This window comes from Sphingomonas populi (genome assembly GCF_004208535.1).
Lineage (GTDB): Bacteria > Pseudomonadota > Alphaproteobacteria > Sphingomonadales > Sphingomonadaceae > Sphingomonas > Sphingomonas populi.
On record NZ_SGIS01000006.1, the window covers coordinates 18342 to 76012 of the forward strand.

Genomic DNA, 57671 nt, shown 5'->3' on the forward strand with positions numbered 1-57671 from the left:
CAGTCGGCAATAGCAGCCCGCGCGCTTCCTCGCGCACCGCCATCTCGCCGACCTCGACCGTGCCGCCGAGATCGCCGAGCGCCTGACGCACCACCTCGCCGATCGCCAGCGCCGACATCCGCACCGCATAGACGGTCAGCACCAGGAACTTGCTGTCGGCATCAAGCAGCCGGCGGCAATCCGCGATCAGGCCGGGCAGCCCTTCTTCGAGCCGCCACACTTCGCCATCGGGACCGCGCCCGAACTTGGGTGGATCGAGGAAAATTCCGTCATAGCGCTTGCCGCGCCGGACCTCGCGCGCGGCGAACTTGGTCGCGTCATCGACCATCCAGCGAATCGGACGGTCGGCGAGATCGGACAGGAAGGCATTGGCCTTGCCGGCCTCGACCGACTTCTTCGAGGCATCGACATGCGTGACGCCCGCGCCTTTGGCCGCCAGCGCCAGCGTGCCGACGCCGGTATAGCCGAACAGGTTGAGCACCTGGTCACCCTCGGCGATGGCTTCGCGCATCCACGCCCATTGCGGTGCCATGTCGGGGAAGAACGCGAGGTGACGGAACGGCGTGTTCTGCGCGGTGAACAGCAACTCCTCCCAGCGCACATGCCAGCCGCCGCGCGGCACGTCGCGCGACAGATGCCAGCGCCCGCCGCCCTCTTCGTCCGACGCGCCGATGAAATCGCCGTCGGCCTCCCAATGGTCCGACGCCGGCGCCCACATCGCCTGCGGCTCGGGGCGGATGAAGCGGAAGCGGCCGTAGCGTTCGAGCTTGCGGCCGTTGCCCGAGTCGATCAGCCCGTAATCAGGCCACGGTTCGGCGATGAGGGTTTGAAGCTGCATCCTATTCCCCTCCCTGGAAGGGAGGGGTTAGGGATGGGTTGGTCTCGGGGGAACGCCGCGCCGGCCTCGAGCCGACCCACCCCCGACCCAGCAACGGGTCGGTCATGCCCCCGGCATGACCTGAACAGCGCGGGGCGCTGTTCACCCGTTGCTCTTTCAGGGAGGGGAGAAGCGCGGAATGCAACCTCACCGCGCCACCGCACGCTCGGCGATATACGCCGTCACCGCCTCGAACGTGCCGGGCAACGTCGCATAGCGTTCCTCGCGGTCGAACAGGTCGCCGACGCGCGCGGGCAGGCTCGGGCGCATACCCGTGGCGCGCTCGACCGCATCGCCGAACTTGGCCGGGTGCGCCGTCGCGAGCGTCACCACCGGCACATCCGCCGGCAGCCCGGCGCGGCGCGCGGCGGCGAGGCCGATCGCGGTGTGCGGGTCGATCACTTGCCCCGCATCCTCGCTCGCCCAGCGCATCGCCAGCGCCATGTCGTCGAGATCGATCCGGTCGCTGGCGAACAGCGCCGACGCGCCACCGGCCTGCGCGTTGGTAAGCCGCATCGCCTTGCTCGCCTCGAACCCCTGCATCTGCGCGGCGAGCGCATGCCCGTCGCGCCCGCCAAGATCGAACAGCAGCCGCTCGAAATTGCTCGACACCTGAATGTCCATCGACGGGCTCGGTGTCGGCACGACGGTGCCTTGCGAATAGTCGCCCGCGCTGAGCGCGCGGTGGAGGATGTCGTTGACGTTGGTCGCGACGATCAGCTTGGCGACGGGCAGGCCCATCTTCGCGGCGACATAGCCGGCGAACACATCGCCGAAATTGCCGGTCGGCACCGCGAACGCGACCGGCCGCTCGGGCGCGCCGAGCCGGACGGCGGCGTAGAAATAATAGACCACCTGCGCCATCAGCCGCGCCCAGTTGATCGAATTGACCGCCGACAGCGCGAACGTGCCCGAGAAATCAGGATCGTTGAACATCGCCTTCACCAGCGCCTGACAATCGTCGAAGCTGGCATTCTCCAGCGCGAGATTGTGGACGTTGGGGGCGAGCACGGTGGTCATCTGGCGGCGCTGCACCTCGGACACTCGGCCCTTGGGGTGCAGCATGAAGATATCGACGCCGGCACGGCCCGCGAGCGCGTCGATCGCCGCCGAGCCAGTATCGCCCGAGGTCGCGCCGATCACGGTGACGTGATGCTGCGAGCCGGCGAGGAACCGCTCGAACATCAGCCCGAGCAATTGCAGCGCGACATCCTTGAACGCGAGCGTCGGGCCGTGGAACAGTTCGAGCAGCCAATGCTGGTGATCGAGCTGGACAAGCGGGGTGACGGCGGCGTGGGCGAAGCGGCCATAGGCTTGCTCGCACAAGCTCCGCAGATCCTCGCGCGAGAGCGTGCCTTCGACGAACGGCGCCATCACCGCGACGGCGGTGTCGACATAGGACGCGCCGCGCAGTGCCGCGATCTCCTCGGTCGAGAGGCTCGGCCAGGCTTCGGGCAGGTACAGGCCGCCATCGCTGGCGAGGCCGGCGAGCGTGACCTGTTCGAAATCGAGGGCGGGCGCATCCCCGCGCGTGCTGATGTAGCGCATAGGCCGGTCGGGTTAGCGACGTGTGCGGTTCATCGCAACCTGCCGTTCGCGGCGTCCTGCCCTCCGTTCGTGCTGAGCCTTTGGAAGCAGGTGCCCCAGCCGCCCGTTAGACGTGACCCCAGCGCAAGCTGGGGTCTTTCGGAACAGCGCGTGACAAGAGCCGCGAAAGACCCCAGCTTGCGCTGGGGTGACGATGGCGGTGGTCAGCCCCGCTTCCGCAACGCCAGCGCATAAATGATCGCCGCGATCCCCGCGAACACGAACCACTGCACCGCATAGGCGAGATGGTTGTTGGGCACCGACGACAGATCGGCCGGCGGGTTCGCCGCCAGTCCGGCGAGCGGCGGATCGGCGACGATGATCAGCGTCCGGGGCACGCGGCCGAACAGCCCCGCGATCAGCGGCTGGTGATCGGGCGCATACGCGAGATAGCCCTCCACCCTGCCGCCGCGCCATGTCGGTTTGGTGTTGGGCGCACCGCTCACGCCGATCTGCACCGCGAAGCCCGGGCCTTCCGCGCCGGTGCGGCAATGCGCGATCTGGCGCCAGCCGGGCTTGCCACGCGCGTCATGCCCGCCTTCGCTGCTCCAGCCCGCCGGTTGCAGGCAGAGGGCGCCCGCGCGCCGGAACAGCAGGTCATCGCCGAGCGGCACGCGCGGGAAAGTGATCGCGGGCAGGTCTCGGTTCACCGCCAGTCGGGCGAGCAGCGCTTCCTTCTCGGCCCTGCGCTGGAGTTGCCACACGCCCAGCCCGATCATCGCCGCGACGGCGAGCGCGACGAGCAGCGTGGCGATGATCGGAACGCGTCGCTTCAAGGCGCGATTCGCCCCTCGCGCGCGGCGTTGCGATATTCGCTGACGAGCAGCGCCGCCTTGGTGATGCGCAGCGACCACATCGTGCCGCCGAGCGTGACCGGAATCCAGATCAACGCCTGCAGCCAGAACGGCGGCGCGAGCGTGAGTTGCAGCCAGATCGCCAGCCCGACGACGATCGCGCCGAGGATCAGGATCAGGAACGCCGCCGGCCCGTCACCGACATTGAAGCCCGCGATATCGAGCCCGCACACACGGCAGCGATCGGCGAAGGCAGTCCAGCCGTTGAACAAAGTCGGCGAACCACAGCGCGGGCACAGCCCCTTCAGCGAAGCCTCGACGAGACTCGGCGGTGTCGTGGGCGGCGTAGAACTGGGCGGTGTCGGCGCCACGGGATCGGGAGCCGTCACCAGCGCACGCTCAACCTGCGTGGACCGGCGCTCCCCAGCCGCCCCACACATAGATGGCCGCGAACAGGAACAGCCACACCACGTCGACGAAATGCCAATACCAGGCCGCTGCCTCGAAGCCGAAATGCTGGCGCGGAGTGAAATCGCCGCGATAGACGCGCACGAGATTCACGATCAGGAAGATCGTGCCGATGATGACGTGGAAGCCGTGGAACCCGGTCGCCATGAAGAACGCCGAGGTGTAATTGATCCCCTTGAACGGGAACGGTGCCTCCGAATATTCATAGGCCTGGATCGAGCTGAAGATCAGGCCGAGCACGATCGTCAGCCACAGCCCCTTTTTTACGCTGTCATGCTCGCCGACGCCGATCAGCCCCCACAGCCCCTTCAGCGCGCCGCCGCGCTGGTTGTGGATCAGCGCGTGGTGCGACCACGTCAGCGTCGTGCCAGACAGCAGCAGAATCAACGTGTTGAGCAGCGGGAAACGGAAGGCGTCGATCACCTCCAGCCCCTTGGGCGGCCACACCGCGTTCGCCGCCGCCGCATCGGTGGCGAGGCTGACGGTGCGGCTGACCGCATCGTAGATCAGCGGGCGCGGAAACAGCGAGAAATCGAAGAACGCCCAGAACCAGCCGACGAAGAACATCACTTCGGAGGCGATGAACAGCACCATGCCGTAGCGCAGGTGAAGCTGGACGACGGGGGTATGGTCGCCGGCATGCGCCTCGGTGAGAACCTTGCCCCACCACAGGAACATCGTCGCGATGACGAGTGCCACGCCGAGGAAGAACACCGCGCCGCCGTACGCCGCCGAGTGCATCCACATAATGCCGCCGACCGCCATCACGCCGCCGGCGAACGCGCCCATGATCGGCGCGATGTCCGGCGGCAGGATATGATATGCGTGGTTCTTAGCGCCGGCCATCTCTCTCGTCCCCGTTTATCGGTTTGGTGGCACCCTAGCCTTTGGTCTTCGTGGAATCCACCGGGTAAAATGTGTAACTGAGCGTGATCGTCTGCACGTCGTTCGCATCGGGATCGGCGAGGATCTTGGGATCGACGAAGAAGATCACCGGCATGCGTGCGGTCTCACCGGGTTTGAGCGTCTGCTGGGTGAAGCAGAAGCACTGGATCTTGGTGAAATATTTGCCGACCTGATACGGCGTGACGTTGAAGGTCGCGCTGCCGGTGATGGTGTGATCGGTCGTGTTGGTGGCGGTGAAGAACGCCATGTCGCGCGCGCCGACATCGACCGTGTCGCTCGGCGATTCGGGTACGAACTTCCAGCCCATGTGCGGCGCGACGTTGGTGTCGAAATCAATGCGAATCGTGTGATCGACCGCGCCGGGCGCGGCGTTGGCGCGCTGCGTGGTGCCGTTGAGGCCGGTCGCCTGGCAGAACATCCGGTATAGCGGCACGCTCGCGCTTGCCAGCCCGGTCATGAACACCAGCGGGATCATCGCCAGCAATGCGGTGCGCAGCTTCGGACTCAATGTGCCATCCCCGCCTTGATCTTGGCGATGGTGATCGCGAACACCAGCACCACGAACGCGCCGAGGATCAGCCCCAGCACCAGCGCGCGCGAGCGTTGCCGCGCGCGGATCTCGTCATCGCGCTTGGCCATCAGGCGAGCCACTTGTCGGCGACGACCGCGCCGAAGATGATGAACAGATACAGGATCGACCAGGCGAACAGCCGCTTCTCCGGCACCATCCGGTCGTCGGGGCCAGTGGTGCGCGTCGCGACATGCACGACAAGCCCGGCGAACACCCCGGTCGTGACCAGCGCCACCGCGCCATAAAGCATGCCGCTCAGCCCCAAGGCCCAGGGCGCGAGTGCGGTCAGCGCCATCGGGATCGTGTACAGGCCGATCTGCCGCCGGGTGACGCGCTCGCCCGCCACCACCGGCAGCATCGGGATGCCCGCCGCGCCGTAATCGCTGCGCATGAACAGCGCGAGTGCCCAGAAATGCGGCGGCGTCCACAGGAAGACGAGCGCGAACAGCAGCAGCGGCAGCGGCGCCACGCCGCCGGTCGCGGCAGCCCAGCCGATCAGCGGCGGGAACGCGCCGGCGGCGCCGCCGATGACGATGTTCTGCGGGGTGCGGCGCTTGAGCCAGACGGTATAGACCAGCACGTAGAACAGGATCGACACGGCCAGGATCGCGGCGGCGACGAGATTCACCGCCAGCCCCATCAGGATCACCGAGAACGCCGACAGGCCGACGCCGAACTGGAGCGCGGTCTCGCGGTCCATGCGTCCGGCGGGGAGCGGGCGGCGTTCGGTGCGGCGCATCTTGGCGTCGAGATCGGCCTCATACCATTGGTTGAGCGCGCCGGCCGCGCCCGCGCCGAGCGCGATGCACAGGATCGCGGTGAAGCCGATCACGGGATCGATCCGCACCGGCGCGGCGAGCATCCCGCACAGGCCGGTGAAGACGACGAGGCTCATCACGCGCGGCTTGGTGAGCGCGAGGAAATCGCGCGCGTGCGCCGGGACGATGGGGGAAGGTGCGGTGGTGACGGTCATGATGGAACCGCGCCATACAGGCGCGCGACCTTTGCGGAAAGGCCGCGACCCGAAACGATCGCGGCCGTACCCATGTCAGTGATGGCCATCGCCGCCGTCGATCACCGGCAGCGTCTCGAACTGGTGGTAGGGCGGCGGGCTCGACAGCGTCCATTCGAGCGTCGTCGCACCCTCGCCCCACGGGCTGTCACCCGCCGGCTTGCCCGCGAACAGCGACCAGATGATGTTGACGAAGAAGAAGATCATCGAGAACGCCATGACCATATAGCCGATCGTGGCGAAGTGGTTCCAATATTGGAGCGCATCGGTGTAATCCGGCACGCGGCGCTGCATGTTCTGCAGCCCCAGGAAGTGCATCGGGAAGAACAGCATGTTCACGCCGATGAAGAAAATGTAGAAATGCACCTGGCCGAGCGCTTCGTTGTACATCCGCCCCGACATCTTGGGGAACCAGTAATAGAAGCCCGCGAACAGCGAGAACACCGCGCCGAGCGACAGCACGTAGTGGAAGTGCGCGACGACGTAATAGCTGTCCTGCATGTAATCGTCGATGCCGCCGTTGGCGAGCACCACGCCGGTCACGCCGCCGACGGTGAACATGAAGATGAAGCCGATCGCCCACAGCATCGGCGTCTTGAAGGTGAGCGAACCGCCCCACATCGTCGCGATCCATGAGAAGATCTTGATGCCGGTCGGCACCGCGATCACCATCGTCGCGGCGGTGAAGTACATCTTGGTGTTCACGCTGAGGCCGGTGGTGAACATGTGGTGCGCCCACACCACGAAGCCGACCACGCCGATCGCCACCATCGCATAGGCCATGCCGAGATAGCCGAAGATCGGCTTCTTCGAGAAGGTCGAGATGACATGGCTGACGATGCCGAAGCCCGGCAGGATCATGATGTACACTTCGGGGTGGCCGAAGAACCAGAACAGATGCTGGTACAGGATCGGATCACCGCCGCCGGCGGGATCGAAGAAGGTCGTGCCGAAATTGCGGTCGGTCAGCAGCATCGTGATGGCGGCGGCGAGCACGGGCAGCGACAGCAGCAGCAGGAACGCCGTCACCAGCACCGACCAGACGAACAGCGGCATCTTGTGCAGCGTCATGCCCGGCGCGCGCATGTTGAAGATGGTGGTGATGAAGTTGATCGCGCCGAGGATCGACGACGCACCGGCGAGATGCAGCGACAGGATCGCCATGTCGACGCTCGGCCCCGGCTCGCCATAAGTGGAGAGCGGCGCATACACGGTCCAGCCGGTGCCGGCGCCGCCGAAGAACGGCGAGGCGAGCAGCAGCGTGAACGAGGGGATCAGCAGCCAGAAGCTGATGTTGTTCATGCGCGGGAACGCCATGTCGGGCGCGCCGATCATGATCGGCACGAACCAGTTGCCGAACCCGCCGATCATCGCGGGCATCACCATGAAGAACACCATGATGAGGCCGTGCGCGGTGATGAGCACGTTCCACAGGTGCAGCGAATGGTCGAGGCCCTGTTCGCCGCCGGGCAGCCACGCCGCCCAATAGTTGAGATACTGGATACCCGGCTGCGACAGTTCGGCGCGCATCAGCCCCGAAATCCCGCCACCGATGATCCCCGCGCAAATCGCGAAGAGCAGGTAGAGCGTGCCGATGTCCTTGTGGTTGGTCGACATGAACCAACGCGCGAAGAAGGCGGGCTTGTGGTCCGCGTCATGATGCGCGTGGCCGTGGCCGTGGTCGCCATGCGCCTCGAAGGCGGACGGATGGAGCGCGGTGTCGGTCATGCCTTATTGTCCCGCATTGCCGGCGCCGGCGGGATTGGCCGTCGCGCCTTGAGTGACTGTAGGAGCTTGCTCCGTCGCATTATCGACGGGTGCAGTCGAATTGCCCGCTTCGAACGCAGCGCCCGTTTCGGGCAACGGCTGCGCGGCGGCGATCGCGGCGGCGGGCTTGCCGGTCGGCATCGTGCCGCCCTTCGCCTTCACCCACTGCGCGAATACGGCTGGCGACACCGCCTCGACCGTGATCGGCATATAGCCGTGGCGCGCGCCGCACAGTTCGGAGCAGACGCCGAAATAGACGCCGGGCTTCTCGATCGTGAAGCTGGTCTCGTTGAGGCGCCCCGGCACCGCATCGAGCTTGATCCAGAACGCGGGGATCGCCCAGCTATGGATCACGTCGTTCGAGGTGGTGATGAGGCGGATCGGCACGCCGTACGGCAGCACAACGCGGTTGTCGGTGGCGAGCAGGCGCGGGCCGTCGGCATCGGTGCGGGCGCGCTCGCCCTTGCCGACTTCCTTCGGCTCTTTCAGCATGTTGGCCGTGATCTCGAACCCGCCATTGTCGGGATATTGATACGACCAATACCATTGGTTGCCGATCGCCTTGAGCGTCACGGCATTGTCTGGCGCGGGCTTGTACTGCGCGTTGAGCAGGCCGATCGACGGCAAAGCGATGCCGAGCAGGATCAGCACCGGCAACCCGGTCCACAACACTTCGAGGATGGTGTTGTGCGAGGTCTTGGTCGCCACCGGCTGCGCGGCGCGGCGATAGCGCACCACCACCCAGGCGAGCAGGAGCAGCACGAACACGCAGATGATCGTGATGAGCGGGAACAGGATGACGTCATGGAACCACAAGGCGCGACGGCCATTCGGCGTCACCTGCGGCTGGATCGTGACCTTGCCGTCGACCGGCATGCCGATTCCGGCGACCGGCAGCATCGCGGGCGCGCCGTCCATCGCGAGCATCGGATCGGCCTTGGCAGGAGCAGCCGCCACAGCGGGCGCTGCCGGCGGCGCGGCGGGGGCGGCCACAGCCTGCCCCAAGCCGGCAAGCGCGAGGCCCGCCGCAAGTACGATGCCCTTCAAGCCCATGATCCGCATCCCGTATCCTCGCCCCTGTAGAATACGCCGAGTCCTGCTACGACGCCGGGCGAGATTACGCCCAATTTTTCCGACCTATACGCAAGCGACCCGCCGCCCTCAAGCACGAAGCCGTGTTTATTTGGCGATGCCGCACGTCCCCGGCGTTGCGCCCGAGCGACACGCCTCCTAATCAGGCGCACCTTGTCCGCCCAACCTGCCGAGCCAGCGCCGATGACCGAAGACCAAGTCCTTGCCGAATTCCGCGCCGCCGACGCGTTGCTCGAAGGGCATTTCATCCTGTCCTCGGGGCTGCGCAGCCCGCGCTACCTGCAATGCGCGCGCGTGCTGATGGACCCGCGTCGCGGCGCGCGGCTGGCCGAGGCGCTCGCCGCCAGCTTGCCGGCGGAGATTCGCGACAGCATTCAGGCGGTCGTATCGCCGGCGATGGGCGGGGTGATCGCGGGGCACGAGATGGGCCGCGCGCTCGGCGTCGAGGCGATGTTCCTGGAACGGCCCGAGGGCGTGTTCGAACTGCGCCGGGGCTTCCGCCTCGCGCCCGGCACGCGCGTGCTGATGATGGAGGACGTGGTCACGACCGGCCTGTCCTCGCGCGAGGCGATCGCGGCGATCGGGCGCGCGGGCGGCGTGACCGTGGCGGCGGGATCGCTGGTCGATCGCTCGAACGGGACCGCTGATCTCGGCGTGCCGTTCTTCCCGCTGGTCCGCATCGACGTGCCAACCTATGCCGCCGATGCGCTGCCGCCAGAGCTTGCGGCGATCCGGGCGATCAAGCCCGGCAGCCGGGCGGCGGCGTGACGGTCGCCACCCCCGCCCCGTTCGTCCCGAGCGAAGTCGAGGGACAGGCCCGGAACGCAGGTGCCTCGACTTCGCTCGGCACGAACGGAAAGGGTGCGCCCGCGTGACCAACACACTCCGCCTCGGCGTCAACATCGATCATGTCGCGACGGTGCGCAATGCGCGTGGCGCGGGCTATCCCGATCCGGTGCGCGCGGCGCTGGTCGCCGCCGAGGCTGGCGCGGACGGCATCACCGCGCATCTGCGCGAGGACCGGCGCCACATCACCGACGACGATATCGCTCGGCTGTCGGCCGAGCTGACGATCCCGCTCAACTTCGAAATGGCAGCGACCGATGAGATGCGCGGCATCGCGCTGAAACATCGCCCGCACGCCGCCTGCATCGTCCCCGAAAAGCGCGAGGAGCGCACCACCGAGGGCGGGCTGGACGCGGCGGGGCAGTTCGCCCATCTCGCGCCGCTCGTCGCCGACCTGACGGGGGCGGGCATCCGCGTGTCGTTGTTCATCGAACCCTCGGCCGCGCAGATCGACGCGGCGGTGCGGCTCGGCGCGCCGGTCGTCGAACTGCATACCGGCCGCTATTGCGAGCTGTCGGGCGCGGATCAGGCGGAGGAGTTGCGGCGGATCGCCGACGCGGCGGCGCTGGCGGCGAAGAACGGCATCGAGGTCCACGCCGGCCACGGGCTGACCTATGACAATGTCGCACCGATCGCCGCGATCCCGCAGGTGCGCGAGCTCAACATCGGCCATTTCCTGATCGGCGAGGCGATTTTCCTCGGGCTGGCCGAGAGCGTGAAGCGGATGCGCGACGCGATGGACGCGGCGCGGTGATTGGCGATCACCGTCGCCCCGGCGCAGGCCGGGGCCGCTGGATGTGGGGCAACCGGTTCGCCAGATTGCGCAGCGGCCCCGGCCTGCGCCGGGGCGACGGGGCTTTATGATCATCGGCCTCGGCTCTGACCTGTGCAATATCGAGCGTATCCAGAACTCGCTCGACCGCTTCGGTGAGCGCTTCGAACAGCGCGTGTTCACCGATCTCGAACAGCGCAAGGCGGCGCGACGGCCACTCACCAAGGCGGGCACGCTCGCCAAGCGCTTCGCCGCGAAGGAAGCCTTTTCGAAGGCGGTGGGAACGGGCTTCCGCGCCGGCGTGTTCATGAAGGATATCGGCGTCGTCAACGCCCCCTCGGGCGCGCCGACGCTGGCGCTGACTGGCGGCGCGCGCGCGAGGCTTGACGCGATCACGCCCGAAGGCCACGTCGCATTGGTGCATCTGACGCTGACGGACGATCACCCCTGGGCACAGGCGTTCGTCATCATCGAAGCCGTACCGCGTACAGGAAGTTGACGGAATGAGTGAGGACGTAGCGTTGGACCCCGTACACGAACCGGTCGAGACCGCCCGCCCCGCGCCGGCGCGCCGGACCGACTGGTGGGCGGAGGTACGCGGCATCGTCTGGCTGGTCCTCGCCGTGCTCGGCTTCCACACCTTCATCGCCAAGCCGTTCTACATCCCCTCCGAATCGATGCTGCCGGGGCTGGAGATCGGCGATCAACTGGTGGTGAGCAAATTCCCTTATGGCTGGTCGTTCATCTCGCCGACCTTCCATTTGCTGCCGTTCATGCATGGCCGGCTGTTCGGCCGCCTGCCCGAGCGCGGCGACGTCGTGATCGTCACGCCGCCGGGCACCGAGACCGATTACATCAAGCGCGTGATCGGCCTGCCGGGCGAAACGTTGCAGGTGAAGGGCGGCGTGGTGTTCATCAACGGCGTCGCGCTGCAACGCGGCCCCATCCATGATGCGCTGATCCCGGTCGATACCAATACGAAGTGCAGCGATGACGTCTATCCGGGCGCGCTGGAGACGGGCGCGGACGGCAAGGCCTATTGCCGGCTGCCGCTCGTCACCGAGACGCTGCCCAACGGCCGCCATTACGACACGGTCGAGCTCGGCTACAGCCGTGGCGACGATTACGGCCCGGTCAAGATCCCGGCCAACCACGTCTTCCTGATGGGCGACAATCGCGACCGCAGTTCGGACAGCCGCTTCCCGCTCGCCGCGCCCGATCTCGGCCTCGGCGGGCCGGTGCCGTGGGAATATCTCGGCGGTCGCGCGGAGTTCATCACCTTCTCGAAGAGCGGTGGCGGGACGTGGAACCCGCTGACCTGGGGGCAGTCGTTCCGTGGCGGCCGCGCGGGCACCTCGCTCCATCCGGCGCGGAACCCGCAGTGAGCGAGACCGTACCGATCGAAATCTCGGCCGAGCCCGGCCCCAATGAGATGCGCGATCCCTTCGTCCGCAAGGAGATGAAGCGCGCAGCCGTGTGGTTCGGCATGGGCGGCGCGATCGCGCTGGTCGTGCTGCTGATCCAGCCGCTGCTCATCATCTTCGGCGGGCTGGTGTTCGCGGCGATGCTCGACGGCGGCGTGCGGCTGCTCGGCAAGGTGCTGCCGATCCCGCGAGTCTGGCGGCTGGTGATCGTCGTGGTGCTGACGGTGATCTTCATCATCGGCACCGGCTATCTGACCGGGATGCAGGTCGCCGCGCAGTTCGAACAGTTGCGCGCCACGCTGATGGCGCAGGCGATGCGGCTGATGGCGTGGCTCTCGAGCATCGGGCTGATGCCGGGCAAGGCCGATATCAACGGCATGATCCAGCAGGCGCTCGGCTCGTTCGGCAAGCTCACCTCCTGGGTCGGCACCGCGATCGGCGCGCTCACCAGCCTGGTGATGGTGATGGTGATCGGCCTGTTCATCGCGATGGAGCCGCGCCTCTACGAGGCCGGGCTGCAATGGATGCTGCCGACCGACACGCGCCGCGAGTTCGCCATCACGATCGAGCGGATGGCGAAGACGATGCGCAGCCTGCTCGCCGGGCGGTTGCTTGGCATGGCGCTGGAAGGCGTGATGACCGGCATTGCGCTCGCCTTCGCGGGCGTGCCGATGGCGTTGGTGCTCGGCATCATCACCGGCGTGCTGGCCTTCATCCCCAATATCGGCGCGATCGTGAGCGGGCTGATGATGGTCGCGGTCGGTTTTAGCGCGGGGCTCCATACCGGCGTGCTGGCGATCGTGATCTATTTCGTGATCCAGACCTTCGACGGTTATGTCGTCATCCCGATGGTCGCACGCAAAACGGTCGATCTGCCGCCGGCGCTGACGCTGTCGGCGCAGATCCTGACCGGCACGTTGTTCGGCGTGCTCGGCCTCGCGCTCGCCGATCCGATGACGGCGATGATCAAGGTCGCACTGGAGCGCAATTCGGAGCGTACCGCGCGTAAGGATGCCGATGCGGCGGTCGAGGCCGACGGCTAGACTCTGATCGATAGGGCCTGACGCGTTGCGAAAGCGCCGGGGTCAGACGCGTTCGCGAACCGGTGCGCGCAGGAACGACGCGCAGATCGGCAAGGCCAAAGCCGGAACGCTGGCCGGGGCGCGGATGCCGGCACGGCGCGCCAGCACAAGATCGTCGAACAGCGCGAGATAGGCGATTGCCGAATCGGCGCCCGGCTGCGGCACCGGCGCGGGGCGCAGGCGACCCGGCGCGAGCCAATGGTCGAGCGCCGCGACCAGCCCCGCCGAGTCGTTCGCATCGACCACCGTGCCGAGCGCCGGCGACGCGACGATCTCGCGCACCGCGACGCTCGATTCGGTCGCGACCACCGGGGTGCCCGCCGCCAGCGCCTCGCGCAGCACGCCGGGCACGCCTTCGAAATCGGAAACCAGCGCCAGCGCCGCCGCATGCTCGATCGCGAAGGTCGGATCGGCGACGTGGCCGGGCAGCATCACCCGCTCGCTCAGCCCCAAGGCGGCGACCTGCGCCTCCAGCGCGCCACGCGCCTCGCCTTCGCCGAGGATCATCAGGCTGATATCGCGATCGGCAAGCCGGGCGAACGATGCGATCAGCCGATCCCAGCGCTTCTGCGGTGCAAGCCGCCCGACGCCGAGCAGAAAGCGCCCGGCGGGCACCGGCGACCGCGCGGCACCGGCGACGCGCTGGACCGGCGGGTTGGCGATGACGCTGAGCTTCGCTGCGGGCAAGCCGATCGTGCGGATCGCCTCGGATTTCATCGCCGGCGTCATCGCGACGAGATGATCGACGAAATGGCGATGCCAGCCGAGCCACACGCGATAGGCCGGCGCGAGCGGCCAGCCCTGATCGCGGCGGTCGAGCGCGTTCGAGACCTTGGCGACGATCGGCGGACAGGCGCCGCCCAGCCGCAGCCGTATCCAGGCGGCGACGGCGGTGTAATGGTTGCCGGGGCAGAAAATCAGGTCCGGCCCGAGCCGCGCCGCGATCTCCGCCACGCCGACCATGCCGAGATAGGTGGCGTCGCCCAGTTCGATCACCTCGACGCCCAACGGCACTTTCGCGGCGAGCGGGCCGGCAGCCTCGCCGATCACCAGCGTCACCCGCCTGCCGTGCGCGACCCACCCCGCCGCCAGACGGAGCAAGGCGTCTTCGACACCGCCGCCCTTGAGCGTCTGCGCATATGTCAGGATATGGGCAGATGGGGCGCGCGGGCTGAGCATCAGGCCCTTCGTAACCCGTGATTGTCGCAAAAGTTTCGCAACCGACACGGAAAATGTTGCGGCGCGAAAATGCGGGAACTACGACAAACTTGGAGCATTGTTTGGTTCCGGGCGAGTCCGATCCGGTTTGCCGATCGGCCGATATCCGGCTAAGCGCCGCCTGTGCTCGACGCGATCGAGCGGTTACGGACTATCCAGGTGGACAATTTTCCCTTCGGGGCGGCGGCGCCGGCTCGTATCGTCGACGCTCCGGTTCCCCTTCCTCCCGATCTGGCGGGCCTTGAGCCGATGCAGACCCTCAAGCGCCGCTGGCCCTCCTATCTGGGCGCGGCGGTGACGGTGGTGATGGTGCTGCTGCTCGGGCGGCAATTGCTGGCGACTGGCCTCACCGGGCTGGTCAAAGCGCTTCCCGCCAGCCCGTGGTTCTATGTTTTCTTCCTGATGCTCTATTTCTCGTCGGTGACGGGCGACTATGTCATCTTTCGGAAATTGTGGCGGATTCCGCCGGAAGGCTTCGTCGCGCTGGCGAAGAAACGCATCGCCAACGACATGCTCAATTATTCGGGCGAGGCGTATTTCTACACCTGGGCGCGGCAGCGCACGTCGCTGGTGGCGGCGCCGTTCGGCGCGGTGAAGGATGTCAGCATCCTCTCCGCAATCGCCGGCAATGCCGTTACCCTGGGTATCACCGCGATCGCGCTGTCGCTCTACCTCGGCCTGCTCACGCCGCACCAACAGCACATCGCGATCGGATCGACCGTGATCGTGTTCTTCATGTCGCTGCCGTTCCTGATCTTCTCCAAACGCGTCTTCTCGCTGGCGCGGCGGACCTTGTGGTGGATTTTCGGCGTGCATGTGCTGCGGCTCATCGCCGGATCGGTGCTGGTCGCGCTGACCTGGCATTTCGGCATGCCGAGCGAATCGGTCGGCATGTGGCTGCTGCTCGCGGCGCTCAGGATGATCGTGTCCCGCCTGCCACTCGTGCCAAACAAAGACCTTTTTTTCGCCTTATCCACTCCCCTTATCGGTCAGAGTGACGAGGTCAGGAATCTTGTCGCCCTGACGGCGGGCCTCACGCTCGTCGTCCATGTGGTGCTGGTCGCGCTGTTCAGCCTGTCCGGGCTGTTGAGGAAGAGAAATGCAGGTTCGTAGTCTGGCGGCGCTCGCCGCCGCCCTCGTCGCCATCGGCGGCACCCCCGCTGCCGCGCAGGCCGGCGTGCTCGGCAGCGACAGCGCCGCCTGCACCAGCGGCGGCGGCCCGGCGATCCGAGTCAATGTCGATGGCCTCAAGGACCGGATCGGCGAGTTGAAGCTCGAACTCTATCCCGCCAACGACGCCGATTTCCTGAAAGACGATCGCGATCTCATCAAGGAAGGCAAGTTCTTCCGCCGCGTCCGCGTGCCGACGCCCGCGACCGGCGCGATCTCGCTGTGCATCAAGGCGCCGACGCCGGGCAAATACGCGCTGCTGTTCACGCACAACCGCGACGGCAAGAACAAGTTCAACTTCTGGTCGGACGGCGCCGGCTTCCCGAGCAACGTCCGGCTCGGGCGCGCGCGGCCCAGGCTCGACATGGCGACGATCACCGTACCCGAGGGCGTCGTCACCACCGACATCCACGCGCAATATCTGCGTGGCCTCGGCGGCTTCGGCCCGATGAACGCCGGGAGCTGAGCGCGATGCGGATCGTCGACGTCAACGAATTCTATTCCCCGACCGGCGGCGGGGTCCGCACCTATATCGATCGCAAGATGGGCATCATGTCCGATCTCGGCCACGAACTGATCGTGATCGCGCCGGGCGAGAGGAACGAGATCGAGGAGCGGCCCGGCGGCGGGCGCGTCGTCTACATCAAGGCCGGGCGGTTGCCGTTCGACCGCAATTACGGCCTGTTCTGGGACCCGGCGCCGATCACCCATGCGCTCGACCGGCTCCAGCCCGATCTGGTCGAGACGTCGTCGCCGTGGCGGCCACCGTGGATCGTCGGCGGGTGGCAGGGCGATGCGGTGAAGACGTTCTTCATGCACAACGACAATGTCGCCGCTTATGCGCTGCGCTGGTTCGAGCATCTCGCGCCGATCGACCGGATCGAGCGCGCGTTCCTCTGGTACAGCCGCTACATGACCGGCTTTCTCGACCATTTCGACGCGGTCGTCACCAACGGCCCGGCGCTGGAGAAACGGCTGAAGGCGCGCGGCGTGCGGATCGACGCGTCGATGCCGCTCGGCATCGAAATCGGCCATTTCTCGCCCGATCTGCGCGACGAACGGCTGCGCGCCGCGTTGCTCGCGCAGTGCGGCCTGCCGCCGCATGGGCAATTGCTGCTTGGCCTCGGGCGGCATCATCCCGAGAAGCGCTGGCGGCTGGTGATCGACGCGGTCGAGCGCGCCGGCGCCGATCTGCCCGTCGGGCTGATCCTGCTCGGCGCTGGCGTCGAGACGCAGAAGATCGAGAAGCGTGTCGCCGGCAGCCCGCATATCCGGCTGTTCCGCCCGGTCTATGATCGCGAGCGGCTGGCGCGGATCATGGCGAGCTGCGACGCGCTGATCCACGGATCGGAGGCCGAACCGTTTGGTCTGGTCGCGTCGGAGGCGATGGCGGCGGGATTGCCGCTGATCGTGCCCGACACCGGCGGCTGCGCCGAAGTCGCCGATCCGCGCTCGTCCGAGCTGTACACTGCGCGCGACGCCGGTTCGGCGGCGCTGGCGATCGCGCGGCTGTTCGCGCGCGACCAGCCGCTGCTGCGCCGGGCCGCGCGCGTCGCCGCCGGCAAGGTCCGCAGCGACCGCGAGCATACTGTCGAACTGATGGACTATTACGAGAGCCTGGTCCGCGCCAAGCGCGACGGCAAGCGACTCAACGTAGCCTGATCCGTCCGGTTTAGCGCTTGTAGATCACGATGCGCTCGTTCCCCATCGGCACGGTGGCGGCGCGGTGATAGCCGTGCGCCATCGCCGCGACCACGATCGCGCGAATCTCGGGGCGCTCGCCCCGGAACGGCGGCCGCATCACCACCACGGCGGGATGCGCGGCGAGAATACGGCGCACCTCGGTCGCCTGATCCACGCCGGTCGCGCCGCTTTCGCGCGCGCGGTTGAGATGCGCGGGCACGACATAGCGTGACAGCCGGCACCGCCCCGTCGCTGGATACAGCATCGTCGAGCCCGAATAGACGTAGAGACAGCCGGGGCCGCGCCCGACTGCTTCGGCCATGCGCGCGAACTGGGCGGCGGTGCCGCGATTGTGGATGTTGACCACCACCGCGATCTGCCCGACCAGCGCGACCAGCAGCAGGATCGCCGGCGTCACCCGCCGCCGCATGTCCGCCCGCCCGAAGAACCCCGCCGCGCAGGCCGCGCCCGGCACGAGCACAGGCAGGCCGTAATGGTCGAACCAGGTGCCGAACACGGCGACGCCGAGCAGCGCCGCGACGAACCATGCGAACAGGAACGCCCGCGCGCTCGCATCGCCCTGCCCCACGCGACCGCGCGCGCCGAACACCATCGCCACCAGCGGCGACAGCAGCAGCACCAGCACGCCGATATTGCCGAGCATCTCCGGCAGCGGATTGGCGTTGCGGTGCGCGATCGACCCGAAATTGGCATAAACGAAGGCGTCGGCCTGTCCGCGATCCAGATAGGCGGCGTAGGCGATCAGCGTCGGCAGCAGCGCCAGCGCGACGAGCAGCACCGCATAGCCCGCCAGTACCCACAACGCGGTGCGCGCACGCCACTCGCGCATCAGCAACCACAGCCCGAAGAACATGCCCTCGAACACCGCGCTATATTTGATCTGGAGCGTAATCCCGACCAGCGCCATCGCCGCCGCGCCGAGCAACCGGCGGTGCCTTTGCGCGCTCAGCACGATCAGCGCACCCGCCGCCGCCATCGGCAAATTGTAGAAGATCGGCGCCTGCCCGCCGACGCCGTTGAGGAGATCGGGCCACAGCAGATAGGCGACCGCACCGGGCAGCGCGCCCGCGCCCCAGCCGGCCCGCTCCGCCATCCAGAACACCAGCCGCGCGGTCAGCACCAGCGAGACCAGCGCCATGATCTGATAGGCCAGAATGCCCCACGCCAGCGGCAGGCCAGCCGCCGGCCAATATAGCAGGAACAGCCCGATCGGCTTACGATCCCAGATGTCCACGAACGGCAGCGCGCCCTGCCACATCCCGCGCGCCGTTGCGAAATAGAATTCCTCATCGACATGCACGACCGGGTCGCCGAACGTGACGGCGCGCGCGGCGAGCGCCACGGCGACGAGGATCAGCCAGCGCGTGACGTCGAACCGACGGGCGAAATGCGGGGGCGGCGCGGACTGGGGAAGCGGCATCTGCGCGCCCCTGTAAGCGCCATCGCCGGCCATGTCACGACCACGAAACAACCCGGGAGCAGAGCGCGCGCAACGCCATAAGGATGTCGCTGTCATGACCGCTCACACGCCCCGCCTAGATCGTCGTTCCTTCCTGCTGACCGGCTCGCTCGGGCTGGGCGCGTTCGCGGTGCCGGGCTTCGCGCAGACGCCGAACGTAACGCACGGGCGCGGCTTCACCCATGCGGTGGCGAGCGGCGAGCCAGCCTCGGATTCGATGCTGCTGTGGACGCGCTACGTGCCCGCCGGCGGCGACGCGGTCGAGCTTCGCGTCGAGATCGCCGAGACGCCCGACTTCAACCGCATCGTCGCGAGCGGCGCGCAGATCACCGGGCCGTGGCGGGACCATACCGCCAAGATCACGCTCGACGGGCTGAAGCCCGGCACGACCTATCACTACCGCTTCATCGCGCCCGACGGCACCTTCTCCGCCGTGGGCCGCACGCGCACCTTGCCCGAGGGGCCGGTGCCGAGCTTCCGCGCCGCGATCTTTTCCTGCTCGAACATGCCCTTCGGCTATTTCAACGCTTATGGCCATGCCGCCGCGCGCGACGACATCGATCTCGTCATCCACCTCGGCGACTATCTCTACGAATATGATCGCAACCATTACCCCACCCCGGCGGAGGCAGTCGGCGGGCGCGTGCCCGAGCCGGCGAGCGAGCTGATCCACCTCACCGATTACCGGCTGCGCTACGCCAGCTATCGCAGCGACCCCGATCTCCAGCGCCTTCACCAGCTCCAGCCGATGATCGCGCAATGGGACGATCACGAATCGGCGAACGATAGCTGGGAAGGCGGCGCCGAAAACCATCAGGCGAACGAGGGCGACTGGACGTTGCGCAAGATCGCCTCGATCCAGGCGTATCGCGAGTGGATGCCGATCTCGGACGAACCGTGGAAGGCCTATGACATCGGCGGACTCGCGACTTTGTTCCGCACCGAGACCCGGCTGCTCGCGCGTACCCAACAGCCCGATATCGCGCCACTGTTCCAACAGGCCGATCCGATCGCCGCGCTGAAAGCGTTCCGCGACGGCGCGTGGATGGACCCCGCCAAGACGATGATGGGGTCGCAGCAGGAAAGCTGGCTGGCGCACGCGATGCGCGCCTCGGTCAAGCAGGGGCAGCGCTGGCAATTGGTCGGCTTCGGCACGATCCTCGGGCAGACGGTGATGCCCGAGATCGCGGCAAGCTGGGTCGCGCCGACAGCCCCCTCTGGGGCGAAAGCGTATGTGACGGCGGGCATCGCGGCGGCCAAGCTCGGCCTGCCGTTCAACTACGACAATTGGGGCGGCTATCCGGCCGCGCGCGCGCGGTTCCTGCGCTCGGCGCAGACGATGGGCGCCAATCTCCTCGTCCTGTCGGGCGACAGCCACAATGCCTGGGCCTATGATCTCGGGCAGGACGGCAAGCCCGCCGGCGTCGAATTCGCCGGGCATAGCGTCACCTCGCCCGGCTACGAATCGCAGATGGGCATCGATCCCAAGACGGTCGCGGCGGCGCTGGTCGCCGGCAATCCCGAACTCAAATGGTGCGACACCAGCCGTCGCGGCTATATGGCGCTGACGCTCACCCCAGACAGCGCGACCAACGACTGGATCATGGTCGATACGATCAAGGCGCATTCGACTGCGGCGAGCATCGGCCATACCGCCAGGGTCTCGCGCGGGCGCAACGTGATGGCGTAAGTCCGCGCGATCGGCCTAGGGTCGGCGGATGAGCGATATCCATGAGTCGATCGAGCGCTACGAAGACTGGCTGCGCGCGCAGCTCGGCGACGAGATCGTCGAGAAGGATCTGGTGCGCAAGCGCGCGAAGATGGCGAAGGACGCCCTCGTCTTCCTGCGCGCGACCTATTGGCGCTGGGCCGAGACGATCCTGACGGTCTGCCCCGATCTCGCCGATATGCCGCCGGTGCTGGCGATCGGCGACACGCATCTCGAAAATTTCGGGACGTGGCGCGATGCCGAGGGCCGGCTGGTGTGGGGCGCCAACGATTTCGACGACGCGGCGGTGATGCCGTGGTCGCTCGACCTCGTCCGCCTCGCCGCCTCCGCACTATTGGCGGGTGGCGATTCGGCGGAGGATATCTGCGACGCGCTGTGGGAGGGCTATGTTGCCGGCCTCGCCAAGCCGCACCCGCTGATCCTCGAACGCGAGCATCGCTGGCTGCGTCGCGAGATCATGCTGCCGGAGAAGGAACGCGCCGACTGGTGGCGCAAGCTCGCGCCCGGCGGCAAGGCGCGCAGGGCCGGAGCGGCGGCGCCGGGGCGCTTCCACGCGGCGCTGGCGGCAGCGTTGCCAGTCGAGGTTGATCCGCTGCCGGTGTTCGCCCGCACCGCCGGCACCGGCAGCCTCGGCAGGCCGCGCTATACCGCGCAGATCGCGTGGCTCGGCGGTCCGGTGGTGCGGGAGGTGAAGGCGATCCTGCCGCCGGCCTGGGCGGCGTTCGGACCCGGCAGCGACGCGACGATCCTTGCCGGCACGATCGCCCATGCGGCGACGCGCGCGGTCGATCCGCATTACCGGGTCGAGGACGGTCTGGTGCTGCGGCGGCTATCGCCCAACAGCCGCAAGATCGAGGTGAAAGATGCGGGTGCGGTGCTGATGTCGGCGGAGATGCTGCGGCTGATGGGTCGCGAGATCGCGACCTGCCATGCGGGCGATATCGAACGGGTCGCTGCGGTTCGCGCCGATGCGGCGCAGCGCGATTCGGGCTGGCTGCGCGGCCATGCGCGCGCCGCCGCGAAGGCGGTGAAGCACGATTACAAGGCGTTCGCCTGAATCGGCCTCAGAGTCGGTTTGTTAAGTGGGCTATCGCTGGAGCCGGGGCGAACGGGGTTTCCCCACATTCGCCCCGGCGCCGGCTTAAAGCCTGTCGGCTCAGGCGTTCTGCAGGTTCACTGCGGAAGCCTTGCCACGCTTGTCATTCTCGATGTCATACGAGACGCGCTGATCGGTCTCGAGCGTCGACATGCCGGCGCGCTCGACAGCGGTGATGTGGACGAAGCTGTCGCTGCCGCCGTCTTCCGGCGCAATGAAGCCATAGCCCTTGTCGTTATTGAAGAATTTTACTTTGCCGATTGGCATGAGAGCGTTCCTTTCGCTAGGTGGGAAGACCCGCGCGTGGAAGCGCACGGGGCCAGGAAGCGTGAAATGGAAGACTCAGCCCGGAAGCGTTGATTTCCGCCGCAGGCGACAATAGCCAGACCGCTATACAAATATTCCCGGATTAATCAACCGGCGCGGCCAGGATATATTCCGAAACGCCGATGTCATGCTGCTGATACGGGCCGACTATCAGCCGTTTGCCGCGACGACGATGTCCGGTTTGATCGCCAGCCAAATCGTATAATGTTTGGGTTCACGGCTACCGACCGCGTCGATCCGCGCGCTGTCTACGGTAAAGCCCGCCCCGACCAGCCGATCGACGAAACCGTCATCGTCATAGGCCGACCAGATCGCAAGCACGCCGCCGGGGCGCAACGCGGCATAGGTGGAGCGCAGCCCCCAGTTGCAATAGAGCCGGTCATTGGCCGGGCGAATGAAGCCGTCGGGGCCATTATCGACATCGAGGAGGATGGCATCGAAGCCCTCGGGCGAATCGATGATGACGTCGTGGACATCGCGGATCGCCAGCGAGACGCGCGGATCGGCGAGATGTCCGCCGAACAGATGCGCGAGCGGGCCGGTCGCCCATGTCACCACCGTCGGCACGAGTTCCGCGACGACGATCGCGGTGCTGTCCGGCAACGCGGACAAGGCTGCGCCGAGCGTGAACCCCATACCGAGTCCGCCGATCAGGATACGGTCCCGCCGCGGCCCCATCCGCCCGATGGCGAGCGACGCCAAGGCCTTCTCGGAATCGAAGTCCTGACTGCCCATCAGTTCGTCCTCGCCGAACTGGATCGAGAAATCGGACCCGCACTGCATCAGCCATAATTGGCCGCCGCCGGGAATGTCTGCCGCGTCGATACGTTCGATGGGTTTCATGGCTTCAATCCGATCGAACAGGTCTTCGCGGGCGGTGGAGGGCTTTACTGCGCCACGCCGCGATTATTCGGCGCCATTCGCGACGCCATCATCGGCGGGGCCGAACCCGCCGAACGCTCCAAGTCTCTCCGGCACGCCGGAGGCGCGTCCATGAGCGAGTCCGGCGCCCGCGTCCACCGCCAAGATTCGCCAGCGCGGCGCCGGCTGCGGCAAGTCCGCAAAGATGCCGACCGCTTTTTTACTCCATCCTGGCGCGATCTCGGACGCCTGCTCCGCAGGCGACGCCATCGCCGATACTGACGCGCTTTGCCGCCGGGCTTGCAGGCGAGACGCTGCTAACGACAGAGCCTGTCATTGGTGTCCGTCAAAACGAGGGAGGATCACTCTCGCAGTTTGGCGCACCTTCGACGCCGACTTGCCTTAAATCAGAAAGGCCTGCACGTCTTGCTCATGCTCCTGCCAAGAGACGCTGCGGGCGGATAGCCAGTCATCATCGTAGTAGGTGCAGCCGTAGCGCTCGCCTCCGTCGCACAGGATGGTGACGATCGCGCCGGACTGCTGTGCTGACGCCATTTCCTCGGCGAGTCGCATCACCGCGACCAGATTGGTGCCGGTCGACCCGCCGACCCGTCGCCCGAGACGGCGCGATAACGCGCGCATCGCGCCGATGCTCGCCGCATCCTCGACTGCAATCATCCGGTCGATCACCGATGGAATGAAGCTGGCTTCGACGCGCGGACGCCCGATCCCCTCGATACGGCTGGCGCACCCCTCCGGCAGCGCGACGGCGGTGCGATCCGCGAAATGCCGATGGAAGATCGAATGGACCGGATCGGCGACGCACAACTGGGTCGCGTGCCGCTGATAGGCGATATAGCGGCCGATTGTCGCCGAGGTGCCGCCCGTCCCCGCCCCGCACACGACCCAGGTCGGAACCGGCGTCTCCTCGGCTGCCATCTGTGCGAAGATGCTTTCGGCGATATTGTTGTTGCCGCGCCAGTCCGTCGCGCGCTCGGCATAGGTGAACTGGTCGAGATAATGCCCGCCCGTCTCCGCGGCGAGACGATGCGCAATGTCGTACACGGTGCGCGGATCATCGACGGCGTGGATTTCGCCGCCGTAAAAACGGATCGCGTCGAGCTTTGGCGCCGCTGTCGAGGCTGGCACCACCGCAATGAAGCGCAGTCCAAGCATCCGCGCGAAATAGGCCTCGCTGACCGCAGTCGAGCCCGACGACGCCTCGATCACGCAGGTATCCCGCCCTATCCAGGCGTTGCACAACGCATAGAGAAACAGCGAGCGGGCGAGCCGATGCTTCAGGCTGCCGGTCGGGTGACTGCTTTCGTCCTTAAGGTACAGCGTGATCCCGGGGTGGTGCGGCAGGTCGAGCCGGATCAGGTGGGTGTCGGCGGACCTGGTATAGTCCGCTTCGATCCGCCGGATCGCCTCTACACGCCACGCGCGGTCGGCGGTGCGATCAGCGGTCATCGTGTACTGCCAGGCCATGACGGACGAGGATTGCCTGCGGGTCCGCATCGCGACCACGGAAGGCGCGGAAGCTGTCGGCGGCGGGACGGCTGGCGCCGCGCGACAGCACCTCGTCACGGAACGTCGCAGCGGTGACGCGGTCGACCAATCCTGCCTCCGCAAAGCGTTGGAACCCGTCTGCGGAGAGCACCTCCGCCCACAGATAGCTGTAATAGCCAGCCGCATAGCCGCCGGCGAAAATATGGGTGAAGCCGTGCGGGAAGCGGTGCCACGCCGGTGGGCGGACCACCGCCACCGCCTCGCGCGCGGCCTCGATCACCTCCATCGGATCGCTGCCGAGCGTTCCCAGATGCAGCAGCAGGTCGAACAGCGCGAATTCGACCTGCCGGACGACGAACATACCCGACAGGAACCGGCGCGCCGCCAGCAGCTTATCGAACAATTCTGCGGTCAGCGGGGCGCCGGTCTGGTAATGGCCCGACATGCCGTTCAGCACGTCACGGTCCCAGGCGAAATCCTCCATCAACTGGCTTGGCAGCTCAATCGCGTCCCATTCGAACCCGTTGGTGCCGGCGATGCTGGGACGATCGATGCGCGTGAACAGATGGTGGAGGCAATGCCCCGTCTCGTGCAGGAAGGTCACCACTTCCTTGTGGCTGAGCAACGAAGGGCTGCCGTCGGTTTTCGGTGCGAAGTTGCAGACGAGATAGGCGACCGGCACCCGACGGCTGTTGCCATCCTTCAGCCGCGGGCGCGCCTGTGCCATCCATGCGCCGCCGCGCTTGCCGGTACGGGCATGCAGATCGACATAGACGCCGGCGATGATCGCGCCATCCTCGTCCGCCACATCGTAATAGCAGGCGTCGGGGTGATAGACCGGCACGTCGGCGCGCGCGATCAGGCGGATGCCGAACAGGCGATCGAGCAGTTGCTGCCAACCGGCGATGACGCGGTCGACCGGGAAATAGGCGCGCACCTCCTGCTCATCAACGGCATAGCGCGCGGCGCGCAGCCGGTCCGAAACATAGCTCATATCCCAAGGCTGAAGCGCCGCGATACCGAGATGGTCGGCGGCGAATTCCGCCAGCTCGGCATATTCGCGGATCGCGGCGGGCTTCGCCCGGTGGCCGAGATCACGCAGGAACGCCAGCACCGTGGCGGCGTCAGGTGCCATCTTGGTGGCCAGCGACCACGCGACCGGATCGGTGAAGCCGAGCAGCCGGGCACCCTCGCGCCGCAGGTCGAGGATCGACGCGATCCGGCCCGAATTGTCGAACTGCCCCGCATGCGGACCCTGATCCGATGCGCGCGTGCCATATGCCGTATATACGCGCTCGCGCAGGCCGCGATCCTCCGCGAACGTCAGCACGGCGCTCACGCTGGGCATCTGCAACGTCACGACCCATCCGGGCAGGCCGCGCGCGGTGGCGGCATCGGCAAACATCGCCGTGTCGGCCTCCGAAATGCCCGCCAGCAAGGCCGCATCCTCGACATGTTCGAACCAGGCGTCGGTCGCGTCGAGCACGGCGTTGCCGAAGGCGGTCGATAGCTGCGACAATTCGACCGAGATCGCGGCAAAGCGGGCGCGGTCCTCCGCCTCCAGCGCGACGCCCGACAAGACGAAATCGCGAATCCGATGGTCCACGGCGACCCGGTCGGCGTCCGGCAGCGAAGCGAATTCGGTCGTCTGGGTGAGCGCGACCAGCACCGCATAGAGCGCCTGATTCTGCATCACCTCAAGATTGTTTTCGACCAGCCTTTCCTCCCCGGTGACATAGGCGGCGCGCAGTTCGGGCGTGTCGGCAACGCCGTGCAGGTGCGACACCGCAGACCAGACGGCCGTAATCGCAGTGTCCGCGCGCTCCAGCGGCAGCCACGCCTCGGCAAAGCTGCGCGGCTGCGTCGCGACGATGCGCTCGACGACCGCGCGATGGTCGCCGAGGACCTTGTCGAGCGCGGGCGCGATCTGATCGGGCAGGATGTCGCCAAAACGCGGCAGTTCCAGCGTGTCGAGCAGAGGGTTTGTCATCGTTTCATCCATCTTCAGGTTCAAACCAACATCGCCGTGTCAACGCCGTCTGCGGCGATCGCATGTGCATTGTGCCCGGCGAGGAAGCGCTCGGCCTCCAGTGCCGCCATGCACCCCATGCCCGCCGACGTCACCGCCTGCCGGAACAGCTTGTCCTGCACGTCGCCGGCGGCGAACACGCCGGGCACGCTGGTCGCGGTCGATCCGGGCGTGACGAGAATATAGCCTTCGTCATCCATGCGAAGCTGTCCCTTGAACAGCGCGGTGGCGGGATCGTGGCCGATCGCGACGAACAGCCCGTGAACCGCCAGATGCGAAGCCGTGCCGTCGCGCGTATCGCGCAACGAGACTCCCGTGACGCCGGAGGCATCGCCGACGACTTCGGTCACCTCGGCGTTCCAGATCATCTCGATCTTAGGATTGGCATGGAGCCGCGCCTGGTTGGTGCGATCGGCGCGCAGGGTATCGCGCCGATGGATCAGATAGACCTTCTCGGCGAAATTGGTGAGGTACAGTGCCTCTTCAACGGCGGTATTACCGCCGCCGACCACCGCACAAACCTGACCGCGGTAGAAAAAGCCGTCGCAGGTGGCGCAGGCCGATACGCCGCGACCGCGATACGCCGTCTCGCTATCCAGCCCCAGCCAGCGCGCCGATGCGCCGGTCGCGATGATGATCGTGTCGGCGGTGTATTGCGTGCCGTCGTCGCCGATCGCCAGGAACGGCGTGCGCGACAGATCGACCGCGTCGATCAGGTCGCTGACCACCTCGACCCCGGCCTTGCGCACCTGGTCTGCCATTCGCGCCATCAGATCGGGACCAAGCACGCTTTCGTCACCCGGCCAGTTTTCGACATCGGTGGTCATCATCAGTTGCCCGCCGGGCTGCGGCCCTTCGACCAGCGTCGGCGCCAGGGCAGCGCGCGCGGCATAGACCGCAGCGGTATAGCCAGCCGGTCCCGATCCGATGATGAGCACCTTGCTGTGCCGCGACTGCGGCGTCGGGCTTGCGGTCACGCCGACGCCTCGGCGGGTGTAGCAACGACAGGAGCCTGCCTCATCAACTCGACGATCTGACGCCCGACGAGGCGATTGATATGGCCCAAGCGCTCGAAACATTCGAGTCGCTGGCGAAAATGTTGCCCGAGTTCAGGGTCTTCGGCGTCGAGCAAACCAAGCATCCGGTCTATACCCGATAATTCGGCCATTCGACCGTCGATTTCGGCCTTCTCGCGGATCTTGTACGCACGGCTCTCAAGAGCCTCCGTCCAGCCAATGGCGCCGGTTTCACGCCGCAGCTCCAGTCGGCCACAGGCGTCCAGAGTATCGCTCAGCACGGTACGCATAGTGGCAGGCCACGCCGCTGCCTCGACGATGAGACCGGCAAGATGTGCAAACGAACCGTCGGTGATCGCATCGCTCGCGGCAACGGCGGCCAATCGCTCAACCTTCCACCCTTTGCGGTCCGCCGCATCGCCATCGATCTCGCGGCGGTGCAACGCGATCACTGCCTGCCGACAGCGCTCCAGTTCCGCGTGCGGGGCGGTCAACGTGACCAGATCGGACCGTTCGAGGATCGACAGCAAGACCTGCGACACCACGCGCGACAGGTCGGCGCCGACCGGGGTTTGTTCGAACCAGTCGGTTACATATGTCTGCGCGACAGGTAACGTCTGATAGGCGTTTACGATCGATTCCAGCGCGGTAACGAGCGCGATCGGGTAGCCGAGGCGTTCGGCGAACGCCGTCTGGTCGTCTGCCTCGACGATTGCGCCGATCACGTTCGCCTTGCCCTCCTCCCATGCGGGATAGAAGACGAAGCTGCCATCGGCGATGTGGCGGCGCAGGCGGGCCAGCGCCATGTCCTTGACGGCCGGATCGCCCTGGAATGCGATGTCGGTCATTTCTCGGTCCCGACATTGGCATCGACGAACGCGTCGAGCCGGCTGCGCGAGACCGTGCCGAAGGTCCGCGCGGTCTCCTGCCCATTCTTGACGACGATCAGCAGCGGAATACCGCGTACGTCGAAACGCTTGGCCAGATCGGGGTTCGCCTCGATATCGACCTTCACGATCTCCATCTCGTCGGCATATTCGATCGCCAGATCGTCGAGCGTCGGGGCCAGCGCCTTGCACGGCGCGCACCACGGCGCCCAGAAATCGACCAGCACCGGCTTGTCGTTCTTCATGACGACATCGTCGAAATCGTGTTCGGTGGCATGACGCATACGGAAGATCCTTGTGGAAACGGGGAATGTCAGGCGTTCTGTCCGCCGACCATCATCCGGTCGATGCGGAGCGTGGGCTGGCCGACGCTGACGCGGAGCTGCTGTCCCTGCTTGCCGCAGGTCGCCATGCCGGTGTCGAAAGCCAGATCATTGCCGACCATCGAGATGTGCCGGAGCGCCTCGTCCCCGATGCCGATCAGCGTGGCACCGCGCACCGGCGCGACCAGCTTGCCCTTCTCGACCAGCCATGCCTCGATCGTGGTGAAATTGAAGCGGCCGGTGACGATATCGACCTGCCCGCCGTCGAATTCGGTCGCATAGATGCCGCGATCGATCGACGCGATAATGTCCGCCGGATCGGCCGAGCCGTTCGCCAGAAAGGTGTTGGTCATGCGCGGCATCGGCAGATGGGCGTAGGATTGGCGCCGACCGTTGCCGGTCGAGCGCGCGTTCATCAGCCCGGCATTGAGCCGGTCCTGCATCAGGCCGGTCAGGATGCCGTCCTCGACCAGGACCGTGCGTTCGGGTGCGGTCCCCTCGTCATCGACGCCGAGCGAACCGAGCCGCCCGGCGAGGCCGCCGTCGTCGATCACGGTGACGCCGGGCGCGGCGATCCGTTCGCCGACCTTACCGTCGAAGGCGGAGAGGTGCTTGCGATGGTGATCGCCCTCCAGCCCGTGGCCGACCGCTTCGTGGAACAGGACGCCCGGATAGCCCGGCCCCAACACCACCGGCAGCTCGCCGACCGGCGCCGGGATCGCGTCGAGATTGTTGAGCGCCATGCGTACCGCCGTCGCCACCATCCCCTCGACCGAGGCGTCATCGAACCCGTCCAGCCCGGCTTGACGGCCAAGCCCCGCCTGGCCGCGCGCGCGCCGCCCGTCCTGCTCGGCGATCACGACAATCGACAGGATCGTCACCGGCCTCACGTCGCCCGCCAGCAGCCCATCGGCCTCCGCGACGAGAATGACCGTATCCTGCGCCCGCACGTTCGCATCGACGCTCGCGACGCGCGGATCGCGGCTGCGCGCGAGCCGGTCGATGCGTTCGAGCAACGCGATCCACGCCGCCGCATCCTCGACCGACACCGTATCGATCGCCGGGTACAGGTCGTGACGCCCCGCCCGCCGGTTGAGCGCGATGCCCTGCGGATGACGCGTCCTATCACCATGCCGGGCCAGCGTACGGACCGCCCGCACCGTATCGAGCAACGCATTCTCCCGGATGTCGGCCGAGTGCGCGAAACTGACCTGCCCGCCATGCGCGGCACGCGCGCCGACGCCCTGCCGCATGGAGAAGCTTCCTTGCGTGACGTGACCGTCCTCCAGTCGCCAGCTACGCATCGCCGTGGTTTCGAAGAACAGATCGGCCAGATCGGCACCGCCGCCGGCCAGATGTCCCAAGGCGCGGCCGATCGCGGCCTCGTCGAGCCCCGCCGGCCCGAACAGCGCCGCCCGCGCGCGATCGATCGCCAAGTCGCCGCCGTTCATGCCCTGCCTCCCACTTGCATATCGTCGATCAGGATCGAGCCGGTTCGGATCGCACCCTGCCGCTCGACATCGAGGCCGACCGCACGGATGCCTGCCAGCATCGCGGGCATGGTGCTTGCCAGCGTGACGTCGGTGACAGCGTGAACGACGTGCCCGTCCTCCACCCACAGCCCTTCGACCGCCTGCGTCCAATTGCCGCTGGCAGGATCGGTCATGCCACCCTGAAGCTGCGTGACGACCAGGCCGGTGCCCAACATCGCAAGCATCGCCGCCCAATCGCCGCTGTCCGCCGTGCTGGTCAGGCGAAGATTGTAGAAGCCATCGGCGTTACCGGTCGATGTCATGCCGAGCTTGCGTGCGGACAGCGACGACAGGAACAACCTCTCGGCGACCCCGGCGCGGACGATCGCACGGGTCGATCCTGCAATTCCCTCGCTGTCGAAGCCACCGCTCGCCAGCCCGAGCGGCTCGAACGGGTCTTCGATCAGGTCGAGGTGAGATGCCGCGATGCTGCGACCGATCGGATCGGGCAGGAAACTCATGCGCCGCACCTGCGCCATGCCGGTCAACGCAGACGCAAGTTCGCCGACCAGCGTGGCCGCGATGCGCGGATCGAACAGCACCGGGCAGCGCCGACTGGCCAGCGATCGTGCGCCGAGCGCTTGCCGGGCACGGTCGGCGGCTTGCTGCGCCAGCAGTTCGACGGGTAGCAGGGCGCCGACGCTGCGTTCCTGCGACTGGGCAAAGTTCGACGTGCTGCCGGAATCGTCCTGTGCCAGCATCACCGACCAGCGGGCGTCGTTGGATCGCAGAACGCTGCGGCAGAAACCGTCGCTCGTCGCCAGCGCCCATAGTCCTTCGGTCGCCACCGCCACCGATTCGCCGATGCGCAGCCGCGGGTCAGACCGTGCGATCTCGCCCGCTGCACGGTCCATGCTGGTGGCAGCGTCGAGCAGCGCGTCAGGGTTCCGCGGGCTATCGGCATAAAGCTGCGGGGCGGGGCTGGAAAAAGCGAGTGTATCGGCCGGTGGCAGGCCCGCGTCAGGGTCAGGCCGGACATGGCGCGCGATCAGCATCGCCTCCTCGACCACGCGCTCGATCGCCGCGCGGTCGAAGCTCGCGGTTGACGCCGATCCGCGCCGGCCGTCGTGGAAGACGGTGAGGCCAAGGCCCTGCGTGCCGCTGCGCTCTGCGGTTTCGACCTCACCGTCCCGCATCGCGATCTTCGCAACGCCCTCGTGATGGACCGAGGCGCGTGCGGTGGCGCCGCGCCGGCCGGCGAGTTCCACGGCCAGCGCCGCCGCATCGCGCAACGCCGCCTCGCTGTGGGTCAACAGCTCCGTCATGCTTTCATCTCGATCTTTGCGCACGTCGCATGGCCATGATCCAGGCGAAGACGGTGCGTGTGGTAACTGGCGAGCTTTTCGTCGTGCACGACGCTGACGATGGTCGCACCGGGCAGTTCACCGATCACGGCCTGGTAGAAATTCGCGGCATTGTCCGCATCGAGCGCGCTGGTCGCTTCGTCTACCACCAGCAGCGTCGGGCGTTGCAGCAGGATGCGGGCGAGCGCCACGCGCTGTTGTTCGCCGGGCGACAGTTCGTCCTGCCACATGCGCAACTCATGCATGGCGTCGATGTGCGTGCTCAGCCGGACCTGATCGAGCAGTGCGGCGATGACGGCATCGTCATGATCCTCGGCCCGGTCGGGAAAGCAGATCGCGTTCTTCAGCGTGCCGAGCGGCAAATAGAGGCGTTGCGGCACCAGCATCGCGCTGCCGCGCTGCGTCATCGCTACGGCGCCGGCGCCGTCGGGCCACAGGCCGGCGATCGCCCGCAGCAGCGTCGTCTTGCCGGCGCCCGATGGCCCCTCGATCACCCAGCGCTCGCCCTCGCGGATCGTCCACTGATCGACGGACAACAGCAGCGCGCCGTTCGGCCGGCGCAGTTCCAGGTTCGACGCGCTGATTGCGACGCCGTCCGGCGTACCGCCCGGCGTGAAGGCGATGCCCCTCGGCCGCTCGTGATCGATCGCGTCGTCGAGCGCTTTCAGACGATTGACGTTGGCGACCTGCCGCGCGATCGAGGGATACACGTTGACGGCGTAGGAGAGGCTCGCAGAAAATTGCTCGAAGGCGTCTCGCGCGCCCTGAACCTGACCGAAGGTTATCTTGCCTGCAAAATACTTCGGGACGGTCAGAAACAGAGGAACCATCCCCATTACCCGCTGATAAATGCTTTGCCCGGCGCTCAAGCCCGCGCTCGCCAGCATCAATTGGTACCAGTTGCGACGAATATTCTCGAAAGCGACCCGCAAACCGTCCTGTTCGATTCGTTGCGCGCCGGAAAAGGCAATCTGCTCCGCGTTGCGTCGCACATGCAGCATGTCGCTGCGAAAATCCGCTTCGTAATGCTGCTCGCGCATCCGTCGGCGGACGAACGGTTTGCCGATCCAGGTGATGACCACCGTGCCGAACAGCACGTAGAGGATCGCAAACCAGATCATGTCGCCGCCTGGCAGCGGAATTTCATGGCCAAAGAAGGGGATGCTAATAGGTGATGACGTCTGCGTCAGGATAACGGCGAACAGAACGGCGCGGATCACGCTGGAGACGAGCCCGATCACGATCACGAGCGGCGAAGTGCCATAGGGCATCCCCATCGCTGTGAATTCCTTGAGATCCTCCGCAATCCGTTGGTCGGGGTTGTCGATCAGTCGCAGTCGTTCGATCTCGTAGAAACGATCGCGCGCGAACCAGCGGCCAAGATACCATTCGGTCAGCCACTTACGCCAGCGGACCGCCAGTGTCATACCGACGATGTTGTTGAAAAATATGACCCCGATTTCGAGCGCTGCGATCATCGCAAAGGTCAGTACCAGCGACAGGAACAGGCCGCCCTGCCGCTGCTCAATCGCATCATAGAAAGACCGCTGCCAGCGGTTCGTCAGCAGGAAAATATAGGTCGAGCTGGCTTCGATCGCGCAAAAGCACGCAACCAGAAACCACGCCCACTTCCAGTCGTCCGACACGAAATAGCGCGTGCTCAGCCGCCAGGCATGCGCCCACCGCTCGCGGGCCGGTTGGTTCGGCTGGAGGCCCGCCTCTCGGCGGGTCTCCTCGACATTGGCGGGCTGGGGTATCATTGGCTACCGATCCTTCAGAACAGGCGCTTCGTGATGGTCAGGCGTACGCCGCGCGGCTCATCGACGGGAACGAACCCAATGGAGTTCGCCGTATTGTAATTACGCCGGTCGAAGATGTTACGAACACCCAGATTGATGTCGAACCCTTGCCAGGTCACGAACCCGTTGACGTCCACCTGCCGCGCCGCCGGCACGACATAGATACCGAGCGGATCCGCAAACGAGCTTGATCGTCCGTACAGGCCGGCCGACATCCCGCCGCTGAGGCCATCGGCGATCTTCGTGCGATAGATTGAATAGATGCTGTAGGTATCGCGTGGTTGACGCCTTACGGTCGTTTCGAATTCGTCCGGGGAAAGCAGTGTATATTTGGTCCGCGTCAATGAGCCCAAAACCGTCCATCCGGGCAGCAACTGACCGGCGATGTTCAGGTCGATGCCGCGCCCGCGTTGCCCGGGGCCGGGGATCTGAAAATTCGGGTCGACCGGATCGGTGACCTGGATATTGTCCTGCGTAATGTCGAAATAGGACGCGTTGATCGTGGCGCGTTTGCTGAACAGGTCGATCTTGACGCCCACTTCCTTGTTGGTCGTCGTGATATCGGGCAGGATTTCTCCAGTCCTGCTGGTCCCGAAACTCGGGTCCGTGCCGCGCGCATAGTTGGCGAAGACCGACACCTCAGGCGTCACGTCAAAGATGATGCCCGCGCTGGGCGACGTTCCCCGCCGTTTGTCGGGCACAGTGGGGTCTGCTCCGGGGAAGAAGAACGTCGCCCCTGTTTCGAACCAGGTCTTGCGGACCCCGCCCAGTAGCTTGATCTTCCAGAATTCGAGAAGCGCCTGGCCATAGACGCCCTCCTGTTTGCCCGTGACGTTCAAAGAAACGTCGCCGAACGGTGAAAATGGCCTCACGTCCCCGGTGTTGGCGCCGAGCGGGGGATTGGGGACCAAAATGGAATCCGTGGCGCCCCTCTGATCCGTGCTGCCTCGGCTGTAATTGTAGCCGACGTTGAAGCTGGCCTTCAATCCATCGCCGACATGGGTCTTGATGCGAACGAAGCTGTCGACTGCGTCGGACGTGCTTTCGAGCAGCGAGCCGCCGATCTGGGCCCGCAAGATACCCCGACGGCTGTAACCGAGCTGCACGACCCTGACTTCCAGCCGTGACGTTTCGTGCAAGCCCCGCGCGACGAAATCGACCCCGGGCACGATCTCGCGTGTCAGATCGAAATAGAAGCGATCGATATTGGCGCGGAGTCCTTGGTGGGGGGTGTATATCGGCACGGATGGATCGCGCTCGATGAGGTTCGCCGTGTTGATGTCAAACAGGGTATATGCCCCGATCCCGGTCACGGCTTTCGACAGGCTGGCCCCGATGACGATATCGGTCAGGCGGTCCTTGTAGCGCAGCGATGGCGCGAACAGATAGTCATCGTTGTTGTCATAACCGCCGTAGTTATGCTCCATCTTCTGCGCGCTGGCGACAACCCGGCCGGACAGCTTCTTGTCCGCAGTGATCGCGTTGTTCGCATCGATGACGCCGCGAACCAGCCCGAACGAGCCGGCATCCAGAGACACCGCCAGCCGCTGCTCCGCGCTGGGCTTCTTGGTCACGACGTTGACGTTGCCGCCCAGATTGCCAAAGCCCGCGATCAAGGCATCCGGCCCTTTCAGGATTTCGACACGCTCGATATTGGCGATCGGCTGGTTGGCACTGCCGGCGATGCTGTTCTGGCTGCTGCCGCTCAAGCCATTGACCAGCCCGGCCGCGCTGAACCCGCGCACCGTGTAGGACGCGCCGGCATTACCGTCATTGGCCGTGGCGGATACGCCGCCGGCATTGCGCAGGATGTCGGTGATGTTCAGCGCCTGCTGATCCGCGATCGTCTTGGCCGAGATCACCTGCGTGTTGCGTGGCTGATCGCGCAAGCCGAGGCCGCTGCGATCGGATGTCGTCGCCTGCCGCACGAGAACGCTGGTTTCCGCCTCGTCGCGCCGGGCGGTAACAATGATGTCGTTGATGTTGTTGACGACCGTCAGCGCGCCGTTGTCCCCGATCTCGATAGCGAGCGGTCTACCTGCCGTTGCCGCCTCAAGCGCAGCGCGAACCGAGGTCGCCTCGCGAACCGGCTTGGAGCTCAGCGATTTCACCGCGTCGGGATCGTAGTTCACGACGACCCCTGCCTGGGCGCTAATCTGCTCGATCGCCTTAGCCATCGGCATCGCCGGCACGGTGATGGTGCCCCCGCGCGCCTGCTGCGCAGCGGCCGACATCGGCATGGTGGCCCCCAGCACGGCTATGACGCTCAGGCTGGCGGCGCTCAAAAGGCAACGTGCGTTTGCGGTCATACCAATCATTTCGATCCCCTCCTCAAGGCACGCGCCGCCCCATGCGCAGACAACGTCGCGCATCCGACCGAACGGAAACCTCGTGATAAAACGGACTCGCCCTGCGGCGAGACAATGTGGTCGTTACCAAGACAGCAACAACCGCGGCCGTCCTCCTGTCGCCGGCATTCCCTGTCGTGACGCTTGCGGCGTCCGCTGGAATTTTCCGTCTAGGAAAGGCTATGCTTCACTCAGATGACAGGCAAATTCGAAATGTTCATGCGAGCATGAGCGGGATCGATGCCCGCGTTCGGGACGTGAGCACGGATCTGCTCCACGAACCACGCAACCATCGGGTCACGCCGATACCGCGGCCATTGGGCGAGGATGACATTCGGCTTGCGCGGAAAAGGGGCGGTTATCACCCTGAGCGGCATGATCGACGCGTAGTTTTGAAAAAGCCAGGAACTGCCGGTCGCAATCAGATCACTTCCGATGACGATAGTAGGTAGCGTCGCCTGGGACGTGCTGCGTACGCAGATTCGGCGGGCGCGCAAAAGGTTTGCGCCAAGGGGGTCGAGCGGAAAGGTCTCGGTCATTTCATCGCGCGCGACGATGTGTCGTGCGGCTCGGTACTGGGTCTCGCTGATGTCGTCGACATTGTGCAGATCGGGATGTTCGTTCCAGATCATGCAGGCGGCGTAATCGGTAATGATTGGCAGGCTCTCCAATCCGCGGATCGCGGCCTCCTCGGCCACCAAAACCAGATCAGCACCCTGATCAAGCGAACGGTCCGGCGCGTTGACGTCGATCGGCATCAGATTAACCGTCAATCCCGGCGCCAAGGCGGACAGGGCGCGCAGCACCGGCCCGAGCAGCATCTGTTCGATCGTCTCGGACGTGGCGATGGTAATGGTCTGCGTCGTAGTCAGCGGATCGAAGGTGAGCGAAAGGCTCAGCGCACCCTCGACCTCACGCAGCACGCGCCGAACCTCCGGGCGCAAGGCCTGCCCGAGCGGTGTCGGATACTGGCTGCCGCCCGTATAGGTCATCAAATCGTCGCCGAAGTGATCGCGCAACCGGCGCAGCGCGTGACTCATCGCCGACTGGCTGAGCCGCACGCGACGCCCCGCCTCGGTCAAGGTCGGGGCCTGCAGGATCGCGTCGAGCGGGTACAGCAGGTTGAGGTTGAGCCGGTGCACCGGCGCTTCCGCTATCGGGGAAAACGCATGATCGTTGCTCTCAGCCAAGGTCGCCCTTTCCTACATCGCGGTACGAGCAAGCATGGCGCAACGCGGTAAGTAACGCACGCCCTGAGTCGCTCGATCGAAAAGACCGGCGCCCCTACGACGCCACTCTGTACGAGAGCGCGACCAGATCAAGAATTTATTTAATAATATCAAACAATTATTCCGCATCTCCGCCCAACGTCGTTATGGCCTAACCCAGGCTGCCCTTTGTGTCGTTCCAAGTGATGCGGCACGGCCCAGGCGGCAGGTCCTTCAAATTTATCACCCCAGCGTGCGGTTTGTGCAGTCTCGTCATTCCCGCCGCATGTATCGTGACGGATGGCGCTGTAGATGGGCAGGTGAAGTGGAGATCTGCACGGCTGTTGGCGGGCACGCCAATCTCGAGAAACCCGGCACTCCCACCGCGATACGCCACGCTGGCAGGCCCGCGGATGGTCGGAACCTCGGTTCGAAAATGCGCCAGCCTTCCAGGTTGTGGTGCAAACCGCAGGCATTCGGCCCCTGGCTTCGTGATCGTCACGCCAGCGAGGTGGTTCGCGATGATATTGACCGGCCCGGTCGCCCAGGCGTGACTGAAGGTCGTATTCGGCTTGAGCGATGGATCCCAGGCCTCCATCGTGATCGTCGCGCCCCAGCGTTCGATCATGTTGCGCCACGAGGACTCCCCGGCGCTGGTCATCAGGGCGAGCGCCGCATCGGCCTGCCCGCCGCGATACAACGCCTCCAGCAGAAACTGCGATCCGTAGACGCTCACCAGCATATTCTGCCGGGCGAGGTATGCGGCGGCGATCCCGGCCACCGGATCGGAGGCGAGGCCCAGCGCGACGGCGAACGCGGTGGCGTGCTGCGAACTATGGCCGGTGCCTATCCCATCACGATACCGGCCGTCCGGCAGCAATGCCGCCGCGTTCAGCGCGTCGCGCAGGCGGTTTGCCATGCGGTGGAACGTCGCGGCCTGATCCGTGCGGCCGATCACCGTCGCAATGTCCGCCAACGCGACCAGCGCCGCATATTGCCAGGCATTGACGACCGTGTTCACTCGGCAAAACACGAAGCCGTCACGGTTGCTCTTCGGCCAGTCGACCAGATCGCCCCAGGCTTGGCTCGATTGCCCTGGATCCTTTTCTACGAGGCCCGCAGAGTTGATCCTGTGGATCAACTGCGTGTCGACCATGGACTCGAAATGGGTCCGCAAAAACCGGTCGTCGCCCGTGGCCATGTAATCGCGCCAGGCGAGGATCGGCGCCATCAGCCGATATTCGGTCGGCCAAGTCGGCTTGGAGAGAAGATATTGGTTGGAATAGCGCGCCAGCGCGAAGGAGCGCTGCACGGCATATTCGGACAGTTGGTTGACGATCGCATCGCCTTCGTACGGGCCGCGCTCGCGGGCGGGGGTGTCCTGATAGAGGTCCATGCGCGTCGCGCGAATGGAATAGGCGCAAAGGTCGCGGACCTTGTCGAGATTGGGGTCGGCGCTTTCGAACGGTGCTTCCTCGCGCCAAGGCAACGCCAACGACCGCATCCGTGCCCATACCAGGGTCACGCCTTGCGGGAGGAGTATCTCGGCCCAGCGAAAGGGCCGATAGCCCCAATGCTCGAAATCCTGTTCGCCGTCTCGCAAGGTCCAAAACTCGCGATACGTCTGTCCGCAGCGCAACTGGTATCGGACATCGCCGGTTTCGGTGAGCTCTTCGCCCAGGCGAACGTCCACGACCGCGCCTGCGGGACCCGCCAGTCGCAGCATGAGTCCGCCGACCGCCTCTTTCCCGAAATCGAGCAGGACGCTCCCGCCGCGCCGATCGATCCGGTGCGGCGCGAGCGCATCGAACACCATCGCCTCGACGATCTCGGGGGTCGCGGCGGGCAGCGTACCGCGCGCGAGCGGCGGGCGCCACGCGCGATCTTCGAAGCCCGGATCGCGCCAGCCGACCGGCTCGGCGCGCGCGTCGATAGCTTCCAGCGGCGCCTGGTAGAAGCCGCCGCCGGTATAGCCGGATGTCACATGCCAGCGGCCACCATCCATCGTCCGCCAGCGATTGTCGCTGGCGACCGTGGTGCGCGATCCATCGGCGTTGAGCAGGACAAGCTCGGCCTGGAAGGCATGGCCGTCGCTGCTGTAGCATTGGCTGGCCAACACGTTGCCGCCGCTCCGAACGAGCGATGTGACGTCGAAGGTCGCGTAGCGCGGCTGCGCATCGCCCTGCGGCGACCGTGCAGGGCCGACCCCCACCAGCGTGCCGTTCAGCCATAACCGGAACACAAACTGCCGTGCGGCTTCCGGCGATGTCGCGGTCACGCGCAACCATGCCAGTACCGGCTTGACCGCCACCGTGAAGGCGCGGCGCAGCAGCGCCCAATCGGCCGGCGTCCGGGCGTCCGTTCCCGACGCCCAGATCGCATCACCGCCAAGGTGCCGGGGCGCGGTGATCAGGAGCGCCGGTGTCGACCAGAGCGATCCACGCCCGGCACCATCCCATGTCTTGACCCGCCAGGTATAGGCCCGGTCGGGTTGCAATAGGGCGGCCGGCACCGGCACCGCAATGCTGTCGTTCGAGGTGACGCGTCCACTATCCCATGCCGTTTTTCGCGTCGCGGCGTCGGCGATCTGCACCTGGTAAAAGGCCTGTGTTGCCGTGGTGTCGGGTACGATCCAACTGAGCCGAATGGCATCGCACGGCACTGCCAGACCCGCCGCGAGAAGATTGGATCGCAGGTCGTGCGGTGCCGACGCCCGACCGGCCGGATGCGCGATGCCGGCGGCGGCGGCCCATGACGCAGGCGCGAGCAGAATCGCAGCGGACGCCATACCCCCGCATAACGTCGATCGCCTCGTCCAGAGTTCGGGTCGTCCATTCATTCCTGCGCTCCCTAACGATCACCCGATCCGCGCCAGCCGCTTCAACCCCCAAGACCTTCGTGTTCCCGTGGACCACTGAAAGGATTCCCCCGGGAGTCCCATGATCGTTAGGCAATGATTTGCATCCTCAAGGAGGAATCACGGCCACCTTGGGCGCTCCGGCAGGGTCAGAACGTGCCGTGGAAGCTCAGGGTGAAGGTACGGCCGTCATAATCGACCTGCCGTGGAATTCCCTCGACGACCTGATACTGGATGCGCTTGGCATCGTTCAGATTGAAGGCATCCAGCGACAATGAATACTGCTCGTTGAATTTGAAGGACAGCGATGAGTCGATCTGTCCGCGCGTTGCTACAAAGCTGTTTCCGCCGGTGAAACTGTTCGCCCCCGTCAAAGAATATTGGTCGCGCCAAGTGTATACGACGCGAACACCAACGTTCTTGCTTTCATAATAGCCGATGACATTCACATTGTTCTTGGACACACCGGGCAATATCGCCTTGCTGCCGTTCGAGTTCGTGCCAGAAATGCTTGTGTAAGAATAATTGACCTGCCCGCCGAGATTCTTGAGCAGCCCGGGAAGGAAGTTGAAGTCCTGCTGGATGGTAAACTCCACGCCGGTGACCGTTATCGGGTTTGGCTGGTTGTAATTGCCGGATGCAGTGATGATCGCGGGATTGCCAGCGACAAGCAGATTGCTGAAGCAGGTCGTGCCGACCGTCGTCAGTTGCCCAAGCCCAAGCGCCGAGGCATCGGATGGGCACAGCTTGTCCTGCCGGTTTTCCGGCGCGATCAGATTGGTGATGACTTTGCGGTATAGGGCAAGCGAGATGACACCGCCCGGCCGATTGTACCACTCGATCGAGGCATCCTCGGAACTGGCGTAATAGGGTTTCAAGTCGGAGCCGCCATATTGGATCGCATACCCCGTCGAATTCGGGCTGACGGTGGTGGTCGGCGTGAGGGTGCGGAATACGGGCCGTACGAACGCTTTGTTGTAGCCCGCGCGCAGCACAAGTTTCGGTGTCAGATTGGCAGACAGAAACGCCGATGGCAGGAAATCGTGATACTCTTGGCGGAACTGCGTGGGAACGAACGCCGTCGCACCGCCAGACGTCACCTGCTGGGACAATGCGTTAATCATCTGTCGGGTCTGTTCGTAATGGACGCCGGCATAACCCTTCACTGGTACGCCGGCGACTTCGAAGCCGAGTTGTGCCTGTGCATAGGCCGCGAAAATGTTGCGGCGCGCCTGAAAATTGTAGAGCGAATAGGCAGAGTTGGTCGGATCGTTGATCCACCCGGTCGGCGTAACGACATCGCCTGTGGCGGTCGTCACCGGCTGAAGTCGCGAAACGATGTAGTCGTAGTCGAGCTGCGGCCATTTCGAGAGGTAGCTCCCGCCGCTTCCGCCGAAGAAACTGCTCGCCGACGGATTGTCGGTCAGGAACTTGCCGTCGATATTTTGCGTCTGCACGCCCTTTGCACTCGTCCGATAGCCGCGCGAGGTATAGCGATCCTGCTGATAGCGCGCGCCGATCGTGATCCCGGACAGGATCGGGAGATCGAACTTGCGCTCGATCTCGCCCTGCGCCGCCCACACGCGGTTCAGGCCATAGGCCGATGAACCCGCCACGACGATCTGGTCGCCGTTTGCCGCCACCTGCGTCGGCTGGTTGCCGGCGGTCCAGGTGAACGGGCCGGACGGGACGATCACCGCCGGGTCGCGATTCAGCGTCAATTGATAGTCGCCGATATTGGCGCCGCCGGAATTGAACACGCCGCCGGTGCCGTTGCCGGCCGCCGTCGGCAAGTTGCGCACATCGATCTGGGTTTCGACGGCGTTGTTCTCTCCGCGCGAGTCCGTCAGCGTACCCGACACACGCCAGACGTCGTTCTTCCACTCGGCAGTGCCGATGATGTCCCACATCTGCTCGACCAAAGGCTGCGAGCGGACGGAGTCGTTGATCTGGATATTCGAATAGTTGAAGCCCTGTACATAGGCATTGCCGTCGCCCTGCACGGCGACCGGCGTGTTCGGACTGATGATCGCGCGGGCAGACCGCATGTCGAGTTCAAGCAGGTTGGTTGAGCTGCTCTCCAGATTGCGCCGCGTGTAGAACCCGGTAACGCCGAAGCGGAGTTCGTTGGTAGGCTTCCATTCCGCACCACCCGCTGCGGTCAGCAATGAGCCCTTGTTGAACCTGATCGCCTGGCGCTGATCGGAGGCGTACAGCACGCCGGTCGTCCCTTTCGCACCCGTGCCGTTCGCAGCACAGACGCGTCCACTGGTGCAGGTGCCGTTGCTGTTGAAAGGCGCATAATAGTCCGCGAACGATGCGAAGCCGGGTGTCGTGGCTGGCGACAGCGGGGAATAGGCATTGAAGAAGATCGAGTCTCGGCGGAATTGCTCTTTCTTGTAAGCCACCACGCCAAACACGGCGAAGTCCGACGAAAGATGTTTGTTGTATCCGATCGTACCCGACGGCGTCGCGTATTTGCCGAGCGTATCATATTCGCCGGCCAGCTTGAAAAAACCGCCGTCCTTGCGCGACAATGCGGGCTGAACCTGAAGATCGACGATGCCGGATAGCCCGCCGGCCTGATCGGTCGCTGAGATCGTCTTGCGCACCGCGATTGCGGAGAACACGTCGGCATTGAACGCGCCGAGCGGGGTCGCACCGTCAAGCACCGGGTCCGCAAAAGCCTGTCCGTTGATCGTGTAGCGCGCGTAGGTGCCGGGCAGCCCGCGCAGGTTGATGGTTGCGTCGCGCGAAGCGGCTTCCCGGTTGATCTGTACGCCGGGGATGCGCTGCAACGCTTCTCCCACATTGAGATCAGGGAAGCGGCCCAGCCCGTCGGAAGAGATGCTGTCCGAAATGCCGATCGTGTCGCGCTTCATCTTCAACGCGTCGATATAGGACTGACGAAAACCCGTCACGACGATGTCGGCTGCGGCGGTTTCGACAGCCTCGGGTTCATTCGCCGTTGGCGGGGACTGCGGCCTCGCATCACTGGTCGCTTTGCCCACCGACACGGGGGCGGGCGAGGGCACCTCTTGCCTGATCGACCCCGTCTTGGGGGCGAGGACCGTGTAGGTATGCTCACCGGTCTGGCGCGTGATGAGCCCGGCTCCCCGGGTGAAGCGCTCAATGGCCACGGGAACGGTCATCGCGCCGTGCACGGCGTTGCCGCGCTTATTCGCCGAGACGTCGCGCGCGACCAGGATCTGAACGTCTGCCTGTTTGCCGATCTGGATGAGTCCCGGCGCGATCGGCTGTGCCGGTACGTCGAATGCTCTGGTCTGGGCCAGCGCCGGTGTAGCGGTCGAAACAAAGCAGGTGAGCGCAGTCGTCCCGCAAAGCAGCTTCAGCGTCATGGCATTCTCCCCCAATTTTTTTGTCAGATGCAATGCACCTGCCTAAGGAAAGAGACCCCGAACGCGGACTTACCCTTAAAAGAATTATGTGATCGGTTTGATTTGCCCGATCCGAATTTCGTCCGCCCGGCTGAAATCCACCGGAACATCGAAGCTTGCGTTCACCGCGCGCGCAAACCCGTCGATGTCGTCGGTTCGGAAAAAGCCATCCAACCGCTTGCCCGCTATCTGTGGATCGAGCAGTACGAGCCTGCGCCTGTTATAGCGGTTGAATTCGCTGATCGCATCGGCAAGCGGTTCGTCGACCAACTCGATCCGGCCGCTCCGCCACGCGAGCGTATGGTCGCTTGAGGTGGTGGCGACGGCAATGTCATGAACCTGCGCGGTGTCGGCCATGAACACGCTCTGCCCCTCGACCAGCCGGGTTCGCTTGGCGCTTACATCTTCCGACCAGATTTCGACCACGCCTTCCGTCACGACGACATCCGCGCCCGCCTCGCGACGGCGAACCGAAAACGCAGTACCGACCGCCAACACGCGGATCGGGCCACTTTCGACCAGAAACGGTCGCGCCCGGTTTTTCGCAACCTGGAACCACGCTTCACCCTGCGTCAGCCGGATATCGCGGCGATTACGTCGGAACATCACGTCGACTTCGCTGCCGGTGTTAAGCGACGCGATGGAGCCGTCGTCGAGGGGTACGTGCCGGATTTCGCCAAGATCGGTACGCAGGACCGTGCGGGGTCGAAGCAACACCGTGCCGCCGACCAGAGAGGCGGCAAGTGCCGTACCGCCGCCGGCTATCACTGCGCGCCGGCTCGGCAGGCGCCGGGATCGAATACCGTCGGTGTTCGGGGCGCCTAAATCGGGCACGTCGTTATGGCGCGCGGGCGGTTCCGCAGTCGGGCGCAGCATCGTCCACATCGCCTGCGCCTGCAGCAGTGCGCCGTGGCGGCTGGGATCGACCGCGAGCCAGTCTTGCAGTCGCGCTTCGTCCGTAGGCGACCAATTGCCCTGATCCATGCGCGCCACCCAAGCGTTCGCCTCGTCGCGCATATCGGTCAGGCTCGGGCGGCTCATCGAACTTTGGCTCCTGCCTGATGTCGGTCGTCAGACCTGCTCCAGGTCTCGGCATCACGCTTGTCCCAGGCCTCGCGAATCGCTCGTAGGCCGATGCGGATCTGAGCTTCTACCGTCTTCTCGCTGATCTGCAGATGCGCGGCAATCCGCTTTTGCGGCCAATCCTCCAGCTTTCTCAGTCGGACGATTTCGCGGCACCGGTTCGGCAAGGCATCGATCAGGGCGATGATCTTCTCATAAATCAGACGATCGGACATCTGGTCCTCTAACCCGAGTGCCGGACTATCCTGGAAGGCGTCCACTTCGGCGATCAGTTCGAGCGAAACGATGCGCTGCCGGCGATGGCGACGGGCGAGCAGATTTCGCACGATCGAAAAGAAATAGGCGACCGGGCGATCAATGTGGTCGACGCTCTCCAGCAACGCAATGCGGCAATATGCGTCCTGCAACAGTTCGTCCGAGTCTTCGGGAGAAACCTGCCAGCGGCGCAGCCAAGCCCGAATTCGTGGCTCATATGGCATGATATTCTCGGCGACCCACGCAGCACGCCGCTGACGCGTGAGCAGCGCGCTGGACGAAAGACCACCGTCATTCATAAGCCATCCCCCCGGATAAACCCGCTGATCGCAAGCCCTTGTTTTGATCGTGATGACACAGTCTGCGCATCGTACCAACCGCGCGACGAAAAGGACGCCAGTCGCTGCGCTGTTGGAAAACCTGAGCAGCCGCCTCAAAGGTGTCGATAGGCGATCTGGAACGTCTGGTGAGCAGGAGAAGCCGCCGCGAGCGTCATTCCGACGACACCCGGGAAGCCGTCACTCGACAAATAGCACGACCCAATCGCCGCCAGAAATCGTGCGCGTTTACAGCCATCGGACACCGAAGGCGCCTAAGTGTCAGCGCTCCGTCTCGGTCGACCCCGCTTCCGAGTGACCTTGAATCGCTCGTGGAGACCCGCAGAGGAACGGTAGCTGCTTAGGTATTGCCTAGTTGAAAAGGGGCGGCGCTCTGACTAAGCATCAGCCACCGCCCTTTTCGCCTCAATCCCTTGAAATTCAAGGGAGAAAAATGGTGCTGCCGGTGAGGATTGAACTCACGACCTCAGCCTTACCAAGGATGCGCTCTACCACTGAGCTACGGCAGCATTTCCGGTTATCGCGGAGCGCGCGTAAGAGACGAGGCGGGCGACGTTGTCAAGGCTGATGCGATGAGTGAGACCAAGGAAACGCGCGAAGAGCGGCTCGCAGCGGCGCTTCGCGAGAATTTGCGCCGCCGCAAGGCGCGTGCGCGGGGTGCCGACGCCGCCGATTCGCGCCCGGAGACCGACGCGCCTAGCCGATAGGCGCGCATTTCGCGGTCAGCCACGCGCGCTCGGCCTCGTCCATCTGCGGCGCGAGCACCGCGACCACGCGGGCGTGATAGGCGTCGAGCCACGCCCGCTCGGCCGGGCTGAGCATCTCCGCGACGATCAGCGCGCGCTCGATCGGACAGAAGGTAAGCGTCTCGAAGCCGAGCATCGCCTGCTCTCCGCCGGCGATCTCGCGCGGCTCGACCAGAACGAGATTCTCGATGCGGATGCCGTATTCGCCGGCCTTGTAATAGCCCGGCTCGTTGGAGAGGATCATACCCGCGCGCAGCGGTTCGGACGGGCCGCCGCCGGGGTAGAAGGGCTGCGCGATCCGCTGCGGGCCTTCATGCACCGCCAGATAGGCGCCGACGCCGTGGCCAGTGCCGTGCGCGTAATCGAGCCCTGCTTCCCACAGCGGGCGGCGCGCGAAGCCGTCGAGCTGGCCGCCGGTGGTGCCGGACGGGAAGATCGCGGTGGCGAGCGCGATATGGCCTTTCAGAACGCGCGTGAAGCGGTCGCGCATCTCCTCGCTGGGCGTGCCGACCGGGATCACGCGAGTCACGTCGGTGGTGCCGTCGCGATACTGCCCGCCCGAATCGACGAGGTAGAGCTGGCCCGGTTCGATCGGCGCGTTCGACTCCTCGGTCACTTTATAGTGCGGGCTGGCGCCGTGCGCGCCGGTCGCCGAGATCGTGTCGAACGAACTGTCGAGCCACACGCCGGTCGCTTCTCGGAACGCCTGGAGCTTGGCTGCCGCCGAGAGTTCGGTCTCGCCGCCTGCGGGCAGCGCGGTCTCGGCCCAGCGCAGGAACCGCGCCAATGCGGCGCCGTCGCGGGCGGATGCCGCGCGGTGGCCGGCGATCTCGGCGGGGTTCTTGGTCGCCTTCGCCAGCACGGCTGGGTCGCGCAAGGGGAGCACGGTCGCGCCGCCGGCCTCAAGCGTGTCGAAGATCGCAGCGACCGCGCGTTCGGGATCAGCGGCGACGCGCTTGCCCGCGAATCCGGCCAGCGCGGACGCGAAATCGGCGCGGTCGCGCAGCCGCACGGCGTTGCCGAGATGCTGGCGCACCGCATCGTCGATCTTCTCGGGCGCGACGAACAGCTCGGCGGTGCCGTCGGCATCGACGATCGCATAGGCGAGCGCGACCGGCGTGTGCTCGACATCACGGCCACGCACGTTGAGCGCCCAGGCGATCGAATCGAGCGCGCTCAGCACCACCGCATCGGCCTTCCGCTCGGCCAGCCAGTCGGCGATCAGCGCACGCTTCTCCGCCGAGGATGCGCCGGCGACGGCATCGTCCTGCACCACCAGCCGCGCGTCCGAGGGCGCGGGTCGGTCGGGCCAGACCGCATCGACCGGATTGGTATCGACCGGCACCAGCGCCGCGCCGCGCTCGGCGAGTGCGCGGCTCGCCTCGGCGACCCACGCGCTGGTGTGCAGCCACGGATCATAGCCGATCCGCCCGCCCTCGGCGGCATGCGCGCCGAGCCACGCCGAAACGCTGGTCGCGGGCACGCCGACGAACTGCCAATCCTCGGCGGAAACCTGCTCGCGCACCTGCAAGGTATAGCGCCCGTCGGTGAAGATCGCCGCTTCCTGCGGCAGCACCACCGCCGTGCCCGCCGACCCCTGGAAGCCGGTCAGCCACGCGAGCCGCTGGGCGTATTCGCCGACATATTCGCTCATATGCTCGTCGGTCAGCGGCACGACGAAGCCGTCGAGCCGGTCGCGGGCGAGCTGTTCGCGAAGGGCGGCGAGGCGGGCGGAATAGGTCGACATCTTCGGTCCTGCGAATGGCGTGTGAAAGCGCGCAGTGTATGCGCGGGCGGATGGAGACGCGAGGGCTTTCACAGAGCTTCCACGGGGCCATTGCCGCCACGCCGCCCGCACCCTAGGTCTGCGCGCATGACCGAGACCCCAAAGCCGCCCATCGCGGCGCAACGCCCGCACAGCTTCACCACGCACGGCATCACGATCGAAGATCCGTATGCGTGGCTCAAGGACGCGGGATATCCCGACGTCACGGATAAGGACGTGCTCGCCTATCTCGATGCCGAGAACGCCTATTTCGAGAGCATGATGGCGCCGCACCGCCCGCTGGTCGACCGGCTCTACGAAGAGATGAAGGCGCGCATCAAGGAAGATGAATCCTCGGTGCCGCAGAAGGACGGCGACTGGCTGTACTGGACCGCGTTCGAGACCGGCGGCGAGTACCGGCAATGGTGGCGCAAGCCCGTTGCGGGCGGCGACGACCAGTTGATCCTCGACGAGCCGGCGCTGGCTGAAGGCAAGGAATATTTCCGGCTCGGTACGCTGTCGGTCAGCAACGACGGCACATTGCTCGCCTATGCGATCGACGACAATGGTTCGGAACGGTTCGAGTTGCGCGTCAAGAACCTCGAAACCGGCGAGCACCTGCCCGACGTGATCCCGGGCACGCTCTCCGAAATCGTCTGGACTGCCGACGACAAGGGGTTCCTCTACGGCCTCGCCAACGAGCAATGGCGCACCGACAACGTCCGGCTGCACTGGCTCGGCACCGATCCGAAAGACGATATCGAGCTGTTCCACGAAGCCGACGAGGGCTACCGCGTCGGTGTTTCGGAGACGAGCGCGCGCAACTGGATCATCATCGGCACCGGCGATCATGTCACCAGCGAAGTATATCTGCTCCCCGCCAACGATCCGCTGGCGAAACCGCTACTGGTCTCGGCGCGGCAGCCGGGGCGCGAATATGATGTCGATGAGCATGACGGCATGCTGTTCATCCACACCAATGACACCGATCCGATGTGGCGGCTCTGCACGGCGTCGATCGACGCCCCGGGCGAGTGGCGCGAGCTCATCGCCCCCTCCTCGCATTTCTACATGACCGGCGTGTCGTGCTTCCGCGGCTTCTTCATCGTCGATGGGCGCGAGGACGGGCTCGATCAGGTCGAAATCCACCGCTACGATTCGGCAATCGCGCCGCAGCGCATCAAGTTCCCCGAGTCGAGCTACGACGCCGGCCTCGGCGACAATCCCGAATATGCTATGGACGTGCTTCGGCTCGGCTACGAATCGATGGTCACGCCGGGCACGGTCTACGACTATGACGTCGCCACCGGCGAGATGACCGTGCTGAAAGTGCAGGAGATCCCCTCCGGCTACGATGCGGCCAAATACCGCACCGAGCGGCTCAAGATCACCGCGCGCGACGGCGTCGAGGTGCCGGTGTCGATCGTCTACCCCAAGGATTTCCCGAGGGACGGTTCGGCGCCGCTCTTCCTCTATTCCTACGGCGCTTATGGCCACGCCATTCCGCCGGGCTTCTCGACCGGGCGGCTATCGCTGCTCGATCGCGGCTTCGCTTATGCCATCGCGCATATCCGGGGCGGCGACGATCTCGGCCAGCAATGGTATCACGACGGCAAGCTCGAAAAGCGCACCAACACGTTCAACGATTTCGTCGATGTGGCGAAGGGGCTGATCGGGCAAGGCTGGACCAGCGCGGGCAAGATCGCCATCGCGGGCCGCTCGGCGGGCGGCGAGTTGATGGGCGCGGTGGTCAATTCCGATCCCGAATTGTGGGGTGCGGTGATCGCCGACGTGCCGTTCGTCGATGTCCTCAACACGATGCTCGACGACAGCCTGCCACTCACACCGGGCGAATGGCCCGAATGGGGCAATCCGATCGAGGACAAGGCCGCGTTCGAACTGATCCACAGCTATTCGCCGTACGATCAGGTCGCCGCGCACGCCTATCCGCCGTTGTTCATCTCGGGCGGCCTCAACGATCCGCGCGTGACCTATTGGGAGCCGGCCAAATGGGCGGCGAAGCTGCGCGCCACCAAGACCGACGACAATGTGCTGCTCCTCAAGACCAACATGGGCGCCGGGCATGGCGGCAAATCGGGCCGGTTCGAGTCCTTACGCGAAGCGGCCGAGGAACATGCCTTCGTGCTGTGGCAATTGGGGATCGAGGGTTAGGCTCCTGTCCGTTCGTCCCGAGCGAAGTCGAGGGATACGCCCGGAGCGCAGGTGCCTCGTCACGAACGGGTGACCGGCGCTACGCCTTCCGAAACGGCGTAAGCTCGGCCAGATACTCCTGATCGTGCTCCACCGAAGCACGCTCGCGCACGAGGAAGTCGGCGATGGCGCGGCGGAAGTTCGGGTCGGGGATGTAATGCGCCGACCAGGTCGGCACCGGCGCATAGCCGCGCGCAAGCTTGTGTTCGCCCTGCGCGCCCGCCTCGACCACCGTCTTGCCGAGCGCGATGGCGGCGTCGATCGCCTGATAATAGCACAGTTCGAAATGGAGGAACGGCACCTCCTCGGTGCAGCCCCAATAGCGGCCGTAGAGCGTATCCTTGCCGATCAGGTTGAGCGCACCGGCGATCGGCCGACCGCCGCGTTCCGCCAGCATCAGCAACACCTGATCGCCCATCCGCTCGCCGAGCAGCGAGAAGAACGTGCGCGTCAGGTAGGGTTGGCCCCATTTGCGCGAGCCGGTATCCTGATAGAACACCCAGAACGCATCCCACGCCGCTTCGGTGAGATCGCGGCCGGTCAGGTGGCGGACGGTGATGCCGCCCTCCAGCGCGCCGGCGCGCTCCTTGCGGATCGCCTTGCGCTTGCGGCTGGAGAGCGCGCCGAGGAAATCGTCGAAGCTGGCGTAACCGTCGTTGCGCCAGTGGAATTGCGTGCCCTCGCGGATCAGCCAGCCCGCCGCCTCGAACAGCGGCACCTGATCGGGCGCGACGAAGGTGGCGTGCGCCGAGGACAGGCCATGCCGATCAGTGACCGATTCGAGCGCGGCGATCAGCGCCGGTGCGTGCGCGGGATCGCGCAGCAGCAGGCGCGGCCCCGGCGCGGGCGTGAAGGGGACCGCGATCTGGAGCTTGGGGTAATAGTCCCCGCCGGCGCGGCCATAGGCATCGGCCCAGGCGTGATCGAAGACATATTCGCCCTGGCTGTGGCTCTTGGCATAGGCAGGCGCGATCGCGACGGGCTTGCCGTCGGCCCCTTCGATCAGCACCGGCACCGGCTGCCAGCCGGTCTGCGCGGTCGCGCTGCCCGAGTCTTCGAGGATCGACAGGAAGGCGTGGCTGAGGAAGGGGTTGTCGGCGCCGGCGCAGGCGTCCCAATCGGCGGCGGGCACCGACGTGACACCGTCGGCTAATCTGGCGGTGACGTCGGTTTTGCTCACCCGCCCAAGCTAGGGTGTGGGCGCGGCTTTTCCAACCGCCGTCTGCGCGATCGGCCAGCACAGCAGCAGAAGCAGGAACGGCGTGACGAAATCGCGGTGGCGCTCGCCGAATTCGAACCAGATGCCGAACAGCGCGAGCTGGAGGACGCAGGCGGCGATCAGCAGCAGCAGGGCACCCGGCACCGCGCGCGACGCGGCGCGCCACGCTGCGAGCGCGAGCAGCCCGGCGTGGCTGAGGTGCGACAGCGGCCACAGCAGCGCGGCGAGCGATCGCCCGATCGTCGGGCTCATCGCCTCAAGCCGCACCACGTCGAAGATGCTCACCCCGCAGGCGCGCACGAACTTGGTGAGCGTCAGCCGCACGAAGCCGACCGGGTCGCTCCGAATCCATTCCACCGCCAACGCGCCGGCGCGCTTGCCGACGGCGATCTCGGGCAAGTCGCGCAGTTCGGGTGGATAGTCCATCCAATTGCCGGTCGCATGCGCGTTGTTGCCGACCCACAGGCTCAACCCGCCCGCGCTGGTCAGCGGCACGAACAGGCCGAACACCAGCCAGTTGCGCAGCCACCACGGCAGCATCACCAGCAGCGCGACGGGGATCGCCATCACCCCCCGCCGGAAAACCGCCGCCAACCCGATCCGCCGCCACAGCACCAGCCCGATCAGCGCGCCGAGCGGCGCCTGCCCCGGTTGCGTCAGCGCGAGCAACCCCGCGATCCCGCCCAGCACGACCCCACCGCGCCAGCCCTGACGATCGCTCAGCCACGCCAGCGCGAGCGCCAGCACGAGCACAGCGCAGAACCCCTCCTTGGCGGCGAGCGGCGCGGAGAACACCACCGACGGCCACACCAGATACAGCCACGCCGCGCGACACCCCGCCGCGCCGCTGCCGAGCCGCGCGCCGAGCAATGCGATCAGCATCGCCGCCGCGCCATCGATCAGCGTGCCGAACACCACCAGCGACCAGGTCGAAAACCCCAGCACCGCACCCCACCCCGCCAGCAGCAGCGGATACAGCGGCGGATAGAAAGCGCGGCAATAAAGGTTCAGATAGCTTTCGTAGACGCCGAAATCGCCGTGCAGCACGAGGTTGCGCGCAAGCTCGACATAGGCATGCGGATCGCCCGGAGAGATCCGGCCCTCGGCGACCAGCGCCGATCCGAAGCGTAAGACGACGATGGCGAGCGCCATGCCGATCAGGCTCGCCGGCCCGGGCCGCCGCGTAAACGCGCGCACCCCCGCCGCCGCCGCGCCCGCCCAGCCGACGAACAGCAATACGCCGCCCACCGACCAGCCCCAGCGCGCGCCGAACCCCGGAAGCGACGCGAGAGCGTAGAGAAACAGCGCGGCGAGCGCTGCCGGCATCACGATTCGCAACGGTGATCGTCCCGCGTTCATGCGCCGGACGCCCGCGCTATTCGGAACGGTCGCCACTCAGATAGGGCAGCAGGCGAACGCGCGGGAAAACGTCGTCGAGCGGCTTGGTGTCGGGCAGGATGTAGACGACGCCGCCGGCCTTCCGAAACAGCGGGCTGACGTGCTTGGTGTAGAAACTGGTGCCGACGTTGATGCAGCCGAAGCTGATGCGATTGTCATCGGGCGTCGGCGAGAGCAGCCGCGCGACACGGTGCTCTTTCTTGTTGGTGGTGATGACCGCGTGGAGCGCGACCGAATTGGCGTAATCGACCCACAGCACGCGGGTATGGCCGAATGCCTTGCCGAACTTGGCGACGAAGCGGCCCGCCGGCGTGGTCCGTTCGGCCGGGCCGATCTCGGACAGGTTCTTCTTGGTGCCGACGCCGGGCGTGGAATCATCGCCCACGCCCACGCCGATCAGCACTGGCGTCTGGCCGACGACTTCACCGTTCGCCTTGAACAGGAACAGCATCGCCGCCTGCTTGTCGATGATGATGTAGGGGAGCGATCCGTTGTCATGCTCCGCCGACACCCAACCCAGCACGCGGCTGGTCGATTCGGACGGGGTGATCTCCGGCGGTTTGGGTGCTTCGCCCGCTTTGGCGCCCTTGCGCCTGGCTGCGGCCGATGGCTTGGCGGCGCCTTTTTTCGGCGCGCTGGCCTTTTTCGGTGCCTTGGCCTTCTTTGCCGAAGCTGCGGTTTTTTGCTGAGGCGCTGGGGCTGTCGGTGCCGCCACGACAGGCGACACCAGCAACCCGAGCACTGCCGCCGGGACGAGGCCCATGCGGCGAACGATACGAAACGGCTCTGTGAACATGATAGCCTTGTTCAACAGAGCCGTTCGCAAATGCAACAGTGTTTAGCGCGTTACCGCGATCAACCGCGCGGCTTGCGCTGACGGCGCTGCTGCTGTTGCTGAATCTGCTGATCGAGACCATCGACCCGGCCCTGGAGCTGGTCGATGCGCTGCCCGTTCTGCTGGGCCTGGCCCGCTGCGGCCTGTGCCTGGGTGAGTGCTTGGCCGGCGGTGCCTTCGACCGTGTGCAAACGCCCGTCGATGCCATCGATCCGCGTGTTCACGGTGGCGATCTGGCTGTTCACATATCCCTTGGTGGCGCAGCCACTGAGGCCGACCGATCCGAGCAGGATCATGGCGGCTACTGAAGTCTTCGAAGGCAATGAAAGCATGTACGCACCTCTACGCGAAGGTTGGGGTGCGCAAGCCAAGCTCAGGCCTCCGGGATTGGCAAATTCAAATGGGTGAAATGTGCGTCGAATGCGATGAAAAGATTGATCGACGTCAAGATTGACTGGCTCTGGAGCGCGGCGGACGCCGGCAAGACCGGGTGGATGGGGGCCACATCACAGCAGCCCCCGACTCTTCCTTTGATGGACCAGTCAGCCCTTTGGCGCAGCCGCGACGCAGGTCTGCTGCTGCTCGCCGAGTCCGTCGATGCCGAGGCGGATCGTGTCACCGGCTTTCAGATACCAGGGCTGCGGCTTCTGCCCCAATCCGACGCCCGGGGGCGTGCCGGTGGTGATGATGTCACCCGGCTCCAGCGTCATGAAGCGCGAGCAATAGGCGACGATCTCGGCGACCGAGAAGATCATCGTCGCGGTGTTGCCATTCTGGAGGCGCTTGCCGTTCACCTCGAGCCACAGGCCGAGCGCCTGCGGATCGGTCACCTCGTCGGCCGTCACCAGCCAGGGGCCGACCGGGCCGAAGGTGGGGAAGCCCTTGCCCTTGTCCCACGTCGGGCCGCGCTCGGTCTGCCATTCGCGTTCGGACACGTCGTTGACGACGCAATAGCCGGCGACGTGCGCCAGTGCGTCCGCTTCGTCGATATCGTGCGCGGCGGTGCCGATGACGACGCCGAGTTCGACCTCCCAATCGGTCTTGGTCGAATCGCGCGGAATGGTGATGGGATCGTTCGGCCCTTGCAGGCAGTTCACCCATTTGTTGAACACGACCGGCTCGGACGGGATCGGCAGGTTCGATTCGGCGGCGTGATCGGCATAATTTAGCCCGATCGCGATGAACTTGCGCGTGCCTGAGACCGGCACGCCGTAGCGCGCGCCTTCGGCGGCGAGCGGCAGCGTCTCGATCTCGACTGCGCGAAGCCGCGCGAGGCCCTCGGCGGAGATAGCGGCGGCGTCGATGTCAGCGATCACGCCGGAGAGATCGCGGATGCGGCCATCGGCATCGACGACGCCCGGCTGCTCGGCACCGGCCGGGCCAAATCGGCAAAGCTTCATATCAGGAATTCCTTCTGGTCGGATCGGAGGGGTAATCGGCGAGAATCGTGCGGTCGAGCGAGTCGATGCGGTTGCAGCCGGCGAGCGTCATGACGACACGCATCTCCTTCTCCAGCATCGCCAGCATGCGATCGACCCCGGCCTCGCCCCCGGCGGCGAGCGCCCACAGCCACGCGCGGCCGAGCAGCACGCCGCGCGCGCCGAGCGCGAGCATGCGGACGACGTCTAGCCCGGAGCGGACGCCGCCATCGGCGAGGATCGTCATCCGGTCCCCCACCGCATCGGCGATGGCGGGCAGCGCTCGCGCGGTCGACAGCACGCCATCGAGCTGCCGTCCGCCGTGGTTCGACACGACCAGCCCCTGCGCGCCATAGGCCGCCGCGTCGCGCGCGTCGTCGGGATCGAGGATGCCCTTGATGACGAGCGGGCCGTCCCACGCGTCACGCAACCAATCGAGATCCTTCCAGCGGATGCCGGGATCGAAATTGGCGGCGAGCCAGCCGATATAATCGTTCATGCCGCTGTCCTTACCCAGCACCGGCAGGAGATTGCCGAGCTGGTGCGGCCGCCCGTTCAGCCCGACGTCCCACGCCCAGCCGGGTTTGCCGACCGCCTGAAGCGCGCGGCGCAGCGGCCCGTTCGCGCCGGACATGCCGGAATGGAGATCGCGGTGGCGGATGCCCGGCGTCGGCATGTCGACGGTGAAGACCAAAGTCGTCGCGCCCTGCGCCTTGGCCTGCGCAATCAGGTCGCGCATGAAGCCGCGATCGCGCACGACATAAAGCTGGAACCACAGGTTCACGTCGGGCGCGCCGGCGCGCAGTTCGGCGAGCGGGCAGATCGCCACGGTCGAGAGCGTGAAGGGGACGCCATGCCGCGCCGCCGCGCGCGCCGCCTGCGCCTCGCCACGCCGGCGGAACATGCCGCCGATGCCGATCGGCCCGAGCGCGACCGGCAGCGGCACGCGCTTGCCGAACCAATCGGCCGACAGGTCGATGCTCGCCACATCCTGCAACACGCGCTGGCGCAGCGCGATGTCGGCGAGGTCGGCCATATTGCGGCGCATGGTATGCTCGGCGCCCGCACCGCCATCGGCATAATCGAACAGGAAGCGTGGCAGGCGCCTCCGCGCGGCCTCACGGAAATCGTCGATCGCGGCGATGATCGTCATGCGCTCACGCCCCCCGCCTCACGCCATCGTCCAGCCGCCGTCGATCGCGATGGCGCTGCCGGTGATGTAGCTGCTCTCGTCGCTTGAGAGGTACAAAGCGAGCTGAGCGATTTCCTCAGCCGTGCCGATCCGCCCCATCGGCTGGCGCGCGATGAACGCGGCGCGCGCCGCATCGGCATCGCCGGTTGCGGCGAGGCGCTCGTCGAGCGAGGGCGACTGCACTGTGCCCGGACAGATCGCGTTGCAGCGGATGCCCTGGCCGACATAATCGAGCGCGATCGAGCGGGTCAGCCCGACCACCGCGCCTTTGGACGCGCAATAGGCGAGCCGGTTGGGCACGCCGATCATAGCCCCCGCGACCGAGGCGATGTTGACGATCGCGCCGCCCCCCGCCGCCAGCATCGCCGGCAACACGGCTTGCGTCATGCGGATCGTCGCGCGGACGTTGAGGTCGAACGACAGATCGAGGCCGCGCTCGGTGGCGCTGAGCAGATCGCCGGCATCGACATAGCCCGCGCAATTGACCAGCACATCGACCGTACCGACCGCCGCACCCGCCGCCGCGACCGCCGCCGGATCAAGCAGATCGACCACCAGCGCCTCGGCGCCGGCGAGCGTCGCCAGCGCCTCGGCCTTGAGGTCGAGCGCGATCACCGACGCGCCTTCGCGTGCGAACAGCTCGGCGATGGCGCGGCCGATCCCCTGCGCGGCCCCGGTGACGAGCACGCGTTTTCCGGCGAGACGTGGCATGGCTTGAATGTCCTTCTGTGTTTCTTGGAGTCGGGTCAGGGTTTCTCGGGCTCGATGCCGGCGTGGGCGATTACGTCCTTCGCCGCATCGGGCCACGCCCCCGGCGCCACCGCGAGATTATCGATGTCGCGGTTGTTGACAAAGGGCGTCCATGATCCGGTGCGTCGGCCAGAGTCATGCCAGTTGCCGATCGCGGTATTGTCCATCGCCGTGCGGCGCGGCGCGATGTCGTTCTGCGAATTGAGATTCAGCCATATCCCGACATTGCCGACCACATTGTTGCGCAGCGTGACGTAGCGCGATCCTTCGTCGAGATACATCGCGATGCCGTCCTTCACGTCATAGATGTAATTCTCGGCGATCAGCGCACCGGGATCGGCGGAGAGATGGTAGATCGCGCCGCCATCGGGGAACCATTGCTTGACGTCATGCACGCGGTTGCCGACCACGACGCTGTCGCGCAGCGTCGTCGGCGTATCGTACATCAGATTGCCGGGCTGGTTATAATAGCCGCGATTGGCAGTGAGGTACGCCGCACTCCCGCCGGGATCGTTCGCGCCCCAGCCCCAGCCGATGTCGATCCCGTCATAGGGCGTACCGGAAACGTCGTTGTGCCAGATCACCGCGCCGCTGGCATAGGTGACGAGGATCGCCGCCTGCTCGCGGTAATGCTGCGACACGGTCCGCACGAGGTTGTTGCTGATCAGGATGTCGCGCACGCTCATCTCCGGGCGCGAGGGGTGATGCGCGTCGGGGCGCACCCCGCCGACCATGATCGCCCCGCCGGCGAGATCGGTGAAGCGCGAGCGGCGCACGTCGATCGCGCTGACGCCGAGGCCGATGCCGCTGTCGTTCGCATCCGGGTTGTTGCCGATGCCGAGCGCGATCTGGCCGAGTTGGGTGAACTCGTCATGATCGAACACGATCCGCGTCGCCGCCGCGACCTGCACGGCGGCGGGTTGCTGCCGCCAGCGGTTGCGCATCGCCTCGAACGGCCAGCACCCCCACGAGCAATCGCGGATCGGATCGCCCGGATAGCCGGCCCATTCGCCGGCGAGGAACGATCCGCTCTGCTGGCTGGCATAGCCCTCCGGCCCAGATGGCAGCAGCCAACTGGTGTGGCGGAAGCTCAGGCCACGGAACTGGAGATCCTTGATCGTCTCGTCATAACTGCCAGAGATCGAAAGCAGCAATTCGAGGCGCGGCAGCACCACCTCCAGCCGCTTCATGTCCTCGCCCGCCGCCGGCTTATAGTAGAGCTTGCCGGCGTCTGGATCGGCGTACCACTGCCCCGCATCGCGCAGGAAGCTCAAGGAATTGACGAAGAACAACCCGGCATTGTCGCCCCATACCGAGCGCGCGAACGTATCGTAGCCGACCAGATTGTTGTGCCAGCCCGGCTGCTGCATGACGATGCGGTCGCCCGCGATCCGATCGACCATCGCGTGACGATCGGTGAACCAGCCGGTCGCCTCGACCTCGATCCGGCTCTGGTCGGGCAGATGCGCCAGCGAACGCCAGGCCGGGT

The 57671-nt window shown here is 65.9% G+C and carries 49 protein-coding genes and 1 tRNA gene (1 of these 50 only partly in view); 12 read left to right on the forward strand and 38 right to left on the reverse strand.

The window, feature by feature from the left end; all coding sequences use genetic code 11:
• From EWE75_RS05360 to coxB, 10 genes are all read right to left on the reverse strand, one after another.
• On the reverse strand, positions 1-838 hold an 838-nt coding region (locus tag EWE75_RS05360), incomplete at its 3' end, for an RsmD family RNA methyltransferase (RefSeq protein WP_130155758.1).
• A gap of 186 nt (positions 839-1024) precedes the next feature.
• A complete protein-coding gene (thrC, locus tag EWE75_RS05365) occupies positions 1025-2425 on the reverse strand; it encodes a threonine synthase (protein ID WP_130155483.1) in 1401 nt (466 codons plus the stop codon).
• A gap of 203 nt (positions 2426-2628) precedes the next feature.
• Positions 2629-3240, reverse strand: coding sequence for an SURF1 family cytochrome oxidase biogenesis protein (locus tag EWE75_RS05370; protein ID WP_282432662.1), 612 nt, complete (start codon positions 3238-3240; stop codon positions 2629-2631).
• Positions 3237-3629, reverse strand: a complete 393-nt coding sequence (locus EWE75_RS05375) for a DUF983 domain-containing protein (protein ID WP_427915770.1) — start codon at positions 3627-3629, stop codon at positions 3237-3239. The genes EWE75_RS05370 and EWE75_RS05375 overlap by 4 nt, the downstream gene beginning before the upstream one ends.
• Before the next feature lie 28 nt (positions 3630-3657).
• Complete coding sequence (locus tag EWE75_RS05380) at positions 3658-4572, reverse strand: cytochrome c oxidase subunit 3 (protein ID WP_130155481.1); 915 nt, start codon at positions 4570-4572, stop codon at positions 3658-3660.
• A gap of 34 nt (positions 4573-4606) precedes the next feature.
• Positions 4607-5140, reverse strand: a complete 534-nt coding sequence (locus EWE75_RS05385) for a cytochrome c oxidase assembly protein (RefSeq protein ID WP_282432661.1) — start codon at positions 5138-5140, stop codon at positions 4607-4609.
• Positions 5137-5271 (reverse strand): hypothetical protein, encoded by a 135-nt coding sequence (locus EWE75_RS26035; RefSeq protein ID WP_276204603.1) that lies wholly within the window; start codon positions 5269-5271, stop codon positions 5137-5139. Before EWE75_RS26035 ends, EWE75_RS05385 begins: the two co-directional genes overlap by 4 nt.
• Positions 5271-6176 carry a heme o synthase gene (locus EWE75_RS05390; protein WP_130155480.1) on the reverse strand — a complete coding sequence of 302 codons (906 nt, stop codon included), beginning with the start codon at positions 6174-6176 and terminating at the stop codon, positions 5271-5273. The genes EWE75_RS26035 and EWE75_RS05390 overlap by 1 nt, the downstream gene beginning before the upstream one ends.
• 75 nt (positions 6177-6251) lie before the next feature.
• The gene (gene ctaD, locus EWE75_RS05395; protein WP_130155479.1) at positions 6252-7943 is read right to left on the reverse strand and encodes a cytochrome c oxidase subunit I; all 1692 of its coding nucleotides are present in this window, start codon (positions 7941-7943) and stop codon (positions 6252-6254) included.
• 3 nt (positions 7944-7946) lie between these two features.
• A complete protein-coding gene (coxB, locus tag EWE75_RS05400; RefSeq protein ID WP_130155478.1) occupies positions 7947-9044 on the reverse strand; it encodes a cytochrome c oxidase subunit II in 1098 nt (365 codons plus the stop codon).
• A gap of 213 nt (positions 9045-9257) precedes the next feature.
• On the opposite strand from coxB, the gene pyrE reads away from it, so the two are divergent.
• The 5 genes from pyrE to EWE75_RS05425 all read left to right on the forward strand — a co-directional run bounded on the left by pyrE (position 9258) and on the right by EWE75_RS05425 (position 13159).
• A complete protein-coding gene (gene pyrE / locus EWE75_RS05405; protein ID WP_130155477.1) occupies positions 9258-9842 on the forward strand; it encodes an orotate phosphoribosyltransferase in 585 nt (194 codons plus the stop codon).
• Positions 9843-9945: 103 nt separating this feature from the next.
• Entirely contained in the window at positions 9946-10674 is a 729-nt protein-coding gene (locus EWE75_RS05410) for a pyridoxine 5'-phosphate synthase (RefSeq protein WP_130155476.1), read from the forward strand.
• 106 nt (positions 10675-10780) lie between these two features.
• Positions 10781-11191: a holo-ACP synthase gene (acpS, locus tag EWE75_RS05415; RefSeq protein ID WP_130155654.1), complete on the forward strand. Its 411-nt coding sequence runs from the start codon at positions 10781-10783 to the stop codon at positions 11189-11191.
• A gap of 4 nt (positions 11192-11195) precedes the next feature.
• Complete coding sequence (gene lepB / locus EWE75_RS05420; RefSeq protein ID WP_130155655.1) at positions 11196-12077, forward strand: signal peptidase I; 882 nt, start codon at positions 11196-11198, stop codon at positions 12075-12077.
• The gene (locus EWE75_RS05425; protein ID WP_130155656.1) at positions 12074-13159 is read left to right on the forward strand and encodes an AI-2E family transporter; all 1086 of its coding nucleotides are present in this window, start codon (positions 12074-12076) and stop codon (positions 13157-13159) included. The genes lepB and EWE75_RS05425 overlap by 4 nt, the downstream gene beginning before the upstream one ends.
• Before the next feature lie 42 nt (positions 13160-13201).
• Here the strand turns inward: EWE75_RS05425 and EWE75_RS05430 are convergent, their stop codons facing one another.
• Positions 13202-14377 (reverse strand): glycosyltransferase, encoded by a 1176-nt coding sequence (locus tag EWE75_RS05430; protein WP_130155657.1) that lies wholly within the window; start codon positions 14375-14377, stop codon positions 13202-13204.
• Between the two features lie 198 nt (positions 14378-14575).
• Between EWE75_RS05430 and EWE75_RS05435 the strand changes: the two genes are divergently transcribed.
• Genes EWE75_RS05435 through EWE75_RS05445 form a run of 3 tightly spaced genes read left to right on the forward strand, consistent with a single transcriptional unit; the run spans position 14576 to position 17248 of the window.
• The gene (locus EWE75_RS05435; protein ID WP_231708224.1) at positions 14576-15529 is read left to right on the forward strand and encodes a hypothetical protein; all 954 of its coding nucleotides are present in this window, start codon (positions 14576-14578) and stop codon (positions 15527-15529) included.
• Complete coding sequence (locus tag EWE75_RS05440) at positions 15516-16052, forward strand: DUF2141 domain-containing protein (protein WP_130155658.1); 537 nt, start codon at positions 15516-15518, stop codon at positions 16050-16052. Before EWE75_RS05435 ends, EWE75_RS05440 begins: the two co-directional genes overlap by 14 nt.
• Before the next feature lie 5 nt (positions 16053-16057).
• A complete protein-coding gene (locus EWE75_RS05445) occupies positions 16058-17248 on the forward strand; it encodes a glycosyltransferase (RefSeq protein ID WP_130155659.1) in 1191 nt (396 codons plus the stop codon).
• Between the two features lie 10 nt (positions 17249-17258).
• On the opposite strand, the gene EWE75_RS05450 is transcribed toward EWE75_RS05445, so the two are convergent.
• On the reverse strand, positions 17259-18710 hold the full coding sequence (locus EWE75_RS05450; protein WP_231708225.1) for a hypothetical protein: 1452 nt from the start codon (positions 18708-18710) through the stop codon (positions 17259-17261).
• 94 nt (positions 18711-18804) lie between these two features.
• On the opposite strand from EWE75_RS05450, the gene EWE75_RS05455 reads away from it, so the two are divergent.
• Positions 18805-20439 carry an alkaline phosphatase D family protein gene (locus tag EWE75_RS05455; protein WP_130155660.1) on the forward strand — a complete coding sequence of 545 codons (1635 nt, stop codon included), beginning with the start codon at positions 18805-18807 and terminating at the stop codon, positions 20437-20439.
• 28 nt (positions 20440-20467) lie between these two features.
• Positions 20468-21535 carry a DUF2252 family protein gene (locus EWE75_RS05460; RefSeq protein ID WP_130155661.1) on the forward strand — a complete coding sequence of 356 codons (1068 nt, stop codon included), beginning with the start codon at positions 20468-20470 and terminating at the stop codon, positions 21533-21535.
• 99 nt (positions 21536-21634) lie between these two features.
• Here the strand turns inward: EWE75_RS05460 and EWE75_RS05465 are convergent, their stop codons facing one another.
• From EWE75_RS05465 to EWE75_RS05545, 17 genes are all read right to left on the reverse strand, one after another.
• Positions 21635-21841 carry a cold-shock protein gene (locus EWE75_RS05465; protein ID WP_069203688.1) on the reverse strand — a complete coding sequence of 69 codons (207 nt, stop codon included), beginning with the start codon at positions 21839-21841 and terminating at the stop codon, positions 21635-21637.
• Positions 21842-22051: 210 nt separating this feature from the next.
• Positions 22052-22744 (reverse strand): spermidine synthase family protein, encoded by a 693-nt coding sequence (locus EWE75_RS05470; protein WP_130155662.1) that lies wholly within the window; start codon positions 22742-22744, stop codon positions 22052-22054.
• A 420-nt stretch (positions 22745-23164) separates the two neighbouring features.
• Positions 23165-24232: a PLP-dependent cysteine synthase family protein gene (locus tag EWE75_RS05475; RefSeq protein WP_130155663.1), complete on the reverse strand. Its 1068-nt coding sequence runs from the start codon at positions 24230-24232 to the stop codon at positions 23165-23167.
• Positions 24222-26273, reverse strand: a complete 2052-nt coding sequence (locus tag EWE75_RS05480) for a M3 family metallopeptidase (protein ID WP_130155664.1) — start codon at positions 26271-26273, stop codon at positions 24222-24224. Before EWE75_RS05480 ends, EWE75_RS05475 begins: the two co-directional genes overlap by 11 nt.
• 8 nt (positions 26274-26281) lie before the next feature.
• On the reverse strand, positions 26282-27277 hold the full coding sequence (gene trxB / locus EWE75_RS05485; protein WP_231708226.1) for a thioredoxin-disulfide reductase: 996 nt from the start codon (positions 27275-27277) through the stop codon (positions 26282-26284).
• Positions 27274-28164 (reverse strand): hypothetical protein, encoded by an 891-nt coding sequence (locus EWE75_RS05490; RefSeq protein WP_130155666.1) that lies wholly within the window; start codon positions 28162-28164, stop codon positions 27274-27276. The genes trxB and EWE75_RS05490 overlap by 4 nt, the downstream gene beginning before the upstream one ends.
• Positions 28161-28487, reverse strand: a complete 327-nt coding sequence (trxA, locus tag EWE75_RS05495) for a thioredoxin (protein ID WP_130155667.1) — start codon at positions 28485-28487, stop codon at positions 28161-28163. The genes EWE75_RS05490 and trxA overlap by 4 nt, the downstream gene beginning before the upstream one ends.
• Positions 28488-28516: 29 nt before the next feature.
• A complete protein-coding gene (locus EWE75_RS05500) occupies positions 28517-29977 on the reverse strand; it encodes a metallopeptidase TldD-related protein (RefSeq protein WP_130155668.1) in 1461 nt (486 codons plus the stop codon).
• The gene (locus EWE75_RS05505; protein WP_130155669.1) at positions 29974-31323 is read right to left on the reverse strand and encodes a TldD/PmbA family protein; all 1350 of its coding nucleotides are present in this window, start codon (positions 31321-31323) and stop codon (positions 29974-29976) included. The genes EWE75_RS05500 and EWE75_RS05505 overlap by 4 nt, the downstream gene beginning before the upstream one ends.
• On the reverse strand, positions 31320-33122 hold the full coding sequence (locus EWE75_RS05510) for an ABC transporter ATP-binding protein/permease (RefSeq protein WP_231708227.1): 1803 nt from the start codon (positions 33120-33122) through the stop codon (positions 31320-31322). Before EWE75_RS05510 ends, EWE75_RS05505 begins: the two co-directional genes overlap by 4 nt.
• Before the next feature lie 14 nt (positions 33123-33136).
• Positions 33137-35479: a TonB-dependent siderophore receptor gene (locus tag EWE75_RS05515; protein ID WP_165388272.1), complete on the reverse strand. Its 2343-nt coding sequence runs from the start codon at positions 35477-35479 to the stop codon at positions 33137-33139.
• Between the two features lie 221 nt (positions 35480-35700).
• Entirely contained in the window at positions 35701-36699 is a 999-nt protein-coding gene (locus EWE75_RS05520) for a LysR family transcriptional regulator (RefSeq protein WP_130155671.1), read from the reverse strand.
• A 190-nt stretch (positions 36700-36889) separates the two neighbouring features.
• Positions 36890-39505, reverse strand: a complete 2616-nt coding sequence (locus tag EWE75_RS05525) for a family 78 glycoside hydrolase catalytic domain (protein ID WP_165388273.1) — start codon at positions 39503-39505, stop codon at positions 36890-36892.
• A 218-nt stretch (positions 39506-39723) separates the two neighbouring features.
• A complete protein-coding gene (locus EWE75_RS05530) occupies positions 39724-42933 on the reverse strand; it encodes a TonB-dependent receptor (RefSeq protein WP_130155673.1) in 3210 nt (1069 codons plus the stop codon).
• Positions 42934-43017: 84 nt separating this feature from the next.
• Positions 43018-44013, reverse strand: a complete 996-nt coding sequence (locus EWE75_RS05535; protein WP_130155674.1) for a FecR family protein — start codon at positions 44011-44013, stop codon at positions 43018-43020.
• Positions 44010-44609 carry an RNA polymerase sigma factor gene (locus EWE75_RS05540; RefSeq protein ID WP_231708228.1) on the reverse strand — a complete coding sequence of 200 codons (600 nt, stop codon included), beginning with the start codon at positions 44607-44609 and terminating at the stop codon, positions 44010-44012. The genes EWE75_RS05535 and EWE75_RS05540 overlap by 4 nt, the downstream gene beginning before the upstream one ends.
• A 473-nt stretch (positions 44610-45082) precedes the next feature.
• Positions 45083-45157: transfer RNA gene (locus tag EWE75_RS05545), tRNA-Thr, on the reverse strand.
• Positions 45158-45220: 63 nt separating this feature from the next.
• Here EWE75_RS05545 and EWE75_RS26040 point away from each other — a divergent pair.
• Complete coding sequence (locus EWE75_RS26040) at positions 45221-45355, forward strand: hypothetical protein (protein WP_282432665.1); 135 nt, start codon at positions 45221-45223, stop codon at positions 45353-45355.
• Here EWE75_RS26040 and EWE75_RS05550 read toward each other — a convergent pair.
• Positions 45345-47141: an aminopeptidase P family protein gene (locus EWE75_RS05550; RefSeq protein WP_130155675.1), complete on the reverse strand. Its 1797-nt coding sequence runs from the start codon at positions 47139-47141 to the stop codon at positions 45345-45347. The genes EWE75_RS26040 and EWE75_RS05550 overlap by 11 nt on opposite strands.
• 126 nt (positions 47142-47267) lie before the next feature.
• Between EWE75_RS05550 and EWE75_RS05555 the strand changes: the two genes are divergently transcribed.
• A complete protein-coding gene (locus EWE75_RS05555; protein ID WP_130155676.1) occupies positions 47268-49331 on the forward strand; it encodes a S9 family peptidase in 2064 nt (687 codons plus the stop codon).
• A 79-nt stretch (positions 49332-49410) separates the two neighbouring features.
• On the opposite strand, the gene EWE75_RS05560 is transcribed toward EWE75_RS05555, so the two are convergent.
• The 8 genes from EWE75_RS05560 to EWE75_RS05595 all read right to left on the reverse strand — a co-directional run.
• Positions 49411-50550 (reverse strand): GNAT family N-acetyltransferase, encoded by a 1140-nt coding sequence (locus EWE75_RS05560; RefSeq protein WP_130155677.1) that lies wholly within the window; start codon positions 50548-50550, stop codon positions 49411-49413.
• Positions 50551-50559: 9 nt separating this feature from the next.
• Entirely contained in the window at positions 50560-51948 is a 1389-nt protein-coding gene (locus tag EWE75_RS05565; protein ID WP_130155678.1) for a glycosyltransferase, read from the reverse strand.
• Between the two features lie 16 nt (positions 51949-51964).
• Positions 51965-52783, reverse strand: coding sequence for a L,D-transpeptidase (locus tag EWE75_RS05570; protein WP_130155763.1), 819 nt, complete (start codon positions 52781-52783; stop codon positions 51965-51967).
• Positions 52784-52842: 59 nt separating this feature from the next.
• The gene (locus EWE75_RS05575) at positions 52843-53118 is read right to left on the reverse strand and encodes a hypothetical protein (RefSeq protein WP_130155679.1); all 276 of its coding nucleotides are present in this window, start codon (positions 53116-53118) and stop codon (positions 52843-52845) included.
• Positions 53119-53364: 246 nt separating this feature from the next.
• Positions 53365-54222 carry a fumarylacetoacetate hydrolase family protein gene (locus tag EWE75_RS05580; RefSeq protein WP_130155680.1) on the reverse strand — a complete coding sequence of 286 codons (858 nt, stop codon included), beginning with the start codon at positions 54220-54222 and terminating at the stop codon, positions 53365-53367.
• A gap of 1 nt (position 54223) precedes the next feature.
• A complete protein-coding gene (lldD, locus tag EWE75_RS05585) occupies positions 54224-55393 on the reverse strand; it encodes an FMN-dependent L-lactate dehydrogenase LldD (RefSeq protein ID WP_130155681.1) in 1170 nt (389 codons plus the stop codon).
• 18 nt (positions 55394-55411) lie between these two features.
• Positions 55412-56143 carry an SDR family oxidoreductase gene (locus EWE75_RS05590; RefSeq protein WP_130155682.1) on the reverse strand — a complete coding sequence of 244 codons (732 nt, stop codon included), beginning with the start codon at positions 56141-56143 and terminating at the stop codon, positions 55412-55414.
• A gap of 35 nt (positions 56144-56178) precedes the next feature.
• On the reverse strand, positions 56179-57671 hold the 3' portion of the coding sequence (locus EWE75_RS05595; protein WP_130155683.1) for a right-handed parallel beta-helix repeat-containing protein. Its footprint extends 595 nt past the window's final position; 1493 of the gene's 2088 nt are visible here — the last part of the coding sequence; its start codon lies beyond the right edge, outside the window; the stop codon is at positions 56179-56181.

Bases quoted from the DNA above. Each gene is read 5' to 3' on its own strand.
- EWE75_RS05540 (WP_231708228.1), bottom strand. From the start codon at position 44,609: ATGAATGACGGTGGTCTTTCGTCCAGCGCGCTGCTCACGCGTCAGCGG.
- EWE75_RS05490 (WP_130155666.1), bottom strand. From the start codon at position 28,164: ATGACCGACATCGCATTCCAGGGCGATCCGGCCGTCAAGGACATGGCG.
- pyrE (WP_130155477.1), top strand. From the start codon at position 9,258: ATGACCGAAGACCAAGTCCTTGCCGAATTCCGCGCCGCCGACGCGTTG.
- coxB (WP_130155478.1), bottom strand. From the start codon at position 9,044: ATGCGGATCATGGGCTTGAAGGGCATCGTACTTGCGGCGGGCCTCGCG.
- lepB (WP_130155655.1), top strand. From the start codon at position 11,196: ATGAGTGAGGACGTAGCGTTGGACCCCGTACACGAACCGGTCGAGACC.
- lldD (WP_130155681.1), bottom strand. From the start codon at position 55,393: ATGACGATCATCGCCGCGATCGACGATTTCCGTGAGGCCGCGCGGAGG.
- EWE75_RS05470 (WP_130155662.1), bottom strand. From the start codon at position 22,744: ATGAAACCCATCGAACGTATCGACGCGGCAGACATTCCCGGCGGCGGC.
- EWE75_RS05480 (WP_130155664.1), bottom strand. From the start codon at position 26,273: ATGGATGAAACGATGACAAACCCTCTGCTCGACACGCTGGAACTGCCG.
- trxA (WP_130155667.1), bottom strand. From the start codon at position 28,487: ATGCGTCATGCCACCGAACACGATTTCGACGATGTCGTCATGAAGAAC.
- EWE75_RS26035 (WP_276204603.1), bottom strand. From the start codon at position 5,271: ATGGCCAAGCGCGATGACGAGATCCGCGCGCGGCAACGCTCGCGCGCG.
- EWE75_RS05550 (WP_130155675.1), bottom strand. From the start codon at position 47,141: ATGTCGACCTATTCCGCCCGCCTCGCCGCCCTTCGCGAACAGCTCGCC.
- EWE75_RS05390 (WP_130155480.1), bottom strand. From the start codon at position 6,176: ATGACCGTCACCACCGCACCTTCCCCCATCGTCCCGGCGCACGCGCGC.
- EWE75_RS05530 (WP_130155673.1), bottom strand. From the start codon at position 42,933: ATGACGCTGAAGCTGCTTTGCGGGACGACTGCGCTCACCTGCTTTGTT.
- EWE75_RS05430 (WP_130155657.1), bottom strand. From the start codon at position 14,377: ATGCTCAGCCCGCGCGCCCCATCTGCCCATATCCTGACATATGCGCAG.
- EWE75_RS05535 (WP_130155674.1), bottom strand. From the start codon at position 44,013: ATGAGCCGCCCGAGCCTGACCGATATGCGCGACGAGGCGAACGCTTGG.
- EWE75_RS05465 (WP_069203688.1), bottom strand. From the start codon at position 21,841: ATGCCAATCGGCAAAGTAAAATTCTTCAATAACGACAAGGGCTATGGC.
- ctaD (WP_130155479.1), bottom strand. From the start codon at position 7,943: ATGACCGACACCGCGCTCCATCCGTCCGCCTTCGAGGCGCATGGCGAC.
- EWE75_RS05525 (WP_165388273.1), bottom strand. From the start codon at position 39,505: ATGGCGTCCGCTGCGATTCTGCTCGCGCCTGCGTCATGGGCCGCCGCC.
- EWE75_RS05555 (WP_130155676.1), top strand. From the start codon at position 47,268: ATGACCGAGACCCCAAAGCCGCCCATCGCGGCGCAACGCCCGCACAGC.
- EWE75_RS05440 (WP_130155658.1), top strand. From the start codon at position 15,516: ATGCAGGTTCGTAGTCTGGCGGCGCTCGCCGCCGCCCTCGTCGCCATC.
- EWE75_RS05590 (WP_130155682.1), bottom strand. From the start codon at position 56,143: ATGCCACGTCTCGCCGGAAAACGCGTGCTCGTCACCGGGGCCGCGCAG.
- EWE75_RS05500 (WP_130155668.1), bottom strand. From the start codon at position 29,977: ATGAACGGCGGCGACTTGGCGATCGATCGCGCGCGGGCGGCGCTGTTC.
- EWE75_RS05455 (WP_130155660.1), top strand. From the start codon at position 18,805: ATGACCGCTCACACGCCCCGCCTAGATCGTCGTTCCTTCCTGCTGACC.
- acpS (WP_130155654.1), top strand. From the start codon at position 10,781: ATGATCATCGGCCTCGGCTCTGACCTGTGCAATATCGAGCGTATCCAG.
- EWE75_RS05515 (WP_165388272.1), bottom strand. From the start codon at position 35,479: ATGATTGGTATGACCGCAAACGCACGTTGCCTTTTGAGCGCCGCCAGC.
- EWE75_RS05450 (WP_231708225.1), bottom strand. From the start codon at position 18,710: ATGCCGCTTCCCCAGTCCGCGCCGCCCCCGCATTTCGCCCGTCGGTTC.
- EWE75_RS05510 (WP_231708227.1), bottom strand. From the start codon at position 33,122: ATGATACCCCAGCCCGCCAATGTCGAGGAGACCCGCCGAGAGGCGGGC.
- thrC (WP_130155483.1), bottom strand. From the start codon at position 2,425: ATGCGCTACATCAGCACGCGCGGGGATGCGCCCGCCCTCGATTTCGAA.
- EWE75_RS05380 (WP_130155481.1), bottom strand. From the start codon at position 4,572: ATGGCCGGCGCTAAGAACCACGCATATCATATCCTGCCGCCGGACATC.
- EWE75_RS05575 (WP_130155679.1), bottom strand. From the start codon at position 53,118: ATGATCCTGCTCGGATCGGTCGGCCTCAGTGGCTGCGCCACCAAGGGA.
- EWE75_RS05570 (WP_130155763.1), bottom strand. From the start codon at position 52,783: ATGTTCACAGAGCCGTTTCGTATCGTTCGCCGCATGGGCCTCGTCCCG.
- EWE75_RS05565 (WP_130155678.1), bottom strand. From the start codon at position 51,948: ATGAACGCGGGACGATCACCGTTGCGAATCGTGATGCCGGCAGCGCTC.
- EWE75_RS26040 (WP_282432665.1), top strand. From the start codon at position 45,221: ATGAGTGAGACCAAGGAAACGCGCGAAGAGCGGCTCGCAGCGGCGCTT.
- EWE75_RS05445 (WP_130155659.1), top strand. From the start codon at position 16,058: ATGCGGATCGTCGACGTCAACGAATTCTATTCCCCGACCGGCGGCGGG.
- EWE75_RS05505 (WP_130155669.1), bottom strand. From the start codon at position 31,323: ATGACGGAGCTGTTGACCCACAGCGAGGCGGCGTTGCGCGATGCGGCG.
- EWE75_RS05475 (WP_130155663.1), bottom strand. From the start codon at position 24,232: ATGACCGCTGATCGCACCGCCGACCGCGCGTGGCGTGTAGAGGCGATC.
- EWE75_RS05460 (WP_130155661.1), top strand. From the start codon at position 20,468: ATGAGCGATATCCATGAGTCGATCGAGCGCTACGAAGACTGGCTGCGC.
- EWE75_RS05580 (WP_130155680.1), bottom strand. From the start codon at position 54,222: ATGAAGCTTTGCCGATTTGGCCCGGCCGGTGCCGAGCAGCCGGGCGTC.